39 protein-coding genes and 2 pseudogenes are annotated in these 45,543 nt (G+C 41.8%); 35 read left to right on the top strand and 6 right to left on the bottom strand.

Going from position 1 to position 45,543, the window contains the following annotated elements:
• The 16 genes and pseudogenes from LI091_RS13795 to LI091_RS13870 all read left to right on the top strand — a co-directional run.
• A pseudogene (locus LI091_RS13795) lies at positions 1-422 on the top strand (VirB4-like conjugal transfer ATPase, CD1110 family); the annotation flags it as partial.
• 18 nt (positions 423-440) lie between these two features.
• On the top strand, positions 441-551 hold the full coding sequence (locus LI091_RS13800; RefSeq protein ID WP_023922645.1) for a hypothetical protein: 111 nt from the start codon (positions 441-443) through the stop codon (positions 549-551).
• A gap of 18 nt (positions 552-569) precedes the next feature.
• A complete protein-coding gene (locus LI091_RS13805; RefSeq protein WP_174088908.1) occupies positions 570-3,371 on the top strand; it encodes a CD1108 family mobile element protein in 2,802 nt (933 codons plus the stop codon).
• A 40-nt stretch (positions 3,372-3,411) separates the two neighbouring features.
• The gene (locus LI091_RS13810; RefSeq protein WP_008688068.1) at positions 3,412-3,714 is read left to right on the top strand and encodes a DUF4315 family protein; all 303 of its coding nucleotides are present in this window, start codon (positions 3,412-3,414) and stop codon (positions 3,712-3,714) included.
• Positions 3,668-5,098 carry a CD1107 family mobile element protein gene (locus LI091_RS13815; RefSeq protein WP_331463635.1) on the top strand — a complete coding sequence of 477 codons (1,431 nt, stop codon included), beginning with the start codon at positions 3,668-3,670 and terminating at the stop codon, positions 5,096-5,098. Before LI091_RS13810 ends, LI091_RS13815 begins: the two co-directional genes overlap by 47 nt.
• Positions 5,099-7,171 carry a DNA topoisomerase 3 gene (locus tag LI091_RS13820; RefSeq protein ID WP_265191271.1) on the top strand — a complete coding sequence of 691 codons (2,073 nt, stop codon included), beginning with the start codon at positions 5,099-5,101 and terminating at the stop codon, positions 7,169-7,171. It begins immediately after the preceding gene.
• Between the two features lie 68 nt (positions 7,172-7,239).
• Positions 7,240-13,569 (top strand): SpaA isopeptide-forming pilin-related protein, encoded by a 6,330-nt coding sequence (locus LI091_RS13825; RefSeq protein WP_265191272.1) that lies wholly within the window; start codon positions 7,240-7,242, stop codon positions 13,567-13,569.
• An 87-nt stretch (positions 13,570-13,656) separates the two neighbouring features.
• Complete coding sequence (locus LI091_RS13830) at positions 13,657-13,797, top strand: hypothetical protein (RefSeq protein WP_008688072.1); 141 nt, start codon at positions 13,657-13,659, stop codon at positions 13,795-13,797.
• Positions 13,798-13,803: 6 nt separating this feature from the next.
• Positions 13,804-14,892 (top strand): DUF5688 family protein, encoded by a 1,089-nt coding sequence (locus LI091_RS13835; protein WP_265191273.1) that lies wholly within the window; start codon positions 13,804-13,806, stop codon positions 14,890-14,892.
• 68 nt (positions 14,893-14,960) lie between these two features.
• The gene (locus LI091_RS13840) at positions 14,961-22,643 is read left to right on the top strand and encodes a DEAD/DEAH box helicase family protein (RefSeq protein ID WP_265191274.1); all 7,683 of its coding nucleotides are present in this window, start codon (positions 14,961-14,963) and stop codon (positions 22,641-22,643) included.
• A gap of 76 nt (positions 22,644-22,719) precedes the next feature.
• Positions 22,720-25,476, top strand: coding sequence for a YodL domain-containing protein (locus LI091_RS13845; RefSeq protein WP_015514513.1), 2,757 nt, complete (start codon positions 22,720-22,722; stop codon positions 25,474-25,476).
• 299 nt (positions 25,477-25,775) lie between these two features.
• On the top strand, positions 25,776-25,982 hold the full coding sequence (locus LI091_RS13850) for a hypothetical protein (RefSeq protein WP_012744284.1): 207 nt from the start codon (positions 25,776-25,778) through the stop codon (positions 25,980-25,982).
• 730 nt (positions 25,983-26,712) lie between these two features.
• Positions 26,713-27,150: pseudogene (locus tag LI091_RS18770) on the top strand (CHAP domain-containing protein); the annotation flags it as partial.
• 158 nt (positions 27,151-27,308) lie between these two features.
• Positions 27,309-27,521: a helix-turn-helix domain-containing protein gene (locus LI091_RS13860; RefSeq protein WP_008703822.1), complete on the top strand. Its 213-nt coding sequence runs from the start codon at positions 27,309-27,311 to the stop codon at positions 27,519-27,521.
• Between the two features lie 5 nt (positions 27,522-27,526).
• Entirely contained in the window at positions 27,527-28,228 is a 702-nt protein-coding gene (vanR, locus tag LI091_RS13865) for a VanR-ABDEGLN family response regulator transcription factor (protein WP_004853366.1), read from the top strand.
• Positions 28,215-29,300: a sensor histidine kinase gene (locus tag LI091_RS13870; protein WP_008703821.1), complete on the top strand. Its 1,086-nt coding sequence runs from the start codon at positions 28,215-28,217 to the stop codon at positions 29,298-29,300. The genes vanR and LI091_RS13870 overlap by 14 nt, the downstream gene beginning before the upstream one ends.
• Before the next feature lie 724 nt (positions 29,301-30,024).
• Here LI091_RS13870 and LI091_RS13875 read toward each other — a convergent pair.
• Positions 30,025-30,426, bottom strand: a complete 402-nt coding sequence (locus tag LI091_RS13875) for a helix-turn-helix domain-containing protein (protein WP_244096120.1) — start codon at positions 30,424-30,426, stop codon at positions 30,025-30,027.
• Between the two features lie 381 nt (positions 30,427-30,807).
• Here LI091_RS13875 and LI091_RS13880 point away from each other — a divergent pair, with 381 nt between their 5' ends.
• From LI091_RS13880 to LI091_RS13920, 9 genes are all read left to right on the top strand, one after another.
• Positions 30,808-30,987, top strand: a complete 180-nt coding sequence (locus LI091_RS13880) for a cysteine-rich KTR domain-containing protein (RefSeq protein ID WP_002588768.1) — start codon at positions 30,808-30,810, stop codon at positions 30,985-30,987.
• A gap of 22 nt (positions 30,988-31,009) precedes the next feature.
• Positions 31,010-31,999 carry a 23S rRNA (adenine(2503)-C(2))-methyltransferase RlmN gene (rlmN, locus tag LI091_RS13885; RefSeq protein WP_002590581.1) on the top strand — a complete coding sequence of 330 codons (990 nt, stop codon included), beginning with the start codon at positions 31,010-31,012 and terminating at the stop codon, positions 31,997-31,999.
• Between the two features lie 537 nt (positions 32,000-32,536).
• Entirely contained in the window at positions 32,537-32,968 is a 432-nt protein-coding gene (locus tag LI091_RS13890) for an RNA polymerase sigma factor (RefSeq protein WP_174088738.1), read from the top strand.
• Positions 32,949-33,209: a helix-turn-helix domain-containing protein gene (locus tag LI091_RS13895; RefSeq protein WP_002590583.1), complete on the top strand. Its 261-nt coding sequence runs from the start codon at positions 32,949-32,951 to the stop codon at positions 33,207-33,209. The genes LI091_RS13890 and LI091_RS13895 overlap by 20 nt, the downstream gene beginning before the upstream one ends.
• A gap of 451 nt (positions 33,210-33,660) precedes the next feature.
• Positions 33,661-33,864: an excisionase gene (locus LI091_RS13900; protein WP_002590584.1), complete on the top strand. Its 204-nt coding sequence runs from the start codon at positions 33,661-33,663 to the stop codon at positions 33,862-33,864.
• 80 nt (positions 33,865-33,944) lie between these two features.
• Entirely contained in the window at positions 33,945-35,138 is a 1,194-nt protein-coding gene (locus LI091_RS13905) for a site-specific integrase (RefSeq protein WP_002590585.1), read from the top strand.
• A 334-nt stretch (positions 35,139-35,472) separates the two neighbouring features.
• The gene (locus LI091_RS13910) at positions 35,473-36,057 is read left to right on the top strand and encodes an SOS response-associated peptidase (RefSeq protein WP_012744277.1); all 585 of its coding nucleotides are present in this window, start codon (positions 35,473-35,475) and stop codon (positions 36,055-36,057) included.
• A 23-nt stretch (positions 36,058-36,080) separates the two neighbouring features.
• Positions 36,081-36,539 (top strand): YaiI/YqxD family protein, encoded by a 459-nt coding sequence (locus LI091_RS13915; RefSeq protein ID WP_015514506.1) that lies wholly within the window; start codon positions 36,081-36,083, stop codon positions 36,537-36,539.
• A gap of 118 nt (positions 36,540-36,657) precedes the next feature.
• The gene (locus LI091_RS13920) at positions 36,658-37,068 is read left to right on the top strand and encodes a hypothetical protein (protein ID WP_226841039.1); all 411 of its coding nucleotides are present in this window, start codon (positions 36,658-36,660) and stop codon (positions 37,066-37,068) included.
• A gap of 15 nt (positions 37,069-37,083) precedes the next feature.
• Here the strand turns inward: LI091_RS13920 and LI091_RS13925 are convergent, their stop codons facing one another.
• Both LI091_RS13925 and LI091_RS13930 read right to left on the bottom strand, forming a co-directional pair.
• Positions 37,084-38,463 carry a relaxase/mobilization nuclease domain-containing protein gene (locus LI091_RS13925; protein WP_015514505.1) on the bottom strand — a complete coding sequence of 460 codons (1,380 nt, stop codon included), beginning with the start codon at positions 38,461-38,463 and terminating at the stop codon, positions 37,084-37,086.
• Positions 38,430-38,753, bottom strand: a complete 324-nt coding sequence (locus LI091_RS13930; RefSeq protein WP_012744273.1) for a MobC family plasmid mobilization relaxosome protein — start codon at positions 38,751-38,753, stop codon at positions 38,430-38,432. The genes LI091_RS13925 and LI091_RS13930 overlap by 34 nt, the downstream gene beginning before the upstream one ends.
• A 252-nt stretch (positions 38,754-39,005) precedes the next feature.
• On the opposite strand from LI091_RS13930, the gene LI091_RS13935 reads away from it, so the two are divergent.
• The gene (locus LI091_RS13935; RefSeq protein WP_117539102.1) at positions 39,006-39,380 is read left to right on the top strand and encodes an MmcQ/YjbR family DNA-binding protein; all 375 of its coding nucleotides are present in this window, start codon (positions 39,006-39,008) and stop codon (positions 39,378-39,380) included.
• Complete coding sequence (locus tag LI091_RS13940) at positions 39,377-39,811, top strand: flavodoxin family protein (protein WP_117649061.1); 435 nt, start codon at positions 39,377-39,379, stop codon at positions 39,809-39,811. The genes LI091_RS13935 and LI091_RS13940 overlap by 4 nt, the downstream gene beginning before the upstream one ends.
• A gap of 57 nt (positions 39,812-39,868) precedes the next feature.
• Here the strand turns inward: LI091_RS13940 and LI091_RS13945 are convergent, their stop codons facing one another.
• Positions 39,869-40,069: a helix-turn-helix transcriptional regulator gene (locus tag LI091_RS13945; RefSeq protein ID WP_005344265.1), complete on the bottom strand. Its 201-nt coding sequence runs from the start codon at positions 40,067-40,069 to the stop codon at positions 39,869-39,871.
• A gap of 56 nt (positions 40,070-40,125) precedes the next feature.
• Complete coding sequence (locus LI091_RS13950) at positions 40,126-40,857, bottom strand: XRE family transcriptional regulator (RefSeq protein WP_117649057.1); 732 nt, start codon at positions 40,855-40,857, stop codon at positions 40,126-40,128.
• Positions 40,858-41,051: 194 nt separating this feature from the next.
• On the opposite strand from LI091_RS13950, the gene dinB reads away from it, so the two are divergent.
• The 5 genes from dinB (at position 41,052) to LI091_RS13975 (ending at position 43,982) form a co-directional block, all read left to right on the top strand.
• Positions 41,052-42,299: a DNA polymerase IV gene (gene dinB / locus LI091_RS13955; RefSeq protein ID WP_117649055.1), complete on the top strand. Its 1,248-nt coding sequence runs from the start codon at positions 41,052-41,054 to the stop codon at positions 42,297-42,299.
• Between the two features lie 14 nt (positions 42,300-42,313).
• Positions 42,314-42,526 (top strand): DNA-binding protein, encoded by a 213-nt coding sequence (locus LI091_RS13960; protein WP_024720752.1) that lies wholly within the window; start codon positions 42,314-42,316, stop codon positions 42,524-42,526.
• A gap of 12 nt (positions 42,527-42,538) precedes the next feature.
• Positions 42,539-42,778: a hypothetical protein gene (locus LI091_RS13965; RefSeq protein WP_055180584.1), complete on the top strand. Its 240-nt coding sequence runs from the start codon at positions 42,539-42,541 to the stop codon at positions 42,776-42,778.
• A gap of 250 nt (positions 42,779-43,028) precedes the next feature.
• Positions 43,029-43,601 carry a hypothetical protein gene (locus LI091_RS13970; protein ID WP_117649053.1) on the top strand — a complete coding sequence of 191 codons (573 nt, stop codon included), beginning with the start codon at positions 43,029-43,031 and terminating at the stop codon, positions 43,599-43,601.
• A 9-nt stretch (positions 43,602-43,610) separates the two neighbouring features.
• Complete coding sequence (locus LI091_RS13975) at positions 43,611-43,982, top strand: hypothetical protein (RefSeq protein WP_155234640.1); 372 nt, start codon at positions 43,611-43,613, stop codon at positions 43,980-43,982.
• A 74-nt stretch (positions 43,983-44,056) separates the two neighbouring features.
• Here the strand turns inward: LI091_RS13975 and LI091_RS13980 are convergent, their stop codons facing one another.
• Complete coding sequence (locus LI091_RS13980; protein ID WP_008688150.1) at positions 44,057-44,263, bottom strand: DUF6219 family protein; 207 nt, start codon at positions 44,261-44,263, stop codon at positions 44,057-44,059.
• 179 nt (positions 44,264-44,442) lie between these two features.
• On the opposite strand from LI091_RS13980, the gene LI091_RS13985 reads away from it, so the two are divergent.
• From LI091_RS13985 to LI091_RS13995, 3 genes are all read left to right on the top strand, one after another.
• Positions 44,443-44,760: a helix-turn-helix domain-containing protein gene (locus LI091_RS13985; protein WP_117457281.1), complete on the top strand. Its 318-nt coding sequence runs from the start codon at positions 44,443-44,445 to the stop codon at positions 44,758-44,760.
• A 151-nt stretch (positions 44,761-44,911) separates the two neighbouring features.
• Positions 44,912-45,124 carry a sporulation initiation factor Spo0A C-terminal domain-containing protein gene (locus tag LI091_RS13990; RefSeq protein WP_012744264.1) on the top strand — a complete coding sequence of 71 codons (213 nt, stop codon included), beginning with the start codon at positions 44,912-44,914 and terminating at the stop codon, positions 45,122-45,124.
• Positions 45,125-45,131: 7 nt separating this feature from the next.
• Positions 45,132-45,543 (top strand): hypothetical protein (locus tag LI091_RS13995; protein WP_173719989.1); only part of this gene is annotated, 412 nt, incomplete at its 3' end.

The following is a 45,543-nucleotide window of genomic DNA, read 5'->3' on the forward strand; positions in this document are numbered from 1 at the left end:
CTTGCACGGTGTGGCTCGGGGCGAAAGGCGTGAAAGCGTCTGACCTATCGAGATTTCTCTTAAAAGAAGAACAGACAGCAGCCTACAGCGTGGAAATCTGGAAGCGATTCCGTAAATGGGGCGGTATTCCGACAGGAATTACCCAGAACATTAAGGATCTTTTAGCTTCCAGGGAAATCGAGAATATTTTTGAAAACTCTGATTTTATCTATATGCTCAACCAGGCATCCGGTGACAGGCAGATTCTGGCTAAACAGTTGAATATTTCACCAACCCAGCTGTCTTATGTAACCAACAGTAATGAGGGTGAAGGACTTCTGTTCTATGGAAATGTGATTATTCCGTTTGTAGACAGATTCCCGAAGAATTCCCTTTATAAGATTATGACAACCCGCCCGGAGGAAACAGCCGAAGCAGGGTAATACAGGAGGAGTAAAACAATGTTACAGGTAATTTCATATGGATTGACATTTTGTGGCGGTGCTGTATTTGGCATCGCTTTTCTTTGTTTATTACAGGCAGGGAAAGGGTATCCGAAGAAGGAGGAGTAATCAGTGGCAGAACAGAGAATGAAAGTCAGGGATAAGAAAGTCCAGAAAATGACCAAGGATGGTCTGGTGGAAGAAAACCTGACGGATAAATCTTCTGTTCGTGTCAGTAACCGTGCCAGTGATGTGCAGATGGGAGGAAAACAGGGGGAAAAAGAAGTAAGCCTTGTGGATAAGTCTTCCCGCCAGTCTGAACGGAGTGGAAAAAATATTCGTCCCTCTGTGCAAAAATCCAGAGATGCACCGGAACTGATACGGGCAGAGAAGCAAAGTGAGGATCTTGGACAGAGTAGAAAACAGCAAAATAGAAAAAGAATCCGTGCTGAAGTCGGAAAAGAATCCAGACTTGCAGAAAAATCCGAAGCCGGACAGTCAGGGAGACTGAAAGAAAAACGTGCGGATCTATCAGAAAACAGAGGAGACAGCCGGAGAAATCAGACCGGTGGTAGCAAAAAGCCAAAACAAAAACAGCGTTTGAAGTTTGCTTATGAGGAAACTGGTGCTTCTGTGAAAAATGATAAAGATATGGAGAAATTGAACCAGATGGATACGGATGGAGTCAATTTCCGACATCAGAAACAGAAGGAAAAAGCCAAAAAGTTTTCTTATGAGGAAGCAAAAAAGAAGAAGGAAGCAAAGCAGCATTCCAAGAAGGCACAGGTCTATCAGGCAAATGATGGAGAAGCTCCTGGAAAGAAGAAATCCCGCTTGAAGTTTGGCGAAGGGGAATCTGTGAAAACAGAAAAAACTTCTGTTGTCAAGAAAGCAGGAAGTGCAGCTTCCGCAGCATTGCACCGTGAGATCAGCAAAAATGAAGACGATAATGCGGCGGTAGAAGGTGCCCATAAGTTAGAAGAAAGCGGCGAAGGTGTTTACCGGCTGGAACAGAGAAGTGCCAGACGCAGGAAACAGAGGGCATTCAGAAAAAGAAGCAGACTTGAAAGACAGGAAGAGAAACAGACACAGGCGGCAGCCCGTCAGGAACAGAAGAAACTGAAAAAACAGATTCAGAAGCAACAGATCAAACGGGATTATGCCAAAGCGAAGCGAAGTGAACAGACAGTAGGAACAGCTACAAAAGGTACGATTGATTATATCAAGAAGATTGGCGGCAAAGTCACCAACTTTTTTAAAGAAAACCGGAAGGTGTATATCAGTGTAGCAGTTCTGATCGGATTGATGTTTCTGATCATAACGAATGTCACGTCATGCTCTGCAGTGTTTTTACAAAATGTGATCACTTACACCGGAACCAGTTATCTGTCATCGGATCAGGCAATCCGGGAAGCGGAACTGTATTACACACAGCTGGAAGCTAATCTGCAGGAGTGGATCAACAATATGGAATCTGAAGAACCAGGACATGAGGAATACCGATATAACATCGGACCTATTGAGCATGATCCGTTTATCCTGATTAGTTATCTGTCTGCAAAGTATGAAGAATTTACTTTTGAACAGGTCAAGCCGGAGCTGGACGCCTTGTTTGCAGAGCAATATCATTTAACTACTGAAGCAGTCAATGAGACTGTAACGGAGACAGCAACAGTAAGAGTTGGAGAATCTTTGGGACAGGTTGTGACCAGTGGATATTGTAACTGTCCAATCTGTTGTGGTATTTGGAGCGGAGGACCGACTGCCAGTGGAGCATATCCAACTGCCAATCATACCTTAGCGGTAGATGCTTCCAATCCGTTTGTTCCAATGGGAACAAAGGTAGTTATGAATGGTGTCGAATATACCGTAGAAGATACCGGAGCTTTCGCAAGATACGGTGTACAATTTGATGTCTATTATGACAGTCATGCGGCAGCATCTGCACATGGACATCAGACCTGGGAATGTTATCTTGCAGATGATAACGGAAGCAATGAAGTCGAAGTGACCAGAACCAGAGATGTGGACACGCTGAATGTAACATTGACCAGTGGAAACCTGATGTCAATCTGTCAGGACAGGCTGGGATTCTTCCAGAAAGAACTGTTCAGTGCCTACAACGATACCAAAGGCAACCTGCAGATGTTTGCAACACCGGTTGATTTTAACTGGTATTCCAGTGTAACAAGCTACTATGGATACAGAATCCATCCGATTTCCGGGGCAAATCAGTTACACAATGGTATGGATATCGGGGCACCGGAAGGAACAAAAGTAATGGCAGGGCTGACCGGAACGGTTACAACTTCTGCTTATAACGACAGCTATGGCAATTATGTTGTAATCAAGGACAGTAAAGGCTATGAACTGCGGTATGCACATTTAAGCAGCCGGAGTGTATCTGCAGGTGCATCCGTCACGAAAGGTGATGAGATCGGTCTTGTAGGAAATACCGGAAATTCTACAGGAAGCCATCTTCATATTGAGCTTCTGAAAAATGGAGAACGGTTGAACCCGATCTTTTATCTGGAAACAGGAGAAGGGGCAGGCTTTGGCGGTAATGAATATACCAGTGAAGCAGCGCAACGTTTACTGGAAGAGGCTGCAAAATATCTTGGAACACCGTATGTGTGGGGCGGATACTCTCCTAGCGGATTTGACTGTTCCGGATTTGTAAGCTACTGTCTGACAAACTCTGGTGTAAGGAATACAGGAAGACTAACAGCACAAGGATTGTACGACATTTGCACTCCGGTATCTCAGTCAGAAGCACAGCCGGGAGATCTGATCTTCTTTACCGGAACCTACGATGCAGGAGAACCAGTAACGCATATTGGAATCTATGTGGGCAATGGTCAGATGATCCATTGTGGGCATCCGGTTCAGTACACGTCCATCAACTCTCCATACTGGCAGAGCCATTTCTATGGATTCGGGCGATGGTAAGGAAAAGGGCGGTATAACAGCCGCCCGGAAAGGAGAAGAGATGAAAAGTCTTGAAAAAGCAACGGCAGATTATGAGAAAGCCAAGGAAAAAATGGAAGCATCCAAAGCCAGATATGAAGCAGATTTAAAGCGGTTCAAGGCTGCGGAGATTGCAAAAACAGAAGCGGAGAATCTGGAAATTGTAAGAATTATCCGTGCAATGGATATGAGTATTCCAGAATTGGAAGCTTTCAAAAAGAGAATGAAAAATGAACTGCCCGGCAGGGTAGAAATACAGAAGGAGGAAACAAAAGCCGATGATGAATCTGGAAAAAATGAAACAGAAGAAGAGAACAACTACTAAAAGCAGGGTGAAAAAGAGTTTGCTTGCAGCAACGACATTTCTTTGCCTGACAACACCTTTGCTCCAGACACAGACTGCTTATGCAGCTGAGAATACCACACCTGCAATCACGATTGAGAAACCGGATGGCTGGAAACAGGGCGAAACAACCATTGCTGTTACGGTAGATGCCAGTCATATGCCGGAAGGTTTCTCAATAGCAAAGATTGAAGCAAAAGCAGGAAAAGATGGAAGCTGGCAGGATGTAACTGGAAGCGGAAGTATCACGATCTCAGGAAATCAGACAGTGTATGTGCGTGTGACAGATGGTGAGGGGAAAGTCTATGAGCAGAATCGCTCTATCAAGTGTTATGACACAGAAAAGCCGACACTCTCTGCTTCCCTGACAGATGGTGTGTTGACGATTCAGGGGAATGATACAGTATCCGGGATTACTGCGGTAACAGTCAATGGCACCACTTATACAGACTTGAAGGATGGAATGCTGAGAGTGCAACTGACACAGAAAGATTTTACTACAAAACAGATTGAGATTACGGTAACAGACGGTGCTGGAAATACTTCTGAAAAGTATGTGTTGCAGAATCCTTATTATGAATGGGCAAAGAAGCAGGCAGAGAAACAGAAAACTTCCAGTGACAGTAATGGTGCAATGGCAACTACGACCAGTGCAGATGCAACTGGAACTGAGAAAACAACGACTTCTCCGCTTCCGCAGGATGCACAAGCTTCTGAGCCGACAGATGCAAAAGGAACTGTGGATGATCGGACAGTAACAGGTATTGAGGAACAGCTTAATAAAGAAGGCGAGACAGCAGATTCTGTTACTAAAACAGCTACGGAAGGCACAAAAGAGTTTTATACCATTTCAACTAAGAGTGGTAAGATTTTCTATCTGATCATCGACAATTCAAAATCGCAGGATAATGTGTATTTCCTTACCGAAGTTAGTGAGAAAGATCTGATGAACTTCACACTTTCTGATTCCGTGACACTTCCGGAAGTAGATACTGTTTATGCAGAACCAGAGAAAAAAGCAGAGGAAGAAAAACCGGAAACGACAGAGTCAGCTGAGAAAGATAAGGTAGAGGATGACATTCAGATGCCAGAAGATAAAAGTCCATTTGGAACGTATCTTTTGATTGCACTGGTTGCAGTCGGAGCTGCGGCAGGAGGATATTACTTCAAAGTCTATAAACCAAAGCATGAATATGATGACGAGGATGAGATGGAGGAGGATGAAGATGAATCCGAAGATTCAGAGTCAGAAAAACGGGAAGTAGACGATGCAGATGAGCAGGAAGAAAGTACAGAACCGGAAATCCTGAGAGATGAAGATTTTGACGATAATGTGCTGGAAGATGAAGAAGAGGAGCAGGAGTAAATGAAGTTAGTGATTGCAGAAAAACCATCGGTTGCGATGGCACTGGCTTCCGTGATTGGAGCCAGAACAAGAAAAGATGGTTACGTGGAGGGAAACGGTTATATCGTTTCCTGGTGCGTAGGACATCTGGTTGGATTATGCGATGCATCGGAATACGATGAAAAATATAAAAAATGGAAATATGAAGATCTGCCGATTGTGCCTGAATATTGGAAACACAAGATTTTGGAGGGCACAAAGAAACAGTTTGGAATCTTGAAAAAACTGATGAGAGATTCCAAAGTAGATGAAGTGATTTGTGCTACTGATGCAGGACGTGAAGGAGAGTTAATCTTTCGTTTGGTATATGAGCAGGCAGAATGCAAAAAGCCGATGAAACGGTTATGGATTTCTTCCATGGAGGAACAGGCAATTAAAGAAGGATTTGCGTCATTAAAAGACGGTTCGTGTTATGACAGTCTCTATCAGTCAGCACTTTGCAGGGCAAAGGCAGACTGGCTGGTGGGAATCAATGCGAGCCGTCTTTTTTCCGTTCTGTATAACCAGAATCTGAAAGTTGGAAGAGTGCAGACACCAACACTTGCCATGATCGTGGATCGAAATCAGAAGATCAAGGAATTTACCAAAGAAAAATATTATATGGCTCATATCAAGTTTGACGAGATGGATGCGGTCACAGAGCATTTTCAGAAAAAAGAAGATGCAGATAAAGTGGCTGCGGACTGTATGGAGCGTATGTGTGAAGTGGAGAAGGATGATGTGAAAGAGAAAACGGTCCGCTCTCCGAAACTTTATGATCTGACCACTCTGCAGAGGGAAGCAAACAGAATGTTTGGCTATACCGCACAGCAGACATTGGATGCCGTGCAGGAGATGTATGAGCAGAAGCTGGTCACTTATCCGAGAACAGACAGCCAGTATCTGACAGATGAGATGGGAGAAAGCACTGAAACACTGATTCAGATGTTACTTGGGAAAATGCCTTATGCTGAAGGTCTGGAATATCACCCAGACGTGAGTAAGGTATTAAATTCAAAGAAAGTATCCGATCACCATGCGATTATCCCAACCATGGAAGTAGCCAAAGCAGATATTGGTGAACTGAAAGAACGAAACCGCAAGATTTTGTATCTGATCAGTGCCAGGGTTCTGACAGCAACTGCAGATCCTTATATTTATGAAAGCCATAAATGCCAGATCACCTGCAATTATCATACGTTTTATCTCACAGCAAAGAAAACAAAGCAGGAAGGATTCAAGGCAATCGAAAATAAATTAAAACAGTTCTTTGGAGTAAAGATTGAGAAAGAAGAGCCGGAGCTGGATATCTGGGCAGGCAAGCATTACGGTCCCTGTGATTCTTTTGTATCGGAGCATTTTACACAGCCACCGAAACAGTACACAGAAGATACCCTGCTTTCTGCGATGGAACGTGCAGGGAATGAAGAACTGACCGAAGATACGGAAAAGAAAGGACTTGGTACTCCGGCAACAAGGGCAGCAATCATTGAAAAACTGATTCAGTCTGGTTTTGTGAAAAGGGAAAAGAAAAATCTGGTGCCGACAGATGATGGTAATGTACTGATTACGGTTCTGCCAGATGAGATTAAATCTCCGAAGATGACCGCAGAGTGGGAAATGGCATTGAATCACATTGCCCAGAATACAGAGACAGCAGATGAATTCCTAAATGGGATTACAGAACTGATGCAGGAACTGGTTGCCAGGTATCAGGGTATTTCAGAAGAGAAGAAAAATCAGTTTCAGGGAAAGGCAAAAGGAGAAGTCATTGGCAAATGTCCCCGATGTGGAGCAGATGTCCGGGAAGGAAAAGTAAATTTCTACTGTTCTGATCGGAACTGTGCTTTTACCTTGTGGAAGAATGATAAATTCCTTGCAAGCCAGGGAAAAAAGATGGATAAGACGGCAGCAAAGAAGTTCCTGTCTAAAGGAAAAATCCATTATAAGGATCTGGTATCAAGAAAAACAGGGAGACAGTACGAAGCAACTGTGGAGATGGTTGATCCCGGAGAGGGAAATGTACAGTTCAATCTGATTTTTCCACAACGATAAGTAGTGTATTGCAGGCAGTCTAAGGACTGTCTGTTTTAATACAAATATATGAAAGAGAGGACCTTAGCATGAAGAAAAAAGGTAATTTTAGAAAAGTAGTATCTGGCTTGCTGGCAGGCATGACAATGCTTAGTACAGTGCTATCTCCGATGACGGCATATGCAGCGGAGATCCAGCCAGAGGAGAAACCTCCACTTTATGAGGAAGTGAAAGACCTTCTGGATGAAGATGAGGTGGTGACTGCCAAAGATTATGAAATCGAAACAGGCAGTGTATTTGATGTGAAATCAGATTATACCGGACTGGAAATCAAGGATGATAACAAGGTCAAAGTCACATTTGAGGAAGCAAAGAATGATAAGAATGAGGATTTTACGACAGATCATGCGGACACTTACAAAGCGGTCTATTATGTGGAACCGGTAAATCAGGAGCATCCGAAGTATCAGATCAGCCGAAAGCTGATTGTGCTTGAGAAAGAAACAGAAGTGCAGACAGAAACTGCAGGGAGTGAAGCAGTAACCGAATCCGAAACAGCTGGCAGTGAACAGCAGACAGAGGAAACGGAGGATTCAGAAGCAGACTCGGAATTGCTTCCAACAGAGGAAGTGACGGAAGGTGAGCTGGAGGAGTTTGAGTCCCAGGCAAGCGAACTGTTACCGGATATGGAAGAAGATACCGAAAACACAACGGATCCGGAAACAGGACTGACGGTATCGGATGCCCTGGAGCAGGCTGAAGAGGAAGGAATCGATTTATATGCCATGGAAGCTGGTGAAACCATTACCTTTATGGCAATGACAAGTGCAAGGGCTGCACAGAAAGTATCTGTTACCAGAGGAGCTATGTACAGTTATGCAGATTATGGGTATGGATCTTATCTGACCTACAAGTACACGGTTAAGTTTGGAAATGTTTCTGCAACAGCTTATTGTGTACAGCCATCAAAACCAGGACCGGGAACAGGGAATTATACCATTAGTAAGGTTAGTGATGGTAAAGCACTTGCAAAGGTTTGTTATTACGGAACCAAGGCTGCAGGTGATGAAGGATTCTTTACAGAAGAGAATGGTTATGGAAATCTGAGTGCAGGAGCTAAGTTTATTCTTGTCCATCTGGCTGCTTCTTATGCAAACGGAAGTGGAGATGCCTTTTCCGGAGCAAACAGTACAGCCAAAAACTTAGCAATGAAGTTGTATAACTACTGTGTTTCTCAGCCGGAAATTCCGGATGTAGCAATGTCATTTTCTGATGGAGATGTAAAAGCTTATGTGGATGGCAATTCACAGAGAACCAAAGATATTACATTTAAAGCAGATAAGCTGCAGACAATTACGATGAAGCTTCCGTCTGGTGTGAAACTTCATAATCTAAGCACAGGCACAACAAGTAAAGCTGGTGCAAGTGTAGAAATTTGCGGAGGAACAAAGTTTTATCTTTCTGCACCACTGACACAGGTGAGTGATGTGGGACAGAGCTGGTCCTCTACCATGAAGGGAAGTATTACAAAAGATTACTCTGCTTATAAAATTTCTACCGGATCCGATACACAGGACTTAGCTCTGGTGTTTGGTGAGGGTGTAACAGACGAAAAATATGTTGATTTTAAAGTGTCCTGGATTGAACAGGCTACCATCGAAATCGTAAAGAAAGATGAGGCTGGTGATATCAACCTGAAAGGTGCGGTATTTGGCGTATACAGCGATGCAGCCTGCACCAACTTGATCGCTCAGATGCCTGCCACAGATAAGAATGGAAAATCCTCTGTAACGATCATCAAGACACAGGATACTGTTTATCTGAAAGAAATCACAGCACCACAGGGATATGCGGTAAGTGCAACTGCGACGAATGTTAATCTGGTAGTCGGTAAGACATCTTCTGTAATTGTGGTAAACAAAGAGCAGAGTGCAGAACTTACCATTTATAAAGAAGGACAAGTTCTTACCGGAGCAGATGTCAGTGAAAATGGAACGGTATTTCAGTATGAAAACCGCAGACAGAAAAATGCAGTGTATAACGTGTATGCCGGAGCGGATATCGTAACTGCTTATGGCACAAAAGTGTACAGCAAAGGTGACCTGGTAAAAGAAAATCTGACAACAGGTGAGAATGGTTCTGTCACACTGAAAAACCTGCATCTTGGAACCTATGTGGTAAAAGAAGCAAAAGCACCGGACAATTTCTATAACGGCAGCGAAGAAAAGCCAGTGACTCTGACCTATGCCGGACAGAATAAAGAAGTTGTATTTGCAGATGTGACTTTTAACAACGAGAGACAGAAAGCAGATGTTTCCGTAGTAAAACAGGATAAAGACACCAAGAAACCACTGAATGGCGGTATTTTTGCTCTGTATGCATCCGATGATATTAGAAATGCAGACGGAACCGTTGTTGTGAAAAAAGGAACACTGATTGAGAAAGCAACTACTGGCACAGATGGAACTGCAAAATTCACAGCAGATCTTCCGATTGGATATTCCTATTTTGTAAAAGAAGATCAGGCACCGGAAGGCTATGTAAGAAATACAGAAGATGTGTATACGTTCAAGTTTTCTTACACCAATGATAAAGAAGCAACCGTATCATTTGCCCATACCTTCAGCAATGACCGTGTGACAGCAAAAATCAATTTATTCAAAGTTGATAAAGAAACAGGAAAAGCAGTACCACAGGGAGATGCCACACTGGAAGGTGCAGTTTATGGTCTGTATGCCCGTGAAAATATCGTGCATCCGGACGGAGCAACAGGAACTATTTATAAAGCAGGAGAACAGGTAGCTTCTCTTACAACAGATGACAAAGGACAGGTTTCTGTAAATGGCTTGTATCTTGGCAAATATTATATCAAAGAGATTACACCTCCGACCGGATACCTGGAAGATACAGAAGAGCATGATCTTACGTGCAGTTATGAAGGAGATATGACAGCAGAAGTAAAAAGAGAGTGCACTTCCAGTGAGCAGGTCATCAAGCAGCCATTCCAGATCATTAAAGCAGCCAACAATGGAAAGACCGATGCAGATCTGTTATCCGGAGCTGGATTTACAGTTTATCTGAAATCTTCCCTTACAAAGAAAGCAGATGGAAGTTATGATTTTGATTCTGCAAAACCAGTAGTGAGTGGAGAAAATGGAGCAACTGAGATTTTCACAGATGAAAAAGGGTATGCCTGCAGTATTCCATTACCATTTGGAAGCTATATCGTGCGTGAGACAACAACACCGCACAACTACAAGCCAGTCGATGATTTTGAAGTGAATATCACAGAGCATCATCCAAATGAGCCACAGATCTGGCGAGTGCTTCTGGATGAAGAGTTTAAGGCAAAACTGAAAATCGTGAAAAAAGACGATGAAACAAAGAAATCCGTATTGATTGCCGGAACAGAATTTAAGGTATATGACCTGGACAACAAAAAGTATGTGGAACAGGTAACAACTTACCCAGTGACAACAACCCATAAGTCCTATTTTACGGACAGCCAGGGATATCTGATCATGCCGAAGAATCTGAAGATCGGACATTACCGGATTGAGGAAGTTAATGCACCGGAAGGGTACACAATCAATAAGAACTATGTAGAGATTGCGGTGGATGCAAACACAGCATACCAGATGGATTCTGAGAGCGGAGATGCCATTATTACGGTAGATTACGAGAACCATCCGGTAAAAGGAAAGCTGACGATCTATAAAAAAGGTGAAATGCTGACCGGATTCAAAAAGGATTTTGTTTATGAAGAAAGATACCTGAAGGGTGCGGAATTTAATGTCTATGCAGCTGAAAATATCTATACACCGGATTATCAGAAAGATGAAAACGGAAACAGACAGCTGATCTATGCAAAAGATGCACTGGTAACAACGGTAACGACCGGGGAAGACGGAAAAGCAGTTGCAGAGAATCTGCCGCTTGGTTCTTACTATGTGGTAGAAAAGACTGCACCGGAAAGATTCGTACTGAACCATGACAGATCAGAAGTCGCATTTGTCTATGCCAATCAGGATACACCTGTGATCGAACAGGAAGTGACTGTTGGCGATGACCGACAGAAAGTTGTAATCCAGGTAGAAAAACAGGATGCAGAAAATGGTGCAACCGTAGCAGGAGCTGTCTTTGGTATCTATAACAAAGCGGATATTAAGGCAGATGGAAAAGTGATCGTGAAAGCAGACACACTCTTACAGGAAATGACTTCTGATAACGATGGTCTTGCAGTATGTACGCTGGATCTGCCACTTGGACAGTATTATGTGAAAGAGTTAAAAGCACCGGTGGGATTCGTATCCTCTGATGAAGTTCTGAATCTGGATGCTTCTTACCAGGGACAGGATGTGAAGACAGTAAAACTGAAAACTGTGAAAAAGAACCAGCCGACAACAGTAGAAATCATGAAATCTGATGTAACAACAGGTGTGGAGCTGGATGGGGCGAAACTCACCGTTCTTGATAAAGAAGGAAATGTTGTGGATCAGTGGACGTCTGTAAAAGATCAGCCACATGTGATCAAACGCCTGACAGTTGGAGAGGAATACACTCTTCGTGAGGAAATGGCACCTTATGGATATCTGAAAGCAACGGATGTGAAGTTCACGCTGGAAGATACCGCCGAGATTCAGAAAGTAGAGATGAAAGATGAAGTACCGACAGGACTTCTGATCATCAACAAAAATGGAGAGTTTTTGGATAAAGTGACACTTTTGGATCATGTAAAAGGTACCGTGGAGCATCTTTTTGAGTATGTAACCGGAAGCCTTACAGATGTGACGTTCGATGTATTTGCTGCGGAAGATATTAAAGCGGCAGATGGTGTCAGTGAAGATTATTTCAAAGTAGATGAAAAAGTGGGAACCATTACCACAGATTCCAATGGTATTGCACAGATGGGAGATCTCCCGGCTGGAAAATACTATGTGAAGGAAGTAAAAACAGCCCATGGTTATGTGCTGGACAAAGAGCCGAGATATGTTGATCTTTCCTACCGTGATCAGGACACACCAGTCATCACTTATGATGAGAAATGGCAGAATGCCCGTCAGAAAGTAAAGGTTGCGGTTCTGAAGAAAGAAAAAGATACAGAACGTGTCCTTGCAGGTGGTGTCTTCGGTCTTTATACCAGTGAAAATATAAAAAATGCAAAGGGCGAGGTACTTCTTGAGAAAGACAGTCTGATCGAGCAGCGAGTAACGGATGAAAAAGGACAGATCACTTTTACGGCAGATCTTCCGGTAGACGGAAAATACTATGTGAAAGAAATCTATGCACCTGACGGATTTGTTACAACAGATGAAGTACAGGAATTTACCTTTGAATATGCCGGAGAAGACCAGGCAGAAGTAAGCTACGACTTTACTTTTGAAAATCAGTCAACCACAGTGGAGCTGACCAAAACAGACCTGACAACAGGTAAAGAACTTCCAGGTGCACACCTGAAAGTGACGGATTCAGATGGCAATACAGTAGATGAATGGACTTCTACGGAAGAATCCCATGTGATCAAAGAACTGGTTGTTGGTAAAGAATACACCATGACAGAGACAAAACCGGCAGATGGATATGTCACTGCAGAAAGTATTATTTTTACAGTAGAGAATACAGCAGAGGTTCAGAAGCATGAGATGAAAGATGATGTGACAAAAGTGCAGATCAGTAAGACGGATATCACAGGAGAAACTGAGATTCCAGGTGCGAAACTGACGATTCTCGATAAGGATGATCAGGTAGTAGAGAGCTGGACTTCCACAGAGGAAGCACACTATATCGAAAAACTGCCAATCGGTAAATATACCTTGCGTGAAGAGCAGGCACCGAAAGGATATCTTCTGACATCTGATGTGACATTTGAGGTGAAGGATACTGGAGAAGTCCAGAAAGTGGCTATGAAAGATGATACTGCCAAGGGAAAAGTGATTCTCAATAAGGCAGATAAATCGTCAGGAGAACCGCTGAAAGGGGTAGAATTTGAACTCCGTGACAGCAAAGGAAAAGTTCTGGAAACCTTAAGGACAGACGCTGCCGGTCATGCAGAAAGTAAGCTGTATGAGATTGCCACATTTAAGAACGGCAAATATGATACAGCAATCAAGTATTATCTGGTGGAAACAAAAACACTGGATGGATACACACTGGATCAGACCAAGCATGAAGTGACATTTGCTTATGTGAATGACAGTACACCAGTCGTGGAAGTTACTTTCAATCTGACAAATGAGAAACCGGAAGTTCCAGAAACACCGAACACACCGGATACACCACAGTCCCATGAAGAGACAAAGGTATCAAATGCACCAAAAACAGGTGACAGCACGAATATCTGGCTGCCGATTCTGCTTCTGGTAATCTCCACAGGAGGTATGGCAGGACTTTATATCAGTAGAAAAAGGAAAACCAAATAAGGAAACTAAAACCAACGGTTATGATTGGGAGCTTCTATGTGAGGCTCCCTTTTTCATACAAAAAATCACAGAAAGGAACAGAAAACTATGATGAAAGCAATGGAAAAAAGACAGGAAGCACGAAAAAACCAGGAGAAAACAGTAAAGAGAATGATGGCTTATCAGAAGAAAGCTGAGCAGATGGTCAGCAGAAAAAGAATGAACCATCACATGATCAGAAAGGGGTAAAAGCGTATGATGAACAGAAAAGAATTTTATGAATATGTCAAAGACAATGTAAAGGAGTATCTGCCAGAGTCTTACAGGGACGCAGAAATTAAACTTCAGGAAGTAGAAAAAAACAATGGACTGAAGCTTACTGGCATTACAATTCCAAATGGGAATCAGAGAATCGTACCGACAGTCTATCTGGATTCCCTCTACCAGGAATATATCAATGGGAAAGATGTAGATTCTTGTGTTGGGGATGTAGCTGATATGCGTATTGAAGCACAGGGTAAAGCAGAATTTTTTGATATGGGAGTTCCGGATATTCTTGATTATGAGAAGATGAAGGACAAATTACAGATGAGAATTTGTGACAAAGAATGGAATACCGATCGTTTGGCAGACAAAGTAGTCACAGAACACGGAGATTTTGCAGCTTATTATGCAGTAAATCTGGAGGAAAATGGAGAGGGAATCAGCAGTATTCCAGTAACTGTTTCTCTGATGAACGAATGGGGAGTATCTGTCGAACAGATTCAGGCAGATGCGATGATGGCAGATACGAACAGAGGCGTGCAACTGGTGGGTATGACACAGATTATCGAATCTATGATTTTTGGAGGAACACCGAAGAATCTTTTGAATGAAAAACTGGATATGGAAACTGTGGAGAATCCAATGTTCTGCCTTACCAATGAATCTAAGATGAATGGAGCTTCCCTGTTACTGCAGGAAGATATTCGGAAACAGATTGGGGAATGCCTGGGAAGTGATTACTTTGTTATCCCATCTTCCGTTCATGAAGTGCTGATTCTCCCGGATAACGGTATTTTTCAGGTTCCAGAATTAAATGCGATGGTACAGGAAGTCAATGAGACACAGGTGGAAAGACAGGAACAGCTTTCCGATAAGGTTCAGTTTTGTGACAAAAAGACTGCAGTAATGGAAAATGCTGAGCGCAGGGAAGCTCGTTTGGAAAAGGAAAAAGCAGCCGAAAAAGCGGAAGTAAAAGGTGGAATCCATGGAAGATTGGAGAAAGCTAAGGCAGAAATCAAGGCAAAAGAAGCAGACAAAGTGCCAAAAAATAAGTCAAAAGATCTTGCCGCAGCATTATAAAGAGAAGCAACGATGATTTTAAGGGGACTGTGCCAAGCAGTCCCTGATTTTATGAAAAGGAGTAGCACATGGCAAATAAATTATATGCAATGGAACAGCTGACGGAAGAGGTGGCAAAAGATGTAGCTGCCAGTCCGCAGGAATGGATGCGGTTCCTAAACACGGCATCCAGACTGTATAAGTATATTTTTCCAGAACAGCTTTTAATTTATGCACAGCGACCGGAAGCAACTGCCGTAGCATCCATGGAAATCTGGAATCAGAAGATGTACCGCTGGATCAAAAAGGGATCCAAGGGGATTGCCTTGATTGACAATACTTCCGGACCGAAAACAAAACTTCGGTATGTATTTGATGTGCAGGACACTTATAAAGTGCGGAATCTTGGAAAGGATCCTCAGTTATGGAATCTTCCGGTGGAAGGAGAACAGCTGGTGGCAGATTATCTGCAGGAGCAATTATCACTGGAAGATACGGAAGGAGGACTTGCTGAAAGCCTGCATCAGGCAGCGAAGGAGAGTATGCAGGAATGGCTTCCTGATGCATTGGAAGAACTGAGACTTGACGTAACAGGGACATTTCTGGAAGAACTGGACGAACAGAATCAGGAAGTCGAATTTCGGGAACTGATGACCAATAGTGTCTGGTATGTATTACTAAACCGGTGTGGACTGGATGTACAGGAATATCTGGATGCAGAGGATTTTCGGCATATTACGGACTTCAATCAGCTGAAAATATTAGGACATCTGGGAAGTGCAGTCAACGAAATCAGCAGGCCAGTCCTGATGCAGATTGGACGGTATGTGTTGAATGATCTGGAAAATGACCTGAAAATGGTTGCAAAAGAAAAAGAAGTAGTCTATAATGAATTTAACACGTTAATTCGTGAAAACAAAACAAATAACACAGAAAATAGAGAAGAAAATAAGGAGGAAACGGACTATGAGAGAGATCAGTTACAGCCAGAACGGAGAGTATCAGATTCCGGATATCAGCCTAGAAGAGACAAGCGGAACAATCGGGAAGTACGGAATGATGCGGAAAGAGTATCTGAGAAGTCACAAAGTAGCCAGGTTCAACATTCTGACACTGCAGAACCGTCTGGACAGTCATCTGATGGAGGTCGACAGTCAGGCAAGACAGAGAGTAGACAACCTGATAAACGAACTTCTGGAGAAAGATCCGGCACCGGACAAGATGGCAGACACAATGGCGTGGACCAGACACATGAACCAGATCAAAGCACAGGCAGAGGAACTGGTGATCCAGGAGATTATTTACAGTTAAGCCTGTTCCCAACAGAAGAAGAACAGTTAGGAGAAATAAGGAAAGCGGCAGCTGCATTAGAACAGCCAGCTGCTTTTCTTATTTCTGATGAAGTGGTAGACGATATTCTCCGAACAGGAAGTGGACAGAAAAATACACTGTTTCACATTACTGCAAGACTGATCGAAGGTCTGGATAATGAAGAAATGCAAAGTTTCCTGAAAGATGAATATGGCACCGGAGGAAAAGGATTTACCATAGATAATCAGAAAATCAGTATCTGGTACGACAACGATGGTATCCGTATCCGGAGAGGTGACTCTGCAAGAAGAAACTTTGACCGTATCGTTACGTGGGAAGAAGCTGCTGACAGGATCTGGGATATGTATGAGGAAGGAAATTACGTTGATAATCTTATCTCCAATAATGCTATCGAGCAGGAGCAGGAAGAAATGACTGATCTTCTGGCACTCCATTTTCGTGATACGAGCAGAAACAGAGAAGAACAGCTGTCTTATTCTGACTGGCAGGACGTAGTGGGAGCAGCTTGGACAGATCCAGAAGAAGCAGCTGCGACTGCCTATCGTTTTGAATGGCTTCAGGAAGATATGGAAAAGAATCCAGAAGATTATCATCGTTGGGAAATCCAGCATAATCCGGAATATTTCCAGCGTTATAAAGATCTCCAGAGGGAGCGTTTCTGGGTGGATCAGCAATTCAAGGTAGAGCGACCGGCACTGTCCTTTATCACACAGGATGAAATTGATGCAGTGTTAAGAAGAGGCGGAATTACTGCCGGAGGACGTAACCGGATTTACGAATATTTCATGGAGCACCATGATATGAAAGATGCAGCTGAGTTCCTGAAAAATGAGTATGGAACAGGTGGTTCTTCACCCGGAATACCAGGAGCAGGTGCTTCCGACGCATCCCATGATGCAAAAGGATTAAAACTTGCAAAAGGGAAAATTGGCAGTCCAGAGGTAGAAGTTTTATTAAAGTGGAACAAAGTTGCAGAACGTGTCTGCCAGTTAATCCGCACAGATGATTATTTGTCACCAGAAGAAATGGAAAAGTACGAAGAGCGACAGGAAGCACAAAGACAGGCAGATCTGGAAGAAGCACAGCAGATGTTAGGAGAACAACAGAAGCAGGATACTTTGACCGCTGAAGATATAACTGATTTGCAATTAGTTGATTCAGAATATATGTCTGGTACCAGAACAACAATTCATGATTTTGATTGCAAAGTTAAGGGAGAAGAGAATCAACTTCAATACACATTAGAATATCATGATGATGGAGAAGGTTTCACGATTCATACGGAAAAAGATGATATTTGGAATCGAATGTCAACACAAGAATTGGAACGTCTGGATGTAAAACTTGGACAAGAAGTACTTTATTATCATTATCACAACAAAACAGTAAATGCGGATACCCTAGATAAATTACGGGAAATCAGGGAAGAAATAATGGAGGAAGAGTCCTCGTATTTCACTGCTATTTCTAATCGTGTGTGGACAGATTATGATAAAAAAGAAAAAGAATTATCTGGAGAAGTTGAGGTATCGGAAGAAAAAGAATCTTTGGAAGAGATTAACGGAATATCAGAACCGATTCCAGCAACGAACTTCCGCATCACAGATGATGAGCTTGGACAGGGTACAGCAAAAGAAAAGTTCCGTGCCAATATCATGGCAATCCAGCTGTTGAAGAAATGTGAGGATGAGAACCGTAATGCGACACCAGAGGAACAGGAGATTTTATCCAGGTACGTTGGCTGGGGAGGTCTTGCAGATGCATTTGATGAAACAAAAGCTGCATGGGAGACAGAATATCTGGAATTAAAGACGGTTCTTACACCGGAGGAATATGCTGCCGCCAGAGCTTCCACCTTAAATGCTCATTATACACAGCCGATTGTGATTGACAGTATGTATCAGGTGTTGGAGAATCTGGGATTTACAAAAGGAAATATCCTGGAGCCATCTATGGGAGTCGGGAACTTTTTTGGAATGCTTCCGGAGAATCTAAACCAGTCCAAACTTTATGGTGTGGAATTGGACAGCATCAGCGGCAGAATTGCAAAGCTGCTCTATCCTGATGCCAATATTCAGATCAAAGGTTTTGAGAAGACAGATTATCCTAATGATTTCTTTGATGTGGCGATTGGAAATGTGCCATTCGGTGCATATAAGGTCAATGACCGTCAGTATGATCGCTTCAATTTCATGATTCATGATTACTTTCTTGCCAAAACGATAGATCAGTTACGGCCAGGTGGTGTGGCTGCGTTGATCACAACAAAGGGAACCATGGATAAGGCGTCACCGGAAGTACGGAAATATCTGGCAGAGAGGGCAGATCTGTTGGGAGCAATCCGACTGCCCAACACAGCTTTTAAGGCAAATGCAGGAACAGAAGTCAGTGCTGATATTTTGTTTTTCCAGAAGCGTGACAGCATGACAAAAGAGATGCCGGAGTGGGTGAATCTTGGAAGTGATACCAATGGAATTACAGTCAACCAGTATTTTGCAGACCATCCTGAAATGATTCTGGGTGAGATGAAAGAAGTATCGGGTCCATATGGTACGGAAACAACTTGTATGCCGATAGAAGGTGCTGACCTTGAACTCCAGCTTGCAGAAGCGGTCAAGAACATTCATGGAAGCATGGTACCGGCAGTAGATGTGGAAACAGAACTGGATGAGATGCCAGAGAGTATTCCGGCAGATCCAAATATCCGAAATTACAGCTATACGGTGGTAGATGATCAGGTATATTACCGTGTCAACTCATTGATGAATCAGGTGAAGATGCCTGCCGCTACTGCAGAACGTGTAAAAGGCATGGTTGCAATCCGTGATACTGTCCGGGAGTTGATCGCCATGCAGATGGAGGAATCCGTCACAGACGAAGAAATCCAGAAACAGCAGGAGAAACTGAATCAGGTATATGATACCTACACGGCAAAGTATGGAGTCATTGGAAGTAATGCCAACAAACGTGCATTTTCTGATGACTCTTCTTATTGTCTGCTGTGTTCACTGGAAGACTTGAACGAAGATGGAACGCTGAAACGAAAAGCAGACATGTTTACTAAGCGAACCATTAAAAAGGCGGTCGCTGTGACAAGCGTTGAGACAGCGACAGAAGCGTTAGCATTATCTTTGAATGAAAGAGCAAAGGTGGATCTGAACTATATGGCACAGCTGACTGGAAAGACAGAAGAAAAAATCACGGAGGAACTGGTTGGAGTTATCTTTAAGAATCCACTGACAGACCAGTGGGAGAGCGGAGATGAATATCTGTCCGGAAATGTCAGGGATAAATTAAATACTGCGAGAACCTTTGCAGAGAATCGTCCGGAATTTACACCGAATGTCCGTGCATTGGAGGCAGTTCAGCCAAGAAATCTGGAAGCATCTGAAATAGAAATAAGGATTGGGGCAACCTGGATTGAACCATCGGATTATCAGGACTTTATGCGGGAACTGCTTCATACCCCGTGGTATCTTGCACAGAAGGAAATACAGGTAAAATACTCTGAGGTCAATGGTGAATGGAGGATTACAGGAAAGAATGCCGACAGTCCGAGAAATGCGTTTGCCTATGCAACGTATGGAACTGAGAGAGCAAATGCCTATAAGATTCTGGAAGATACCCTGAACCTGAAAGATGTACGCATCTATGATAAGAGTGTCAATGAGAATGGTGATGAAATCCGTGTCCTCAATAAGAAAGAAACCATGCTGGCATCACAGAAGCAGGATGCCATGAAAGCAGCATTTAAGGATTGGATTTTTAAAGATCAGCAGAGGCGTGAAAGACTGGTAAAAGTTTACAATGAACGATTTAACAGTATCCGACCTCGTGAATATGATGGCAGCCATCTGACATTCCCTGGAATGAATCCGGAAATTGAGCTTCGCCCACACCAGAAAAATGCAGTCGCACATCAGCTTTATGGTGATAATGTGCTTCTTGCTCATGTAGTAGGAGCTGGGAAGACCTACGAGATGGTAGCGGCTGCAATGGAGAGCAAACGTCTGGGATTATCTCAGAAAAACCTCTTTGTCGTTCCAAACCATTTGACGGAGCAGTGGGGAGCAGAATTCCTGCAGTTATATCCAGGTGCCAATATTCTGGTGGCAACCAAGAAAGATTTTGAACCGGCGAATCGGAAAAAGTTCTGTGCCAGAATCGCTATGGGAAATTACGATGCTATTATTATTGGTCATTCCCAGTTTGAGCGTATACCAATCTCTGATGAGAGGCAGGAAGCTATGCTGCGGAAGCAGATTGATGATCTGGAAATGGCGATTCAGAGTGCAAGGTATGAACAGGATGGCGGACGTTATACCGTCAAACAGATTGAAAAAACCAGAAAGACACTGCAGACAAGGCTGGAAAAGCTGAATCAGAAAGAAAAAAAAGATCAGGTAGTTACGTTTGAAGAACTGGGAGTAGATCACTTGTATGTAGATGAAGCACACAGCTATAAAAATGCGTTTCTCTATACAAAAATGAGGAATGTAGCCGGGATTGCACAGAACGAAGCACAGAAGTCGGCAGATATGTTCAATAAATGTCAGTATCTGGATGAGATTACTGGAGGAAAAGGCATTACTTTTGCCACGGGCACACCAATCAGCAATAGTATGACGGAATTATATGTTATGCAGCGATATCTGCAGAACAGTAAATTACAAAATATGGGACTTGGACTGTTTGATTCCTGGGCTTCCACTTTTGGAGAAGTTGTCACGAGCATCGAACTTGCTCCCGAAGGAACAGGATATCGTGCAAAGTCCAGATTTGCACGGTTTTATAATATCCCGGAACTGATGAATATGTTCAAGGAGATTGCAGATATCAAGACTTCCGATCAGTTAAAGCTTCCTGTGCCGGAAGCAGAATATGAAACAGTGGTGCTGAAACCAACGGAACAGCAGAAAGAAATCGTAGAAAGCCTTGGAGAACGTGCGGAAGTTGTCAGAAATGGCGGAGTAGATGCCGCGGTTGATAATATGCTGAAAATCACCAATGATGGAAGAAAGTTAGCATTGGATCAGCGTTTAGTGAACGAATTATTGCCAGACAATCCGGAAAGCAAGATATCAGTCTGTGCAGAGAAAAGCTATGAAATCTGGAAAGACACAGCAGCACAGAAATCAGCACAATTGATTTTCTGTGATTTGAGTACACCGAAAGGCGATGGCAGTTTTAATGTCTACGACGACCTGAAACGGAAACTGATGGAAAAAGGAGTGCCGGAAAAAGAGATTGCTTTTATTCATGATGCAAATACAGAAGCAAAGAAGACGGAGCTGTTTGGAAAAGTGAAATCCGGACAGGTTCGTTTTTTGATTGGTTCTACAGCAAAGATGGGTGCAGGAACCAATGTGCAGGATCGTCTGATTGCGTTGCATCATCTGGATATTGGCTGGAAACCATCTGACTTGGAACAGAGGGAAGGACGTATTATCCGTCAGGGAAACCATAATAAAAAGGTTCATATCTTCCGGTATGTAACTGAATCCACATTTGACAGCTACATGTGGCAGTTGATTGAGAACAAGCAGAAATTCATTTCTCAGATTATGACCAGCAAAGCACCTGTGCGAAGCTGTGAAGATGTAGACGAAGCGGCACTTTCCTATGCAGAGGTCAAAGCTCTTGCAACCGGAAATCCGGCAGTAAAAGAGAAGATGGCATTGGATGTTGATGTGGCAAAATTAAAACTTTTAAAAGCCAACCACATGAATAACCAGTATCGACTGGAAGATGATATTGCAAGGAATTTTCCACAACAGATTGCAAAACTGACAGAGATCATTGACAGCTACAAGGCAGACATCGCTCATTTTTCTGAGTACAAAATCACAGATCCAGAGCAGTTTTCTATGGAAATCAGTGGCAAAGTGTTCACAGAAAAGAAAGAGGCAGGAGCGGCTCTTCTGGCGGTCTGCAAAGAAATTAAGTCTGTGGATGCAGCTATGGATATTGGAAGCTATCAGGGATTTAACATGAGAATCCAATTCGACAGTTGGAGCAAAGAGTTTATCCTGTCTGTAAAGCATGAATCGGTAGCTAAAGTTCGATTGGGAGCCGATGCTCTAGGAAATATCACTCGTATCAATAATCTTTTAGAAAGTTATCCGGAGAAACTGGCAGAAGCAGAACAACGGCTGGAAACGGTACAGGAGCAGATGACAAACGCCAAAGAGGAAGTCGGGAAGCCATTTCCAAAAGAAGAGGAACTGAACCAAAAACTGGAGCGACTGTCAGAGTTAAATGCACTTCTCAATATGGATGAACGGGAAGATACAGAAACAGAGCAGTCGGAATCAAAAGAGAAAGAAGAAAGACCGGCACGAGGTTCTATCCATGAGAAACTGCAGATTTATAAGGAAAAGAGTCAGCGGGAAAGTGAAACTGGCAAGGAAACCAGAAAACGGGACTTCGGTCTGGAATAAAGAGGAAAGATGGCATAATTTGGTAGAAGAAGGTTCTGTCGGTTATGCCATTTTTTAGAACACAGGAGGAATTTATATGGCAAGAAACAGGATAACGGGTAGAGAAACACAGAAAATGCAGGAATACACGCAGGGACAGATCAGTCAGGCAGAGCGTAGAGGCATAGAATTTCCAACAGATGTAAAAGAACAGCTTTTTGAATATGCGAATCTGATCGGTGAGGAAGAGAAAGTTAGGACTCTGGTAAGAAATCTAGCAGATGCAGTGATCCAGGCAGATGAAGAAGGGGTAGAGGATCTACTGGATGATGCAAGAATGGATATTCAGGATCTACCAGATCCAACCATAGGTAAGCTGGAATTACGTGATTATGGATATACAGCAGAAGACATGGTGCCGCTTAGAAAAGAAGCAGCTTTGGATTATCACAGAATGGGTTCTAAGATTTATTGCCTGGGCAGCGATGGCAGCAAGGGAGAGTATGCAAGTAAAGAAATGATACAGGCGCATGAAGGTCTGTTTGGCATGGAATCGCAGATGTGGGAACGGATAGAGGAGAATGACCTGGATTATGCCGATGAAGATTTTGGAGCATTTCAGGAGCCTATGAGTGTCATTGAGCAGGAAGAAGCACTGAAATTATACGATGCCGGAGCAGATATCTATCTGATCACTAATTTTTCATCACCAATGTATGTCACGGAACGCATGGAAATTGAACGAGGACCGGAGCATTATCAGATGTCTATGACAGAACTGGAGCGTTTCCGTAACCTGGAATGGGAAATGCAGAAATATCCGCAGATTCAGTCTTTGAAAGAGGCAAACCTGTTGTTAGGAACAAGGCGAACCTTTGGTATTTATCAGATCAAGGACGATTCACCGGGCGAAAACTATGCATTTATGAATATGCGCTTTATTGAAAGTCATGGTATGCAGATAAAAAAAGAAGATTATAAGCTGGTCTATGTTGGGGAATTATCGGGAAATATGTCACTGGATGATATTTTTGAAAGGTTCAACATTGATAGACCGGAAGATTTCCGTGGGCATTCCCTGTCTGTCAGTGATATCATAGTTCTGAATGACGGGGAAAAAGTAACCGCTCATTTTGTAGACAGTATCAGTTTTGAACAGCTGGATTCTTTCCTGAATCTGGAAGAACAGGTTCTTAGTGAACTGGCATATGAGGTAGGAGAACGTTACTTTGCTATTCAGAGAACAGAAGAAGGATATGATTATTCGTTTTACGATGAAGATTTTCGTCTGATGGATGGTGGCGTCTATGAAAATGATCAAATTTCTATTGAAGAAGCGGCAGAGGAACTTCTGGAAGACGAAGGCTGGACTGGAGAACGCATCCGTGGAGATTATGATCAGTTGATGGAAAAAGTAGAAGAAATGGATGAAGTTGTAATGGCAGAGATTCAGAAAAGCCAGGGCGAATATAAGCCTTTGGCAAAGGTGGAGGAACTGGAAGAGGCGAATTATAACATGATTGATAACGTCCTTAATAATATGCCACCGAAGAAAGAGCCTTATCTGGAATATTTCGCCACAGAATGTGATGAGTTCCATGATATGGGAGCTTATGAAAAAAGTACCGATGTTAATCAGATTGCTGCGGTCTATGAAAAATATAGGGAGAATCCTAAAACTGCGTATCTGGGATGCTCAATGGGAATTATTTATCGTGATCCGGAAGACAGTTACTATGATGAAGCCGAATTTGCGATCGTTAAAGGGAATACCGTATTCGGAGATCTGATGGATGATGTTCGATTTTATGGAGAACTTGCACTGGTACGGGAAGGGATCGAGAAAATTCATGAAGCATTGCCGGACTACAAGTATGTACCGATGAGGGATGTTCGAGAAGCAATGTATCCTGAGAAAATGACCACAGAACAGCTGGCAGAGGCACTGGATGAGATTGCAGAAGCTTTTGATCCGTATGAGTATCGAGATAATGTGGAGAGGGGAGAAAATACGGTGCAGGAAGTAATGCTGGATTTGAGAAGTGGAAATATTCATTCCTATATTTCATATCTGAAGGATATTGTAGACGAAGAATGCGATCTGTCTGTTCGTGCAGGAGTATTGATTGAAAGACTGAAAGCCTATGAACCTGAACTTCCAAAGGATATGGAACCAATGGTGTATGTAAACTATTGTGAAGAAAGTGATCTCATGAATCCAAGATGTCAGAAGCTGTCTGAGCTGGATGCAAAAACAGCAGAAATGGATAAAGAATGGTATGCAAAACGTGATCCGAAGACAGAGGAACCTACAAAAATTGCAAAGATATATGTGACTGTATATTATGCGGAAAAAGGTGAACAGATGCTGCATCATTTTAAGAAGTCAATGGATATTGGAAATGGACATGGCGGTATTGTGAGTCAGTTGAAGTATGATAATGAAATGAAGCTTACAGATGAGTATTGGATCAATTACCAGAAAGGCAAAGGAAGTGAAGAGTTCCAAAAGTATATGGAAGATCTGACAGACATGCAGAATCATGTGCTTCCGTATCTGCAGAGTTTTTGCAATCTGGAGGAAAAAGGTGTGAAGGAGAGACGAGAACAGCAGATAGCAGAAAGATATGAAGGAAGAGCAGATGAGAGGGTAACAAGTACCGAAGCGAATGAAGTTGTTAAGGATGTAGGAAAAACAGATAGAAAACCGGCACAGCAGAAGCAGGCGGTAGATGGAAAAGATAAGAAATTATCCATTCATGAACGGCTTGAGATCAATAAGAGGATTATTCAAGAAAAGCAGGGAAAAGATAAAACGGAGAGAGGAGTTGATTTGGGTGTAAGGACAGTGTAGAATAAGCAGAACGAGTCGGAGGTCATGGATGATAACGTGGCTTCCGGCTTTATTGCGTATTGTCGGAAGAATTATAAATGGTATAATGAATGTAAATGCGATAAAAGAATGTCGCCTGTTATGCGACTTCCAAATGAGAAAAGTGTGTTATTCTGAGATCAAACAAGAGGCTAATAGAGTCAGGAGGATGACATTATGAGTAAAAAAGGATATAGCAGACCAGGATTCTTTGGATCCATAAACCATTATGATGCAAACGGAAAAAAGTAGGCGAGAGCAGACCAGGATTCTTTGGTGGTATGAACGACTATGATGCAAATGGAAAGAAAATCGGACATAGTTCGCCTTCCTTTTTTGGTGGTATGAATCATTATGACAATAACGGGCATAAAGTAGGTGAGAGTCGACCAGGATTCTTTGGCGGTTTAAACCATTATGATGACAAGGGGCATAAGCGGGGGCATAGCAATCCAGGATTTTTAGGTGGATTCAATCATTACGGTTAAAACTGCACAGAGAGCAGCACAAGCGGCAAGGGCTGCGGCAAAAGCCGCCGTGGTTACGGTAAAGGCGATTGCCAAAGCGACCGCACTTGCCATTAAAGCGATTATTGCCGGAACGAAAGCCTTGATTGCCGCTATCGCCGCAGGCGGCTGGGTGGCGGTTTTGGTTATTATCGTGATTTGCCTGATTGGTATGATCCTCGGCTCAGTATTTGGCATTTTCTTCTCAGACGAAGATTCCGGCACTGGAATGAGTATGCAGACCGTTGTGCAGGAAATCAATACCGAATACGATACCAAGCTGCAAGAGGAAAAGAACTCGGTATCCTATGATGTTCTTGAAATGAGTGGCAGCAGAGCCGTTTGGAAAGAGGTGCTTGCCGTTTACTCTGTAAAAACGAATACGGATCAAGATAACCCCCAAGAGGTTGCCACAATGGACGATGGCAAAAAGCAACTCTTAAAAGACATCTTTTGGGAGATGAATCAAATATCTTCCCGAACAGAGAGCAAGACCGAAACAGTTATTACCGAAACCGATGACGGACACGGTAATATCGTGGAAACTGAAAGCACGGTCACACAAACCTATCTGTATATTACCGTCAGCCACAAGACTGCCGAGGAAATGGCGGCGCAATATGGTTTTAACGAAGAACAGAAAGGCTACCTCGCTGAACTGCTTGCAGATGAAAACAATTACCTTTGGTCACAGGTGCTTTACGGCATTACAGGCGGCGACGGACAGATCGTGACCGTTGCACTCTCTCTGGTTGGCAATGTGGGCGGTCAGCCGTATTGGTCGTGGTACGGTTTTAACTCCCGTGTAGAATGGTGTGCTTGCTTTGTATCTTGGTGTGCCAACGAGTGCGGCTATATCGACGCTGGAGTTATCCCAAAATATGCAGGCTGTGTCAACGGAGTACAATGGTTTAAGGATCGTGGACAATGGCTGGATGGCAGCGCCGAGCCTGCCCCCGGAATGATTATTTTCTTCGATTGGGCAGACGAAAGTGGTCAGGATGGATTATCCGACCATACGGGTATTGTTCAAAAGGTCGAAAACGGCAAGGTTTATACGGTCGAGGGCAACTCCGGCGACAGTTGCCGAGTCAATGAGTATTCTATCGGTTATTACGAGATTCTTGGCTACGGCGCACCTGCCTATTAAAATACACAAGCCGCCTGCATTTTGCAGGCGGTTGGATTACATATCAGAAAGATATTGTGCCGGTTTGAAAACTAAAAGTCTCAAAATACAGACTTAATAATTGCGATTTCACTCTCAAAGTGCTATAATACAAACTATATTTGGGTGGAGGTGCGGAAATGAAAGTACGGTACAACAAACTTTGGAAACTTCTGATTGACAAGGGAATGAAAAAGAGTCAATTACGAGAAGCGGTCGGGGCAAGCAAAAGTACATTTGCGAAACTCGGAAAAAATGAAAATGTTACCCTTCCCGTGCTGTTGAATATATGCGAATACTTAGAGTGTGATTTTGGCGACATAATGGAAGCCGTACCCGAAAATGAGGTGTAGGATCAATGAACAAGAAGATTTTAATTGTGGATGACGAAAAAGAAATCGTTGATCTGCTTGAAGTGTATTTGAGTAACGATGGTTATTCAGTATATAAATGTTATAATGGGTTAGAGGCGATGAAATGTATCAAACAGTCGCAGATTGATTTAGCGATACTTGATATTATGCTGCCGGATATTGATGGTTTTCGACTTTGCCAAAAAATTCGGGAAAAGTTTTACTTCCCTATTATTATGCTTACCGCCAAAATTGAGGATAGCGACAAGATTATGGGGCTTACGATTGGTGCGGATGATTATATAACGAAACCGTTTAATCCTTTAGAGGTTGTGGCAAGAGTAAAGACGCAATTAAGGCGTTATCAGAGCTATAACAGTCCTAATTTGAGCCAATCCGAAGAAAAAGACGAGTATGACATCAGAGGTCTACTGATAAACAGAGTCAGCCACAAGTGCTACTTGTATGGCAAAGAAATAGCCTTGACTCCGTTGGAGTTTTCTATTCTGTGGTATCTGTGCGAACATCAGGGTAAAGTTGTCGCCTCGGAGGAATTATTTGAAGCCGTGTGGAAAGAAAAGTATCTTCGCAACAGTAACAATACGGTAATGGCGCACATTGGGCGGCTTCGGGAAAAATTGAATGAACCTTCAAAAAATCCGAAGTTCATTAAAACTGTTTGGGGGGTAGGGTATGAAATTGAATAAAAAAGAAAAAAACTATCTGCTCTCTACCTTGTTCAAAGGGTATGTAATTCAATGTGCGATTTGCTCTGTGCTTATTTTTGGCGGTACTTTTCTTTTAGGAATTATGGCAGAGGAAATTCTCCGCAAGTATGTTTTGTATTATTACTTGTATTACAGAACAGTATATCTTTATATAGTGGCTGTAATCGTGTGGGGTGGCTGTATTATATACATGACATACCTACTTTTGAAAAAAGTAGTCGCCTATGTGTACGAGGTACAGGCTGCGACAGGAAAAATGTTCGATCAGAATGTCAGTTACATTGAAATGTCCCCGGAGTTGAGTGAAATCGCCGCTAACATCAATCAGTTAAAACAAGAGGCTGAAAGTAATGCAAGGCTTGCAAAAGAAAATGAGCAGCGAAAAAATGACCTGATTATGTATCTTGCACACGATTTGAAAACACCGCTTTCTTCTGTAATCGGGTATCTTACTTTACTGCGTGATGAGTCGCAAATCTCAAAGGAACTTCGAGAAAAGTACCTTTCAATCACTCTTGGTAAGGCAGAACGGTTAGAGGATCTGATTAACGAGTTTTTCGAGATAACACGATTCAATATATACGATATTACATTACAATACACGAAAATCAATTTAACTCGCCTGCTGGAGCAACTTGTATATGAATTTAAGCCTATGCTCAAATCAAAGAATTTGCAATGTAATCTTTGTGTTGATGATGATATAATGCTTCGATGTGACGCAGACAAAATTCAGCGTGTTTTTGATAACCTTTTGAGAAATGCGGTTATCTACAGTTTTGAAAATACGGATATCACGATCAGCGCACAATGTCAGGAAGATACGGTCAGCATTATTTTTTGTAACCACGGCGATACTCTGCCGGAAGAAAAGTTAAACAGGATTTTCGAGCAGTTTTATCGGCTTGACGCAGCGAGAAGTACAAGCAGTGGAGGAGCTGGATTAGGTTTGGCGATTGCAAAGCAGATTGTTGAACTACACAATGGTACAATCGTTGCAGAGAGCCAAGAGGATCAAAACAAGTTTTCAATTACTTTGCCGTTGGCGTAGGAAAATTGTAAGAATTTGCATAGAAAAAAAGAGGAATACCTTACGAGCAATCAAGAAAATACGGGCTTCTGTTTTGGTACAATAAAAGTATCAAGATAGAGGCTCGTATTTTTTGTGATACAGCATAAGGAGGAATGATGAAGTTGCTAAGAAAACAAATGCTGCTATGTTCTATTTTGTTTCTTGTATTTACGCTATCTGCCTGCTCTGCAATTGGGCAGACAGACGAAAACAATCTTACAGATAGCGCAACATCCGCAGAAAAAACGGTATCAGTTGTACGAGGGACAATTACTCCAACCGTTTCAACGCAAACGACTATTGTTCCGGCAGTACCGTTTATTATTTCCTCACCCGAAAATGGCATATTTAATACAGCGGTAGAATTAGAAGAAAAAATCACTGCCGGGCAAATTATTGGAACTGTGAACGGCAAAGAATTGAAATCTCCGGTGGATGGTACAATTACCTCTATTGCCCCATCCAATGAAAGCGTACCGAGTAATTATCCCGTAGCGATAGTGCATTATACAGGATTTGCCCTCAATGTAGAGGCAGATAATTTTTTGAGTACCTTACCGGAGTATGCAGAGTTGAAAGCAAAATTTCAAGTATATGATGGTGTAGGACCAACCGATATGATTGCCGTGGTGTCGCCTGCCGCAGATGAAAATGCGTTTACGGGAATCGTGCCGCAAGAGGGCATTCTGCAATGCTTGATCAGTCAAACAGTCGATGTGAAATCGGGGCAAAGTGCAACGGTAGTCATAACGGCGACAACGAGAAATGATGTCCTTATATTGCCGCTGTCGGTAATAGCGGGTAGACAAGGGACGGGATCGCTCATACCGTCAAGGAGCGCGTCAAGCTGCCGCCGCTGCGTGTTCTTTTCCGGCGGCGTTTCCAAAAGGAACTGGTCTACGGATATATTGTAGCGGAGCATAAGCTCAAAGAAAATCTGTAAACTTGGGTGCTGCCCCTTGTTCTCAATGTTCGCAAGGTAGCGCGGCGAGATAAACATTTCGTCGCTCACTTTCTTGCGGCTCTCCTTGCGCCCTGTCCGCGCCGCCTTTATCGCTGCCCCAAAAGCCTTGAAGTCGTATTTTGGTACTGGTCTTTTTGCCATAATTATTCACCCTATTACATTTTACTGTTCACCTTTCTTCTTGGATATGTCTACACTGTTCTATTAGTTAGCCAAAATAATTCATATGTATATGTTGACAACTATCCGCTTTTTTTGTATAGTATTATTAAAAGGGGGAAATGTTTATGTTACATAGCATGCGTATTCGATAAGCATTGAAATCAAAAAAGATTTTTCCCATTTTCAATATGGGCTTTTTTGTCATGCTTATTTTGCGTATGCTATACAACAAAACTAACGATGTATAGACATAGTATAAAAACTATGCCTTAATTTTGTTGTAGTGTTATATGTATAAATGCAGGTCAATGCTCATGTTGAGAATTGACCTGTATTTTTTTGCGCAAAAGGAGAAATATTATGCTTGAAAAATATTGGATAAAATGTCCAATTTGTAACGGAAAGACGAGGGTTCAAGTATTTTATAATACGGTATTAAGAAATTTTCCTCTTTTCTGCCCTAAATGTAAATTAACACATATCGTTGATGTTGAAAAATTAGAAATCATAATCAAAAACTCTGAAAAACAAACTTTTTAATTTTGAAAAGGAAGGATATTAAATGAAACACTTACCTAAAAGTACACCTACGGAAATATTGAATGACCCATACGGATTTACTTACAAAGAAATGTCGGAAGTAATTGGAGAGGATAAAGCAAGAGCCTTATATACGGAATTATATAAACAGCCATTTCACAAAAAAAATCTATCAATATCAACAAAAAAAGTCTATAAAAGTAGCGATACTGAAAAGTATGTTTATGAATTGAAAGACAACAGGTATATCGAAACGGTTTTTATTAAACGGCGAGATGGTGGGACTGTTTGCGTAAGTACGCAAGTTGGTTGTTCTGTTGGCTGTATTTTTTGTGAGTCCGGACGCAATGGTTTTGTTCGTAATCTAACACCGTCTGAAATTGTGCAGCAGGTCATATTGATACGTCAAAAAGTAAATCGTATCGTTTTTATGGGAATGGGAGAACCTTTATTCAATTACGACAACTTGATTGCAGCAATCCATATTCTTCGAGATAGAAATGGACTTAACTTTCCAACCGACGGCATTACCGTATCAACAGTTGGTCCAGTTAATCAATTAAAAAAATTGCGCGAAGAACATCTAAAAATTCAGTTGACAATATCTTTACATGCAGCAACACAGGCTGCGAGAAACTGTATCATTCCTCATATGCACATGTACGCTATTGAAGATGTTGTTAAGCAAGCATTGTCCTATTCACAAAGGCATAATCGAAAAGTGGTATTTGCGTATTTACTTTTACCAGGTATAAATGACCGTTCCTCAGATATAAGGCAACTTGCAAAATGGTTTAAGGGCAAAAATGTTATGATTAACGTGCTGCAATACAACCCGACGAGTAATTCAAAAATTAGAGCACCACAAAAACAAGAAATGGTTGCGTTCAAACATCAATTAGAGCAAACAGGACTTGAAGTTACCATGAGAGTTTCTCATGGTAGAGAGATTAAAGCAGCTTGTGGACAATTAGCTAATACATATAATAAAGCCAAAAAACAACAAAAATAATTTAATTAAAAGAGCCAGACGCACAGACGCAGAGCCGATAATATGCAGTTTGAAATACTGCTGTTATCGGCTCTTTTTTGATTTTAATTTGTGCCCCCAATAACCATATTGGAGCAAAATCAGAACTGTTGCTTGTCGTTCTTTGATTTCCGCAGCAGCTTTGAAAAATCAAAGCCGCCGTTTCTTTTTATTTTCTGATGAAATGACGCGGTATCACTGTTAAAAGCGGCGGCTAAAGGAGGTAGCCGCCATGAAGCACATACCCTATCGACAAAATCCGACGGTCATTGACTTATCAAAAAAAGCCCGACCACCGTCGGGAACCTCTCCACCCTTGAATATGAACTGTCTAATCATCTAAATACTACTTACAATACCTATACGCCTGTCCGGGCTTTTCGGACAGGCGTATTTTGCTGCTCAAAAAATTTTTTGAAAAAAATCCGAAAATCTTCGGCGTTTTTTTCAAAAGGCAGTATTGCCCCGCGAAAAGGGGGAAGCACCACCAACTTTCCAACGAGAAAGGGGGGTGAGAATGTGGAACCTAATCGCAGGGAGTTTATAAAACAGTGCGCTTTCCAGAAGTTTTGCAATACGGTACTGCACAATGAAGCGTGTGACGCTCACAAAGAGCTGCACAGGCATAAGGCAAAGGAGATTACCTTTTCCGACTTGACCTTAGAAGAAGCGCGGCAGCTTCATACCTTTGATGAATATTTCAAAGGGGAAACCGCCTTTGAAAGAGCCGGGAAGAAAATCGCGCCGAAGCTGCTTCTTGAAGCAATCCGTACTTTGCCGGAAGAAAAGCGCAAAGCCGTACTCCTGTACTATTTCGAGGGAATGAACGACACCGAGATTGCGGAGCTGTTCGATACGTCGAGAAGCACGATACAGTACAGGCGGACAAGCTCTTTTGAGCTACTAAAAAAATATCTGGAGGAAAATGCTGATGAATGGGACGAATGGTAACGAACCCGGCTACCCGGAAAAAGCCCTTGTTCCCTATCCTGTCATTTTGGCAGCGACAAAGGGCGACCCGGACGCTATGAAGATTGTCTTGCAGCATTTCAGCGGCTACATAGCCCGCCTCTCCATGCGGAAGCTGTACGACGAGCGCGGGAACGTCTATTTTGGCGTAGACCACGACATTCGGGAACGGCTGCAAGCAAAACTGATGATGGCTGTCCTCACCTTTAAGGCAGAGGAATAAACCGCAGCGGCGGCGGGACGCTTTCTCTCTCCCCCTTTTCCGTTCCGCTGCTGACGCGGCAGCAAAGCCATTCTGAACCTTGACAAAGAAAGCGGCGCAAGATAACGGCGGCGCAGCATAGGGCAAATCGGATACGTTCCTTTTGCGCCGAGCCATACGGCGGGTGCGCCATGACGCTATCCGGGTGAGGTTATCCCCACCCGGACAGCCGAGCGACCAACACCGCGCCGGAAAGCAAGTGTAGCGGCTTGCGGGCGACGACACGCAAAATATACAATGATACTTCCTTACAGCCACAGTCCGAGCGTTAAGAGCGTCGCAGGCAATGGGTAGGGCTGCATGAGAACCATGCGGGGGTGCAATTCCCATGAGGTTATGCTAATAACCGTCCGATTAAAGCTCTCTTTCTACTTTTGAAACTATTGTACTCTATTGAAAGGGGGACATTTTAATGAATATTACTGATGTGCCTATCTGGGAGAAGTACACGCTCACCATTGAGGAAGCGTCAAAATATTTCCGTATCGGGGAAAACAAGCTGCGTAAATTAGCGGAAGAAAACCCGGCTGCCGGGTGGGTGATTATGAACGGCAACCGTATTCAAATCAAGCGAAAACAGTTTGAAAAATTCATTGACACTTTGGAAGTTATATAGTGAAATCGAGCCTTGAATGTGGTATAATAGATACAAGCATATCAAGGCTCTTTCCGTCATGGAAAGGAGCATGACGAACAATGTCGGAGAAAAGACGAGATAACAGGAACCGCATTTTACGCACAGGAGAGAGCCAGAGAAAAGACGGAAGATATGCTTACAAATATATAGATACCTTTGGGAACCCGCAATTTGTTTACGCTTGGAAGTTAGTACCTACCGACAAGACCCCGGCGGGAAAACGTGAAGATATTTCGCTTCGGGAAAAGGAAAAAGAGATACAGAAAGACCTTGACGACGGGATTGACACGTTGGGAAAGAAAATGACTGTCTGCCAACTCTACGCAAAGCAGATAAGGCACCGGGCAAATGTACGGCATGGCACAAAACAGGGGCGCAAGCAGCTTATGAGGATTTTGGAAGAAGATAGTCTTGGAGCTTGCAGCATTGAGAGCGTGAAGCTGTCCGACGCGAAAGAATGGGCTTTACGCATGAAAGATAAGGGCTATTCATTCAAGACAATCAACAATCACAAGCGTTCTCTGAAAGCTGCCTTTTACACAGCCATACAGGACGATTGCATTAGGAAAAATCCCTTTGACTTCCAGTTGAACACCGTTTTAGAAGATAACACCGAACCAAAGGTACCTCTATCCCCAACACAGGAAGCGTCTTTCCTGTCCTTTGTGCAGAGTGATAAAGTCTATCAGAAGTATTACGACGAGATTATCATACTGTTAGGAACAGGGCTTCGCATTTCTGAACTCTGCGGACTGACTGAAAGCGATATTGACTTTGAGCATAAGCTAATCAACGTAGACCACCAGCTTTTGAAAGTATCGGGAGTTGGGTATCATGTTGAAACGCCAAAGACAAAAAGCGGTATCAGACAAATTCCAATGAGTACCAAAGTCTATGAAGCGTTCAAGCGTGTGCTGAATGACAGGGGACGGGCAGACAATTTTATTGTCGGCGGTTACAGCAGATTTTTATTCCTTAACCGGAACGGGCTACCGAAAGTAGCAGTCAACTTTGAAACCATGTTCCGGGGGCTTGTGAAGAAGTACAACAAAAGCCATGAGGAAGCCTTACCGAAAGTGACAACGCCCCATACCCTACGCCATACGTTCTGTACCAATTTAGCAAACGCCGGAATGAACCCGAAAGCATTGCAGTATATCATGGGACATTCCAACATCAACATGACGCTGAACTATTACGCCCATGCTACCTCTGATAGTGCAATGGCAGAAATGGAACGGCTGATTGCTTAGTAGTAGATAGAGGTTTTACTACTTGATTTACTACTTTTGGACGCGAAAACATGAGGGGAAATGAGAATATATAAGAGCTTCTTCCGATTTGAAAAATGCCGGAAAGCCTGTAAATACAGGCTATACCGGCTTATGAGAACTTATAAAGAGATAGTCAAAAACTATATTTTGATTTATAGATAAATATAAAAAGTGGCGACAGATAATTTGGGAGAATGAAGATGGTGAAGAATGTATGGGGTGGATTCAAAATTATAGATTAACTGAGTTTAAAGTGCCTAGAAATAAATGATGTATATTTGATGAAATAGAATCTATAAGTGAAGGAAGTATTATGTGTGGTAGATATTATATTGATTCTGATATGGCAGATGAAATCGAAAAAGTAGTGCATGATATAGACCAACGGATCCGGCAGGAACATTTTGCAGGAGATATCTTTCCAACCAATGTAGCACCGATCATTGAAAAATCAGAACATGGATTGAAACTGGATGTTTGCAAGTGGGGATATCCATTGTCACAAGGAAAGAATCTGGTTATAAATGCAAGAGCAGAATCTGTTATGGACAAACCTTCTTTTCGAAATGGAATCCTCTATCACCGCATTTTGATACCGGCAAGTGGGTTCTATGAATGGAATCGGTTAAAAGAGAAAAATACATTTTCCAGATATGATGCACCAGTATTGTATATGGCTGGCTTCTGTGATTGGTTTGAGAATGAACGACGATTTGTGATTATGACTACAGCAGCCAATGAATCTATGATAAAAGTACATGATCGTATGCCGCTGATATTGGAAAAAGGACAGCTGAAAGATTGGTTCGATGACAGGAAAATGGAGCAAATTCTGCATCAGGTACCGGTTCAGCTAAAACGAGAGGCAGAATACGAACAGCAGAGCTTATTCTTATAATGGTTCAGAGGAGAAATAGAAAGATGCAAATATTTGTTGATGCAGATGCCTGCCCAGTGGTTGCGATCATTGAAAAGATTGCAAAAGATAATAGTGTTCCGGTAATGTTGTTGTGTGATACAAACCATGTTCTGTCATCGACTTATAGTAAAGTTGTTGTTGTCGGTGCAGGAGCAGATGCAGTAGATTATAAACTGATTAGTATCTGCCATAAAGGAGATATTGTCGTATCACAGGACTATGGTGTGGCTGCAATGGCATTGGGAAAAGGTGCTTATGCTATTCATCAATCAGGTAAATGGTACACGGATGATAATATTGATCAGATGCTAATGGAACGTCACCTGAGTAAAAAAGCCAGAAGAAGTTCCCGTAAATGTCATGTCAAGGGACCGAAGAAGCGGACGGAGGAAGATGATGAAAGATTCGCTCAGTCTTTTGAAAAAATGCTTTTGATGGCACGGGAGAAAGAAGGCAGATGAGGAATTGTAGATGCAGAGGAACGACAGAAGCTATAAAGACTTAAAATAAAAACAGAAGAGTGCAATAGCAGATAAAACATACAAAATGCACTTGAAGTTTTATCTTGAGAATCAGCGAATGCCGGATGCTACTGAAATGAATGATATATGCAAAAGTTTGTTTACGGCAGTTCAATCGCTTGCTCCTAAAACGGAATATGAAGAATTTTATAAAATTGTTGAAAAGCGTGAAAAGAGTTATGAAGAACGTATCCTGAGAGACATTCAGAATGGAATTATAATAGAAACACTTATGGCAAAAAAACATAAGAAAACGCCGGAAGAAAAAGCAGCTGTTGCGAAACAAAAGAAGCAGCAGAGGCGAGCAAGACGGAAACAAGAAACAAGAGATAATCTGGCTAAAGAAGAAATCTTGCAAGATGACAGATTTTTCGTTATTGCCGGTTATACCTCCGGAGGTGCACCGTATGGTGTCACCTGGGAGGAAATGGGTCTGAAACCTTGGGAAGATTTGGAAGAGAATAATTGAGTTGTCAGTGCAATCTTATTTATCTCTTGTGACAGAAACAGGTTCCCGTTTTGCCGGAAGTAAGTCTGAATTGATTTCAGGAGCATCGAGCAGCACAGAGAAATTTTGCTGAATGATATCCAGTGTTTTCTGCTTTTTCTGTAATTTCTGTTTTTCCCGGACGGTAGCAGCTTGTTCAGATTCAAGATTTTCAATCCGCTTCTGGATTTTTTCAGAGCTAGGGATTTTGGTAACACCGAGATCCTGAAGCTCTTTTTTTAGTGAATCGTGGAGTTGGTATTCTGCCAGATGCTTGGAACGGTATTCTTTTGGATTTTTTGCAGATTTGCAATCTTCTATCACTTTACGGCAGAGCCGGTAAGAATCACAGTGTTTCTGAATGACTTTCTGCGTGCTTAGCTCACTGGTGATGTGTGCTATTCTCTGATCAGCCGCTTTAACAGAAGCATCAACATCAGAAACATGCTGCCTGAAATCCTCATAATTCAGTAGGTTATTTTCTGAAAGATAGTTGAAGGTGCGGGCTGCCTCTTTTAGATTATTGAGTTTTGCCCAATGTTCAAATCCTTCTCGATTGCCAGTCGTTACATACGTGGAGATATTGATATACAGGCGAGCTTCTCTGGACAGATGTTTTGGAGTTTTCACTTTGCTACGATTTTTAGCTAAGCGGATGCGGACGTTTTCTTCCGTATAATAACTTCCCAGAGATTTCATATAAGTGAAATTTTTTTGTTCCGGTGCACGGAAAGAAAGATGCTTTCCCTGCCGGACTTCATATCCAGCTAACTGCATTTTTTGTAGAAATTCCTCATAGTTGATGGAAGTCCAGATTGCTTTATCAACTGCAACACGTAGCTTGGCTTTCCAACTGGTGCCACGATGATATTCCATGTTCTCTTTATAGCTTTTTCCTTTTTCTCCGGTTGGCATACTGGTGGCAAGTCCATTTTCCAGGCAGATACGATTACTGATTCTGCAGAGTTTATGGTAGCTCCGCTTATTGGAAACATACTTGTGATGATCAACAAAGCTTGCAGCGTTGAAGATGATATGGTTATGAATGTGCTTTTTATCAACATGGGTACTGATCACGTATTCATATTTTCCTTTCAGTACTTCGGCTGCAAATTGCTGTCCTAAGCGATGGGCAGTTTCGGCATCAACTTCTCCAGGTTTAAATGACTGGATCAGATGAAATGCCAGGTTATCACCTTTGTCCATTCCATTCTTTTTTGCCATTTCTCTAGTCATGGAAAATTCGAGATCAGCAGTTTCCGGGGAACAGCCAAAACTGGAAACCAGCAGTTTTTCATCAGTCTTGTCTGGATTCGTGATATAGTCCAGAGCTTTCTTGTCTGTTACTTTAATGGGGAAGATCTTAATATATGCCATAGTTCTTTCACCATCTCTTTCAATTCTTGCATTTCTTCCGGATATAGATCTCCGGTGGTATTTACCTTTTTTGCAATCTGGTTGATATTTATGCCAATCTTGTGCATTTCCTCATACTGTTTCTTCAGAGGAGTTGTATCTGTGTTGACGATGTAGCCGTCGATTGCCATCTTACGCAGATAAGCTCCCATGTTCTTGGTTTTTGATTCTATCATCTTCCTGCGGATTAGCTTTCGTTCTTCTTCTGTGACATAAAAATGAATTTCTTTGTTTCTTTTTCTTTCAGCCATTAGCAGTTTCTCCTTTCTGAGAGGGCAGTAGTATCGTTGCTTTCAGCGTTTTTCAATTCAGGGCAGGGTACCCTAAATTGGGATTTTCCGGAAGTGTATCCTCACTTCCTGTCCTTGCTGCTGTTTTACCCCTCTATTAGTTAAAGTCAGGAGAACCGGGAAAATGCAAAAGAATTTGGCAGGTAGTACGGGATACGAAAATGTGGTATGATTATGGGCAGGATATCAGAAGAATCAGGAGTTGAAAAGATTGTGAAGACGGAAGAAATCTTTGAATACGTGCAGAAACAGTACGGTACAGTTCCAGAATATTTATGGAGTAAATCGCCAGACAGTGTTGTACTTCGTCATAAAAATGGAAAATGGTATGCAGTATTCATGACAGTTGAGAAATCTAAGTTGGGATTAGAGGGAAATGATCTGGTTGCCATCATGGACGTAAAGTGCGATCCAGAAATGACCAGCATGATTATTCAGACTTATGGATTTTTACCAGGATACCATATGAATAAACAGCACTGGATCACGATTTTACTGGATGGTTCAGTCAGTGAAGCGAAGACATTGGACTTTTTGGATATGAGCTATGACCTGATTGACGGAGCAGACAGAAAGGAAGAAAAATGAGAACAGCGATAGTATACGCATCTGTGCATCATGGAAATACAGAAAAATTAGTAAAGAGGATTGCAGAAGAATGTCAGATGGATTTGATTGATGCTGTGAAACAGCCAGATGCAGATCTGAGCAGTTATGATATGATTGGGTTTGCATCAGGAATCTATTTTTCAAAGTTTCATCAGTCGATATTGGAATTTGCAGAGAAGAATCTACCGGACGACAAAAAGATATTTCTGATCTGTACTTATGGTGGGAGTGCGAATTATAAATCCATAGAGCAGATTTTGGATAAAAAACATGCCAGTGTGGTTGGAAAATTTGGCTGTAAAGGGTATGACACATTCGGACCATTTAAACTGGTTGGAGGTATTGCTAAAGGCCATCCGAATGAAGAAGATATGAAAAACGCAGCGGACTTCGTAAAAGGAATACACTGATTTTTGAGCAAAAGGAAAACCGGGGATTTTACTCCTCGGTTTTCTGGATGTTGTGCTTCAGTCTTCAACTTGAAAAATATCTTCTACAGGCACTTTCAGGTAATGTGCCAGCCGGATTGCAATCTCAAGAGAGGGATTACGTTCTCCACGTTCGATGCGGCCTATCGTCTGGCTGCAGGAACCTATGGCTTCAGCCAAATCTGCTTGAATGAGATTCCGTTCTTCACGAATATCTTTTAGTGTATTATTGATTGCCATTCAATCACTTCCTTTGCTTATTGTTATCAGCAGGATCATGAACCTGCTGTTGAAATTTAATGGAATCCCGGAATTTCTGCACCTTTGCATTTCCCGATTACTTTTCCAAAAATCTTAAAAGAGTCAGATTCCAAAACCTGGATAGGACGATATTTTTGATTTAAAGAGATCAGATAAACACCATCTGGCTCATCGTGTAATTCCTTGATGTAAGTATTGCCGTTGAGATAGAAGATTCCAATTTCACCATTAGCAAGAGAATCTTTTTTCTGAATCCATGCAACATCGCCTGTATGATAAAGTGGCTCCATACTGTCACCGGAAATCCGTACACCAAAGTCAGTCTGCTCAGGAGCAAGGTGTCCTACGTCATAGGTTTCTTTTACAGAATCCTCCAGGTAATTTCCAGTACCAGCAGAAACTGGTTCCCAGGTAATTTCTACAGGATGATGGAATGGGATAATCTTTGCAGACAGTGGAGAAAACTTTTTAGAAGCTTTCAAAATATCAGCAAATTCAATCAATTTATTTCTGCCTTCTTCATTCAATCCACTCATAATGTTATATGGGTTTTCTCCAAAGAAGGATTCATATATATCTTCGATATCAAGTAACTGGCAAAGTGTCAGGAAAACATGTAAAGCTGGTTCTCGTGCATTGGTCTCCCATTTGGAGATTGCTTTTGTAGTGACCTGAATACCTTCTTGAGAAAGCAGGTCTACCAGATCTGATTGAGAGTATCCTTTCTTTTTTCTATTTTCTGCTAATATTTCCCCGAAATTACGCATTTGTTCGCCTCATTTCTATTTGAATTTTCTATATGCATTATACCGTATGTTAGAAATAAAATCAAGAATAATCTCCGAAATGGAGAAAATACAACCAAGATGTCACTTGACTATCTCCGGAATGTCGATATATACTAAACATACAGAAATTGATAAGACATTATGTTGAAGGAAACAGCTGGGAGGTGAAAAGTTTGAATGAGCGTGTGATCCTGCATAGTGATATGAACTGTTTTTACGCCAGTGTAGAAATGCTACATCATCCGGAATTTGCCGGAATGCCTCTGGCAGTAGGTGGCGATCCGGAAGCCCGGCATGGAATTGTACTGACAGCAAATTATATTGCCAAGAAAAAAGGAGTAAAAACCGGAATGGCATTATGGCAGGCGAAACAGGTTTGCCCGGAAATTATTTTTGTACCGCCACGGATGGATTTATATTTGCGATTTTCACAAATGGCAAGAGAAATCTATTCAGAGTATACAGACAAAATTGAGCCATATGGAATTGATGAAGCCTGGCTGGATGTATCAGGCAGTGGAAATCTGAAAGGAAGAGGAATGACAATTGCGAGAGAAATCAGCCATCGGATTAAATACGAACTTGGAGTAACAGTGAGTATTGGAATTTCCTGGAATAAGATTTATGCGAAACTTGGCTCGGATTATAAAAAGCCGGATGCAATCACAGAGCTTAATCGAGAAAATTATAAAGACAGGATATGGCAGCTTCCAGCGTCAGATTTGCTTTATGTCGGAAGACAGACGAATAAGAAATTGCAAAAACTTGGAATCCGGACAATCGGGCAACTTGCGGAATCAGACGAAAAGTTGTTAGAGAGTCATTTTGGAAAAATAGGAAATGTATTATGGGCTTTCGCAAATGGCTGGGATGAAGATCCGGTTTGCAAGGAAGGATATGAAGCACCAGTAAAGTCGATAGGTAATAGCACTACAACACCGAGAGATCTGGAAAATGATCTGGATGTCTGGATCATTCAAATAGCATTGGCAGAAAGTGTAGCTGCACGATTGCGGAAACATGGATTTAAATGCAAAACAGTAGAAATTACAGTTCGAGATAATGGATTGTATAGTTTTTCCAGACAGATACATTTACGACAGCCAACGAATATTACAAACGAGATTGTAACTGCAGCATTTCAGCTATTTAAAGATAATTACAAATGGGAACATCCCATTAGAAGCCTGGGAATCCGAGCTGCGGATCTTGTGTTAGATGATATTCCCGTGCAGTTGGATTTATTTGGAAATCAGGAGAAAAAGGAAAAGTTAGAGAAGCTGGATCGTACTGTAGATGAGATCAGACGACGGTTTGGTTATTTCAGTATACAGCGAGCGGCAATGTATCAGGATAAAGTCTTATCCCACTTAGACGCTGGTACGCACACGATCCATCCACACAGTTATTTTCATGGGTAATTGGAGGGATAGATTTGAAAAAAGCATTAACCAGAAAACAGGAAGAAAGTTATCAGTGTATTTTACGATATACCAATGAACATGGATATCCACCGACAATACGGGAATTTGGAAAATTGATCGGGGTGAAATCAACATCATCAGCATTTTCCAGAATCAAGCAGTTGGAGCTAAATGGATATATCCGAAGGATTCCGGCATCGCCAAGAGCAATCGAGATTTTATAGTGAGGTGTCGGCATGAATAAAGTATATGTAGATGTAGTGGCAGAGTTCCGGAAAGACGGACAACTGGTTCCCATATTTTTTACATGGGAGGATGGAAGAAAATATAACATCGACAGAATTTTGAAAATCGAGCGATGCGCCAGCAGAAAGGCAGGCGGTGTAGGAATGATGTACACCTGTATGATACAGGGACAGGAAAGCCATTTATTCTATGAAGTGGATAAATGGTTTATGGAGAGAAAAACAGCATAAGGAGAGATAGGTATAGACGATATTATATGGATTATTAACCGGCAGGGATAGTCACTTTCCCTTTATATTCCTGCAGGTTTTACATAAGAAGATGGATTCCGGTCAGCAAAGGCAGCTCCCACAATGCCTTTTGGATATCCGCTTCTGCAAATTGTAGTAAGTAATTGCTTCCCATCAAAATCATGGGGAAAGCGAACTGGTCTGAAAGACCGCCAGTTAGTGTGATGATGATAAGGAGATTTTGAAACTGATGACAGATAGAGATTATGCAATTAAATCAATGAAAGAAATTACCTTCCAGATGGCAAACCATGCACAGAATTATCTGGAAGTAACGATCGAAAGACATTATACTGATATTAAAGAACTGATGACAAGCTACCAGAAACTGATTTTAGAAAACCAGGTTGTATTGGAAGAACTGGATATGGAGTGTCAGGAGAAGATCAATGAAGATATGGCATATGCGTTGAGTTATCTGAGTATTTATAACAATCAGCTGAATGTGCCAAAGATGCACCGGGAAATGAATAACCTGATGATCATTTACGGCTTGTCAGATATGATCTATCGTGGAATGACACTGGTGAAGTTTTATGCACCGAATGGTGTGATGCTCAGTGAGATCCTTCATTCTTGTTTTTGCAGTCATTATAATAAGACAGATGTGGAAGTACAGCAGGAGTTAGGAATAGGCAGGACTTCTTTTTATAAAATGAAGAAGCAGGCACTTGGGTATCTGGGATTTTATTTTTATGAGATCGTGGTGCCGCAGGCAAAGGATAAAAGATTTAAACCGTCACTGGGTGTTGAGGAAGAGTAGGTGAGTAATATGAGATACGAAGATTCGATGAAAGGTGTAGCTGATCAGATAATCAAAGAACAGCAGCGAGCCAGTAAAATTAAAAACAATCCAGAAGAGTTCCATTGGTATGACGAATATGCAACGTTGAATTTCTTTCGGTTTATCTGTAAAAATATCGGTAACTTGGGAAATGGAGAAATTGAAAAAATGGTCACACGCTTAAAGAGCATAGATCAGAAAGCAGTGGAAAACCATGTGAATGGTGCTGTTTGGGCATTTGATTATGATAAGATGTTCTGTGTGTTGATGGAAAATGAAATTTGCCGAAAGGTGTGTGAAAAGAATAAATATAATAGTTGGACGAAGCTGATTGGAAATTATTGTGTTTCAATGGCTTAAAGATAAAGAAAGTTGCTGGAGAGAAAAAATATTCTCCAGCAACTTTGTCTTTGATGAATAAAAGTCAATTTTTTTTAACTATTCTCACTATTATTTGATTCAGTGATTTTTTTCTTCTTTGGAGAAACCAGTTTGTGACCGGAATAAATGGACATGCCCATACAAAGCAATGAAGAATAGGCAAAGTATTTATGTGCAGTCATAGATTTTTTGATTCCAGAATAAATGCATCCCAACATACAGAAAAGTGCGCCTAAGGACCAGTATTTATGTGATTTCATGATTTGATACCTCCTTTGATTTAACTGATTCAATCATAACGCTTTTTTACGAAAATGCAAAGAAAAACTTTGAATATAGTTCTGTAGAATTAGAACTTGGCTTTGCGATTCTGTATATTTAAGATATCCACAAGTATACTAAATTCAGAACGATTATTCGTTCTGAAGGAGGTGTTACGATGGATTTGAAAGCAGTAGGACAGCGAATCAAATCAGCACGAGAAGCAAAAAATCTCACGCAAGAGGAACTGGCTGCATTAGTAAATTTAAGTCCGACGCATGTGAGTGTAATAGAGAGAGGCTTGAAAGTTACAAAATTGGATACCTTTGTTGCAATTGCAAATGCATTAGATGTTTCTGCAGATACTCTTTTGATTGATGTTGTGGCACATTCAGTTACAGGTGTTACCAATGAGCTGGCAGAGAAAATAGAAAAACTTCCGATCAAAGAGCAGAAAAAAATTATCAAAGTAATTCATACATTATTGGAAGAGTAATATGACAAAATGGGAAGAGCAAGTAGCTCTTCTTTTTTTTGACTTTTTATTCCGCTTTAAATTGTAAAGTGTCTTTTCATGATAATAGAAATATGCTAAATTAGTTCTATAGAACAATGTGTAATTCTACTTATATATTGGAGGAAAATGAATGAGAGAGAAAACTATTTATGAGAAAATTGCAAAAAAGTACAACACAACACCAGAAGAGGTACGCAGAGAAATGCAGATAGCCATAGATGCAGGATTTGATAATCCTGATCCGGATGTGCAGGAAGAATGGAAGAAAATGACACTTAAAGGAGACAGACCCACACCGGAAGAAGTAATCAATTACGCAGTAAAACAATTAAAAGGAAATTAATGAAAATATGAAAAGAAAGATAATTGCAGTAATCTCAGGAGCAGTCATCTTGATAATTGCTACAGGAAGTATTTATGGGAAACCTGAATCTGGTCATAAGGAAGGTGAACCTGATGTAGTAGGAACATTTTCCATAAATCAGGATGAAAATCTAACCGTAGTAGCTAACCGGGAAAATATTGAGGATAGAGAAGCGTTTGCAAGAGAACTTTTGCAGATGTACAAGGAGAATTCTTTTCATTCGACAAAATTCTCCACAGACAGGGGATATGCGACGAGTCTTGATATGAACATCTATTTATGGAAAGAGGATATTGAAGATGGGGAATCGGTAATGACAGCCGAATACAGACCTGTAGAATATGGAAAGGACTATGATGTTGTCAATAATCCTGATAAATTTCAACTATATATAGATG

This window comes from Blautia sp. MSK20_18 (assembly GCF_020553125.1).
In the GTDB taxonomy this organism is placed as follows: Bacteria; Bacillota; Clostridia; order Lachnospirales; family Lachnospiraceae; genus Blautia_A; species Blautia_A fusiformis.

What these genes read in the sequence shown, in the direction of transcription:
- LI091_RS13990 (WP_012744264.1), top strand. Translation starts at nt 44,912, where the DNA reads ATGAGAGAGAAAACTATTTATGAGAAAATTGCAAAAAAGTACAACACA.
- vanR (WP_004853366.1), top strand. Translation starts at nt 27,527, where the DNA reads ATGAACAAGAAGATTTTAATTGTGGATGACGAAAAAGAAATCGTTGAT.
- LI091_RS13940 (WP_117649061.1), top strand. Translation starts at nt 39,377, where the DNA reads ATGAGAACAGCGATAGTATACGCATCTGTGCATCATGGAAATACAGAA.
- LI091_RS13870 (WP_008703821.1), top strand. Translation starts at nt 28,215, where the DNA reads ATGAAATTGAATAAAAAAGAAAAAAACTATCTGCTCTCTACCTTGTTC.
- LI091_RS13810 (WP_008688068.1), top strand. Translation starts at nt 3,412, where the DNA reads ATGAAAAGTCTTGAAAAAGCAACGGCAGATTATGAGAAAGCCAAGGAA.
- LI091_RS13800 (WP_023922645.1), top strand. Translation starts at nt 441, where the DNA reads ATGTTACAGGTAATTTCATATGGATTGACATTTTGTGGCGGTGCTGTA.
- LI091_RS13825 (WP_265191272.1), top strand. Translation starts at nt 7,240, where the DNA reads ATGAAGAAAAAAGGTAATTTTAGAAAAGTAGTATCTGGCTTGCTGGCA.
- LI091_RS13920 (WP_226841039.1), top strand. Translation starts at nt 36,658, where the DNA reads ATGCCGGATGCTACTGAAATGAATGATATATGCAAAAGTTTGTTTACG.
- LI091_RS13820 (WP_265191271.1), top strand. Translation starts at nt 5,099, where the DNA reads ATGAAGTTAGTGATTGCAGAAAAACCATCGGTTGCGATGGCACTGGCT.
- LI091_RS13815 (WP_331463635.1), top strand. Translation starts at nt 3,668, where the DNA reads ATGATGAATCTGGAAAAAATGAAACAGAAGAAGAGAACAACTACTAAA.
- LI091_RS13805 (WP_174088908.1), top strand. Translation starts at nt 570, where the DNA reads ATGAAAGTCAGGGATAAGAAAGTCCAGAAAATGACCAAGGATGGTCTG.
- LI091_RS13845 (WP_015514513.1), top strand. Translation starts at nt 22,720, where the DNA reads ATGGCAAGAAACAGGATAACGGGTAGAGAAACACAGAAAATGCAGGAA.
- LI091_RS13830 (WP_008688072.1), top strand. Translation starts at nt 13,657, where the DNA reads ATGATGAAAGCAATGGAAAAAAGACAGGAAGCACGAAAAAACCAGGAG.
- LI091_RS13860 (WP_008703822.1), top strand. Translation starts at nt 27,309, where the DNA reads ATGAAAGTACGGTACAACAAACTTTGGAAACTTCTGATTGACAAGGGA.
- LI091_RS13980 (WP_008688150.1), bottom strand. Translation starts at nt 44,263, where the DNA reads ATGAAATCACATAAATACTGGTCCTTAGGCGCACTTTTCTGTATGTTG.
- LI091_RS13965 (WP_055180584.1), top strand. Translation starts at nt 42,539, where the DNA reads ATGAATAAAGTATATGTAGATGTAGTGGCAGAGTTCCGGAAAGACGGA.
- LI091_RS13975 (WP_155234640.1), top strand. Translation starts at nt 43,611, where the DNA reads ATGAGATACGAAGATTCGATGAAAGGTGTAGCTGATCAGATAATCAAA.
- LI091_RS13850 (WP_012744284.1), top strand. Translation starts at nt 25,776, where the DNA reads ATGAACGACTATGATGCAAATGGAAAGAAAATCGGACATAGTTCGCCT.
- LI091_RS13950 (WP_117649057.1), bottom strand. Translation starts at nt 40,857, where the DNA reads ATGCGTAATTTCGGGGAAATATTAGCAGAAAATAGAAAAAAGAAAGGA.
- LI091_RS13985 (WP_117457281.1), top strand. Translation starts at nt 44,443, where the DNA reads ATGGATTTGAAAGCAGTAGGACAGCGAATCAAATCAGCACGAGAAGCA.
- LI091_RS13835 (WP_265191273.1), top strand. Translation starts at nt 13,804, where the DNA reads ATGATGAACAGAAAAGAATTTTATGAATATGTCAAAGACAATGTAAAG.
- LI091_RS13880 (WP_002588768.1), top strand. Translation starts at nt 30,808, where the DNA reads ATGCTTGAAAAATATTGGATAAAATGTCCAATTTGTAACGGAAAGACG.
- LI091_RS13930 (WP_012744273.1), bottom strand. Translation starts at nt 38,753, where the DNA reads ATGGCTGAAAGAAAAAGAAACAAAGAAATTCATTTTTATGTCACAGAA.
- LI091_RS13900 (WP_002590584.1), top strand. Translation starts at nt 33,661, where the DNA reads ATGAATATTACTGATGTGCCTATCTGGGAGAAGTACACGCTCACCATT.
- LI091_RS13905 (WP_002590585.1), top strand. Translation starts at nt 33,945, where the DNA reads ATGTCGGAGAAAAGACGAGATAACAGGAACCGCATTTTACGCACAGGA.
- LI091_RS13875 (WP_244096120.1), bottom strand. Translation starts at nt 30,426, where the DNA reads ATGGCAAAAAGACCAGTACCAAAATACGACTTCAAGGCTTTTGGGGCA.
- LI091_RS13840 (WP_265191274.1), top strand. Translation starts at nt 14,961, where the DNA reads ATGGCAAATAAATTATATGCAATGGAACAGCTGACGGAAGAGGTGGCA.
- LI091_RS13945 (WP_005344265.1), bottom strand. Translation starts at nt 40,069, where the DNA reads ATGGCAATCAATAATACACTAAAAGATATTCGTGAAGAACGGAATCTC.
- LI091_RS13970 (WP_117649053.1), top strand. Translation starts at nt 43,029, where the DNA reads ATGACAGATAGAGATTATGCAATTAAATCAATGAAAGAAATTACCTTC.
- rlmN (WP_002590581.1), top strand. Translation starts at nt 31,010, where the DNA reads ATGAAACACTTACCTAAAAGTACACCTACGGAAATATTGAATGACCCA.
- LI091_RS13915 (WP_015514506.1), top strand. Translation starts at nt 36,081, where the DNA reads ATGCAAATATTTGTTGATGCAGATGCCTGCCCAGTGGTTGCGATCATT.
- LI091_RS13925 (WP_015514505.1), bottom strand. Translation starts at nt 38,463, where the DNA reads ATGGCATATATTAAGATCTTCCCCATTAAAGTAACAGACAAGAAAGCT.
- LI091_RS13910 (WP_012744277.1), top strand. Translation starts at nt 35,473, where the DNA reads ATGTGTGGTAGATATTATATTGATTCTGATATGGCAGATGAAATCGAA.
- LI091_RS13895 (WP_002590583.1), top strand. Translation starts at nt 32,949, where the DNA reads ATGAATGGGACGAATGGTAACGAACCCGGCTACCCGGAAAAAGCCCTT.